This window comes from Pseudoalteromonas sp. S8-8, assembly GCF_000497875.1.
Lineage (GTDB): Bacteria > Pseudomonadota > Gammaproteobacteria > Enterobacterales > Alteromonadaceae > Pseudoalteromonas > Pseudoalteromonas arctica.
This window is the reverse complement of the sequence record NZ_AUTR01000040.1, coordinates 1-57,671: the sequence shown is the minus strand read 5'-3', so window position 1 is coordinate 57,671 and position 57,671 is coordinate 1. Positions and strand designations below refer to the sequence as shown.

Sequence of the window (57,671 nt, the reverse complement as noted above, 5' to 3'; positions counted from 1 at the left end):
TATGTGATAACCAAACTCAGAAGCAACAACCTCAGAAATGTCACCTTTGTTTTGCAGTGCGAAAGTCGCATCTTCAAATGCAGGGTCCATTACGTCACGTTCAATCCATTCAAGGTCGCCGCCCATTTCGCCACTAACGATATCGTCAGATGATGATTGTGCTAACTCAGCAAAGTCTGCACCTTGCTCTAGTTGTGCATGAAGTGCATTGGCTTTTTCTTTTGCTGCATCATCGTCTTCACTGTTATCAATTAAGATATGTGATACGCGACGTTTTTCAGGTTCTATGTACTGCGCTTTGTTTTGCTCGTAATACGCTTTAACGTCATCCCCGGTTACCGATTCAACATTAATATCTGCTGCTTTAAGCTCAATATAACTTACTGAAATAAGCTCTGGAGATAAAAATTGTGATGCGTTTAGCTCGTAGTAATCAGACACTTCTTGCTCTGATACTTCTACGTCCGCGGCAAGCGCTTCTTTATTAATGACTAAGTAGTCAATACTACGAGTTTGCTGCTGTAGAGCAATTGCGCTTTTGAGCTCGCTCTCTAGGGCAAAGTCTGTACCTGCAACAGCTGATACAACCTGACTACGTGTCATATCTTTACGTAAGTATTCACGAAAAGCATCTGGTTGAAAGTTCATTTGACGAATTACTTGTAAGTAACGATCGTTATTAAACTTTTCACCAATTTGAAAGTACGGTAGCTCTAAAATTGTTTTACGTACACTTTCGTCGCTTACGCGAAGGCCTAAATCAGCCGCTAGCTGTGATTGCAATTCTTGTTGTACTAAGCGGTCAACTACACCTTGGCGAATTTGCGCCATGTAATTTGGATCAGCGGCAATTTGTGTAAAGTATTCACCAAATTGTTGCTCTAAACGGCTACGTTCATTTTGGTAAGCACGGTTAAAATCGGTTTGACTAATTTTAATTCCATTTACTTCAGCAACGGGTTGTTCTGTGGTTTGACCTAAGTAACTACCGATCCCTGCTAAGGCAAAAGATAAAATCACCGCGCCTAAAATTATTTTGGCTACAGGTCCTTGCGAACCTTCTCTGATTTTCTCAAGCATTTGTTTATCTCTTTTTGATCAAGGTATTTTACCTTGTCACATGTAAAAAAAGCGTATCTTACCAGATACGCTTTTTCACTTGAAGTAACTGGCGGTAAAGTTACTTAATTCATCTGTTGTGGTGAATCAGTAACTTTACACTCGCCATAACTAATGTGTTTAAAACAGTGATTAGTTTACTGCGTCTTTAAGCGCTTTACCGGCTTTAAAAGCTGGAATAGTTGCAGCAGCAATTTGGATTGTTTCACCAGTTTGCGGGTTACGGCCTGAACGTGCAGCACGGTCACGTACTGAGAAAGTACCAAAACCAACAAGTGCAACTGAGTCGCCTTCTTTTAGCGCGCCAGATACAGATTCGATGAATGAATCTAGTGCACGACCTGCAGCCGCTTTAGAAATGTCAGCATCAGCTGCGATTTGATCGATTAATTGAGATTTATTCACAATATCATCCTCTTTCATTGTTATTATCAAGAGCGATGGTTTTTTAAACTAACATCACTTTTTTGAAAATTGTAGAGCAAACTTTTAATGCTCACATGATTATATTTTTCTTAAGCCTACGCCCCATAAGGGCTAGGCTTGAAAACCAGTGCTTAACTTATCATACCGTTTAGATTTGAAAAGCCCTAAAAAGCACTTTTTTTAGCTTTTTTCTTGGTTTTTAGGTGTTTCGACCGAAAAACTCTCAACAGGATGCACTAAAGCAAGCTTTAACACCTCGTCAATCCAAGTAACTGGGTGAATATCAAGACCTGCCAGCACATTCTCTGGAATCTCTTTTAAGTCACGTTCGTTAATTTTTGGAATGATTACTGTTTTAATTCCACCACGATGCGCCGCCAATAATTTCTCTTTTAAGCCACCAATAGGAAGTACTTCACCACGTAGCGTAATTTCACCGGTCATTGCAACATCTGCTCGTACAGGGTTACCCGTTAAGCTAGATACAAGACCTGTTACCATTGCTGCGCCCGCACTAGGACCATCTTTAGGTGTTGCGCCCTCTGGTACGTGAACGTGAATATCACGTTTTTCGTAAAAATCGCTATTAATACGAAATGTATCTGCGCGATTACGTACTACCGTCATTGCCGCTTGAATCGACTCTTGCATTACATCGCCCAGTGAACCGGTATAAGTAAGTTTACCTTTACCTGGTACAGCCGCACATTCGATTGTTAGCAAATCACCGCCAACTTCTGTCCATGCTAAACCTGTAACTTGACCAATACGGTCGCCATCTTCAGCTTTACCATAATCAAAGCGTTGCACACCTAAAAAGTCTTCTAGGTTATCTTGATTGATAGTCACTGTTTTAGTGTCTTTTTCAAGTAAGATATTTTTAACTGCTTTACGGCATAGTTTTGAAATTTCGCGCTCTAGGTTACGTACGCCCGCTTCACGTGTGTAGTAACGAATAATGCCAATAATTGCACTATCTTCGATAACTATTTCAGACTCTTTTAAGCCGTTACGTTTTACTTGTTTAGTAATTAAGTGCTCTTTTGCAATGTTTAGCTTTTCATCTTCGGTGTAACCCGATAAACGAATAACTTCCATACGGTCCAATAATGGGCCAGGAATGTTAAAGCTGTTTGATGTTGCTACAAACATAACATCAGATAAATCGTAATCTACTTCAAGATAATGATCGGCAAAGTGGCTATTTTGCTCAGGGTCAAGCACTTCTAATAGTGCTGATGCTGGATCGCCACGCATGTCTGATGACATTTTATCGATTTCATCTAACAAAAATAACGGATTTTTAACGCCCACTTTTGTCATGTTTTGAATTAACTTACCTGGCATTGAACCAATATAAGTACGACGATGACCACGGATCTCAGCTTCATCACGTACGCCGCCAAGCGCCATACGAACATACTTACGACCAGTTGAACGCGCTATAGATTGCCCAAGTGATGTTTTACCAACACCTGGTGGCCCAACTAAACATAAAATTGGCCCTTTAAGCTTATTAGTACGCTGTTGTACCGCGAGGTACTCAATAATGCGTTCTTTTACTTTATCTAAGCCGTGGTGATCGCTATCAAGAATTTTTTGCGCGCCCGCTAAGTCTTTTTTCACTTTAGAGCGTTTTTTCCATGGCACATTAATTAATGTGTCAATGTATGAACGCACTACAGTCGCTTCTGCAGACATTGGCGACATCATCTTAAGCTTATTAAGCTCTGTCGTCGCTTTGTCTTGTGCTTCTGTTGGCATACCCGATTCTTCGATGCGTTTTTTAAGTGCTTCAAATTCGTCAGGTACATCGTCAAGCTCACCCAGCTCTTTTTGAATGGCTTTCATTTGCTCATTGAGGTAATACTCGCGCTGAGACTTTTCCATCTGCTTTTTAACGCGGGTACGAATTTTCTTCTCAACTTGCAGTAAGTCTATTTCGCCTTCCATTAATGCCATTAAATATTCAAGACGTTCTGTAACGCTTGAAATTTCTAGCACTTTTTGCTTTTCAGGTACTTTAAGCGGCATATGAGCTGCCATTGTATCGGCAAGGCGTGCTGGCTCATCAATACCTGAAACTGAAGTTAGTACTTCAGGTGGAATTTTTTTGTTTAGCTTTACATAGCCTTCAAACTGGCTAATTGCGCTACGAATAAAAATATCTTGTTCTTTCTCGTCTACCGAATCAGATTCAATAAATTGAGCATTAGCAACAAAAAAGTCATCGTTATCTACAAATTCTTCAATTTGTGCGCGCTGTGTACCTTCAACTAAAACTTTAACTGTACCGTCTGGTAATTTTAATAACTGAAGTACAGTGGCAATAGTACCGATACGATAAATATCATCTTGCTCTGGTTCATCTACAGTTGCATCTTTTTGTGCAACCAAGAAAATTTGTTTGTCTTTGTCCATTGCCGCTTCTAGGCATTTTATTGATTTTTCACGGCCAACAAAAAGCGGGATCACCATGTGCGGGTATACCACAACATCGCGCAGTGCAAGGACTGGGATTTCGACTCGGTCGGTTCTCTCAAGCGTCATTATAGTTTCTCTTCGCACTTCATTTATTTTAAAGATTACTCAAGTATATGGGGATAACCTAATTAAAGTTCAACAATTTTCCCATACTCGATTAAATTAATTATAAAAAAAGGAGCCTAAGGCTCCTTTTTTCATTCAAATAGCTTAAAAACTATTCTGATGCAGCTTTATCTTGTTTATTATTTTCATAAATCAAGATTGGGTCTGACTCACCTTTAATAACGGTTTCATCAATAACCACTTTGCTTACGTCATCCATTGAAGGAAGTTCGTACATAGTATCAAGTAACACACCTTCAACGATTGAACGAAGACCACGTGCACCTGTTTTACGCTCCATTGCTTTGTGGGCAATTGCAGCTAAGGCATCATCGCGAAACTCAAGTTCAACGTCTTCCATACCAAACAATACTGAGAACTGTTTAGTAATCGCGTTTTTAGGTTCACTCAATATTTGCACAAGAGCAGCTTCGTCAAGTTCTGTTAACGTAGCAACTACTGGCAAACGACCTATAAACTCAGGAATTAAGCCGTATTTAACTAAATCTTCTGGTTCTACGTCTTTAAATGTTTCACTTAAAGAACGACTCGCCGCAGATTCTTTTACGCTAACGCCAAAACCGATACCGGTATTTTTATGGCTACGTTGCTCAATTACTTTATCTAGGCCTGAAAATGCACCACCACAAATAAACAAGATTTTAGACGTATCTACTTGTAAAAACTCTTGTTGTGGATGTTTACGACCACCTTGCGGTGGAACAGAAGCAACGGTGCCTTCAATCAGTTTAAGTAGCGCCTGTTGAACGCCCTCACCCGATACATCACGTGTAATTGACGGGTTATCTGATTTACGAGAAATTTTGTCAATTTCATCAATGTAAACAATGCCACGTTGCGCTTTTTCAACATCGTAATCGCATTTTTGTAAAAGCTTTTGAATGATGTTTTCAACATCTTCACCTACATAACCTGCTTCGGTTAATGTAGTGGCATCGGCCATAGTAAACGGCACATCAAGTAGACGCGCTAATGTTTCTGCAAGTAATGTTTTACCACTACCTGTTGGGCCGATAAGCAAAATATTACTTTTACTTAATTCAATGTCTTGCTTAGTCGATTGGTTACGTAGGCGTTTATAATGGTTATAAACGGCAACAGACAATACTTTTTTAGCATGATCTTGACCAATAACATAATCGTCTAAGTGTTTACGAATTTCTTTTGGTACAGGTAGTTTGTCAGACGTATCATGCTTAGGAGCAATGTCTTTGATCTCTTCCCTGATAATATCGTTACACAACTCTACACATTCATCACAAACGTATACTGAAGGGCCTGCAATTAATTTACGCACTTCATGTTGGCTTTTGCCACAAAAAGAGCAGTATAACAATTTATTACTTTTGTCGCCGTCTGTAGGAGTGTCAGACATTCAGCTACCTCATTTTATTACGTTGGCCACCAAAACTGTTGGCGGCTATTTCAATACGCTTTAACTATACCAAAATTTATTAGTTTTCGCATAGTAACTCAAAGTGGCAAACAGGCAATCCTGCTCGCCAAGCGCTTACTTTTTGTCGCGATTTGTAAACACAGAGTCTACCAAGCCGTAATCTACAGCTTGCGTGGCACTCATAAAGTTATCACGATCTGTGTCTTTAGAGATAATATCTAATGGTTGGCCTGTATGCTCAGCCATTAAGCGATTAAGCTTAGCTTTAATAGACAGAATTTCTTTAGCATGTATTTCAAAGTCAGATGCTTGACCTTGGAAACCACCTAATGGTTGGTGAATCATCACACGTGAGTTTGGTAGGCAAAAACGCTTACCTTTAGCGCCAGCAGTAAGTAAAAAAGCACCCATGCTTGCAGCTTGACCTACACATATTGTACTTACATCTGGTTTGATGAAGTTCATTGTGTCGTAAATAGCCATACCCGCAGTTACTGAACCACCTGGTGAGTTGATGTATAAAAAGATATCTTTATCAGGATTTTCTGATTCTAAAAATAGCATTTGCGCTAAAATCAGATTTGCCATGTTGTCTTCAACTTGACCTGTTAAAAAGATAATACGCTCTTTTAATAATCTCGAATAAATATCATACGAGCGCTCGCCTTTCGGTGTTTGTTCAACAACCATTGGGACCAATGCATTTAGGGGATCTGTAATACCAGTATTCATACTTATTTAATTCCTTATGCGCTTATACTTATCCTTATTATAAGGAAGCATAGTTATCGTTTTTCGCAAATTTAGAGCCAAAAACTAAAATGGCCCGGGCACGCTGTATAAACAGAGTAGCACGAGCCATTTAATCGTTAGCGAGAGCTTAAGTCAATGACTTATTAAGCACCTTGCTGTGGATTCATGATGTCATCAAATGCTTTTTCAACATCAGTAACAACTGCTTTAGCTAAAATAGCTTCAACAGCTTGCTCTTCCATTGCTACATTACGCATTTGCTGCATAAGTTGATCATTACCTTTGTAGTATTCTACTACTTCAGTTGGATCTTCGTATGCAGAAGCTACCGTTGCGATTAATGCTTCAACTTTAGCGTCATCAACTTTAATCTCGTTAGCTTTAATCACTTCACCTAATAAAAGGCCAGTTTTAACACGTGTTACAGCTTGCTCGTGGAACAATTCAGCTGGAAGCTCTGGCATGTTTTGAGCGTCGCCGCCAAAACGTTGAGCTGCTTGCTGACGTAGAGCATCAACTTCTTGATCAACAAGTGCTTTAGGCACTTCGATTTCGTTGTTAGCTAAAAGACCTTTGATTGCTTGGTCTTTAACGCTTGCTTTAACCGCTTGGTCTAGCTCACGTGTCATGTTCTTTTTAACTTCTTCTTTAAGCGCGTCTACTCCGCCTTCGGTAACACCGAATTTAGTTGCAAACTCTTCGCTTAATTCTGGTAATTCTTGCGCTTCAACTTTTTTCACTGTGATAGTGAATTGAGCCGCTTTACCTTTTAAGTTTTCAGCGTGGTAATCATCAGGGAAAGTTACATCAGCAACTACTTCTTCGCCTGCTTTTTTACCTACGATGTTATCTTCAAAACCTGGGATCATACGACCTTGGCCAAGTTCTAATGGGAAGTCTTCAGCTTTGCCGCCTTCAAATACTTCACCGTCGATAGTACCTACGAAATCAACTGTTACACGGTCGTTTTCGCCAGCAGCTGCATCAACATCAGCCCACGCTGCGTGTTGCTTACGAAGTGTTTCTAGCATGTTAGCTAAATCTTCGTCAGTCACTGTTACCGCTGGTTTCTCAACAGTAATTTTATCTAAACCTTGAACTTCAACTTCAGGGTAAACTTCAAACGTTGCTGAGAATTCTAAATCTTTACCTGCTTCAAGTGATTTAGGTGCGAATGTAGGCGCGCCAGCTGGATTGATTTTTTCAGAAACGATTGCTTCAATGTAATTACGTTGCATTACTTCGCCAGCAACTTCTTGACGAACTGCAGGGCCAAAACGCTTGTTAATTACAGATACTGGAACTTTACCAGCACGGAAACCATCTATACGCTGTGTTTTTGACAGTTGTTGTAGGCGTTTTTTTACTTCGGTCTCAACGTTCTCTGAAGGAACGGTGATAGTTATACGGCGCTCAAGGCCTTGGGTCGTCTCAACAGAAACTTGCATGATTTACCTCAATATTCAATTTTGGCGACTGTTCGCCTTCCTTTACAAACAAAGTGATCTGCATGAGTCTTGATAAAGTTTAAGCGGTTTTTCACACTTAAAAGCATCCGTCGCTACCATGAGATACCATTGCTGCTTTGCCCTTCGGGCACTATGTTAAACAATAGACGCGGCATTATAACCTAATATTTATGATAGTCGAGTATAGGGGGCAATTATTTGGACTAGATAAGGGACTATAGAGACTAACTGAATAAAAAACAGGCTAACTAGACATTGAATGGATTAAAGTAGAAATTATTTAATAGAATTATAGGCTAACAGATTTAGATTTATAACTTAGAGGAATTTACTTATTATTCTTATTAGATAAGAAAATGGTCGGCGATGCAGGATTTGAACCTGCGACCCCTTGGACCCAAACCAAGTGCGCTACCAAACTGCGCTAATCGCCGACATTGAAGATTTAACTTCTTTTTTCATACTGAACACTTAAACTGGGAGTTTAAGACCATTTTAAGAAAATGGTCGGCGATGCAGGATTTGAACCTGCGACCCCTTGGACCCAAACCAAGTGCGCTACCAAACTGCGCTAATCGCCGATATTCGTTGTAAATGGGGTGACTGATGGGGCTCGAACCCACGACAACCGGAATCACAATCCGGGGCTCTACCAACTGAGCTACAATCACCGCTATATTTACATGTTTTCAAATGGTGCACCCAGAAGGATTCGAACCTTCGACCCACGCCTTAGAAGGGCGTTGCTCTATCCAGCTGAGCTATGGGCGCATCGAAAACTTCATAGTTTACCAATAAGCTATTCGATTATAATAAATTATAAAAATGGTCGGCGATGCAGGATTTGAACCTGCGACCCCTTGGACCCAAACCAAGTGCGCTACCAAACTGCGCTAATCGCCGAAACTTATTATTGTTAGCGAGTGACCTCGTTGACAACGGGGTGCATAATAGTGATTTGACGGGGTTAGGTCAAACGTTTTTTTAATAAAACCAATCAAGTGCTCATTTTTAGTGCACAATGGTTAAATATTACAATAGTAGGCTGAAATTTAAACTATTTAATAACTCAAATGTTATATACATTAAAAGCAACTTGGCGCTGCTATGCTTTTCTGCGAAAATAGTAGGCACATTATAAAACGAGTTAAATAAAGAGTATGTTTTCTTTATTAGCATTTTTACCCCTATTTTATTATGCATTCGTTTTTAGAGTATCGGTATCTAGTTAATTAACCCCAATTAAAGGTCACCCATGACGGCAAACATCATTGATGGTAAGGCAATCGCAAAACAAGTACGTAGCGCTGTAGCAGAACGCGTAAGTGAACGTGTAGCAAATGGTTTACGTGCACCAGGACTTGCAGTAGTACTTGTTGGACTTGATCCAGCAAGCCAAGTTTATGTTGGTTCAAAACGTAAAGCCTGTGAAGAAGTAGGTTTTATATCCAAATCATTTGATTTACCAGCAGACACGCAAGAGCAAACTCTTTTAGATTTAATTGACGAGCTAAATAATGATGCCGAAGTTGATGGAATTTTAGTGCAGTTACCACTGCCAAAAGGTCTTGATGCTGAAAAGATTTTAGAACGCATTACCCCACATAAAGATGTTGATGGATTTCATCCATATAACATTGGTCGATTAGCACAGCGTATGCCTGCCCTTCGCCCATGTACCCCTAAAGGTATTATTACATTACTTGATTCAACGGGTGTACGTTATAAAGGGATGCATGCAGTTGTCGTTGGCGCGTCAAATATTGTTGGTCGTCCAATGTCGTTAGAGCTTTTATTGGCGGGTTGTACTACCACAGTATGCCATAAGTTTACTCAAGACTTAGAAACGCATGTTCGCCGCGCTGACTTATTAGTTGTGGCTGTAGGTAAACCTGAATTTATACCTGGAGATTGGATAAAAGAAGGCGCTATAGTCATCGATGTAGGCATTAACCGTTTAGACACGGGTAAATTAGTTGGTGATGTTCAATACAGTGTGGCTGAACAAAAAGCGCATTTTATTACACCTGTACCAGGTGGCGTTGGCCCGATGACGGTCGCGAGCTTAATTGAAAACACACTTGAAGCGTGTGAGAAATATCACAGCTAAGCTGTTAAAAAATCAAAAAAGGGTTGCCATTTGGCAACCCTTTTTTAGTTGAACGTGAATTACTTTAAACGCTTACGCTTTACGCCACGTTGTTTTACCGGCTGAATCTTCAAGTATTACACCTAACGCATTAAGCGCATCACGTGCTTCATCAGCAGCAGCCCAGTTTTTACTTGCACGTGCTTCATTACGTTTCACAATTAATGCTTCAATTGTCGCAACTTCGTCGTCATCTTGCCCGCCTTGTAAAAAGGCTTCCGGTGCTTGTTGAGCAACCCCTAAAACGTTACCAATACTGCGTAATATAAACGCAAGTTGCCCAGCTTGAACTGCGTCACTTTCTTTTACGCGGTTTAATTCTTTAGCAAGTTCGAACAACACAGGTAGTGCTTCTGGTGTATTAAAGTCGTCATTCATTGCTTTTCTAAATTTAGCAACAAACTCATTACCTTCTAAATCGCACTCTACCGGTTCGACATCACGAAGCGCTGTATAAATGCGCTCAAGTGATGAACGCGCTTGGTCTAAATTTTCTTGTGAGTAATTTAGTTGGCTGCGGTAATGACCTGAAATTAAAAAGTAACGAACAGATTCAGGATCGTATGCTTTTAAAACTTCACGCACTGTAAAGAAGTTATCTAACGACTTAGACATTTTTTCTTTGTTTACTTGAACCATGCCAGTATGTATCCATGTATTTACATACTTGCCGTTGTTTGCACAGCACGATTGGGCAATTTCGTTTTCATGATGTGGAAACTGTAAATCAGACCCCCCACCGTGAATATCAAAATGCTCACCTAAGTGCTTTGAGCTCATTGCCGAACATTCAATATGCCAACCCGGACGCCCTTCACCCCAAGGTGATGACCATGATGGTTCACCTGCTTTTGCTTTTTTCCATAACACAAAATCAAGTGGATCGTCTTTATCTTGCGCCACTTCAACGCGAGAACCTGATTGCAACATAGTTAAATCTTGCTGAGAAAGTGCACCGTATTGCTCAAACGTTGATACATCAAACAAAACATCGCCGTCGGCTGCAACATAGGCATGGCCTTTTTCAATCAAGCGCTTAACCATAACGATAATTTCGTCCATATGGCTTGTAACTGTTGGCTCAATATCTGGGCGTAGCATATTTAGGCTATCAAAATCTTCATGCATCGCTTTAGTCATGCGCACAGTTAAGTCGTTTATTGACTCACCATTTTCGTTCGCACGTTTAATTATTTTATCGTCGATATCTGTAATGTTACGTACATATTTTAAATCGTAACCAATATGGCGTAAGTAGCGCACAATAACGTCAAAACCTACAAAAGTACGAGCGTGTCCAATATGGCAGTAATCATAAATGGTGATACCACACACATACATGTCGATTTTTCCTTCGACCATAGGTTTAAATTGCTCTTTTTGTCGCGTGAGTGTGTTGTATATATTTACCATTTACTTTGAGTCCTTGACTATTTACTTGAACAGTTATGTTACCACTTGAAAAGCCCCTGCTCTAGCGCTTTATAACAAACCAAACATCTACTTTGTTAATCTTAGCCAACTACGATAAAATAGCGCCAATATTTAAACCGGACATAGGAAAACACATGGTTGTTCTACACACGAATTTTGGTGACATCACCATTAAAATGTTTGAGCAAGAAGCTCCAAACACAGTTAAAAACTTTTTAGAGTATGCAAATGCTGATTTTTTCAACGGCACTATCTTTCATCGTGTAATCGATGGTTTTATGGTTCAAGGCGGTGGTTTTGTTCCAGGTATGGAACAAAAAGAAGTAAACGACCCAATTCAGAATGAAGCTAATAATGGCCTGTCTAATAAAGTAGGCACTTTAGCTATGGCACGTACACCTGATCCTCATTCAGCTACAGCACAGTTTTTCATTAACGTGAACAACAACGACTTTTTAAACCACAGCAGCGAAACATCGCAAGGTTGGGGTTATTGTGTTTTTGCTGAAGTAGTAGAAGGCATGGACGTAGTAAATAAGATTAAAGCAGTTGCAACAGGTAGTACTGGTTTTCACCAAGACGTACCTCTTGAAGATGTGATCATCGAAAGCGTTACTGTTAACTAGTAACGTTTACTCATATTATGTGAGTATATAAGCGGGTGTATACTATTAGTATATGCCCGTTTTTTTAAAACTAGAATAGACTGACCTATGACTCGCCAAACTTACTTTATTGCAGATTTACACCTAAGCGAAAACCGCCCCGACATTAGCGCTGCATTTTTTGACTTTTTAAATACACATATATTAAATAAAGATGTAGATGCACTTTATATTTTGGGTGATTTTTTTGAAGTATGGGTTGGAGATGACTACATTACTGCACTGAGTGCCGATGTAGCAAAACATTTAAGCGCCGTTAATGATGGTGGCACACCTGTTTATTTTATACATGGCAATCGTGATTTCATTATGCGCAAGCAATATGCCGACATGGCCGCAATGACATTACTCGATGAACAAACGGTCATTGATTTATATGGCACGCCTACCGTTATTTTACATGGCGACGAAATGTGCACTCAAGACACTGAATATCAAAACTTTCGTAAAAAGAGCCGTGGTTGGTGGTGGCCAAAATTGATGCTTGCAATGCCGCTTTGGTATCGTAAAAAAATAGCGCGTAATGCCCGCGAAAAAAGTAAGTTAAGCCAAGCTGATAAACCTATCGAAATTTTAGACGTTGTCGATGAGGCTGTACTTGCCACCTTTGCCAAACATAACGTTACGAATATGATTCATGGTCATACTCACCGCCCTAATGTTCATACGTATAAAGTTAATGAACAAACACTTACTCGCACAGTGCTAGGTGACTGGTATACCCAAGGTTCTTATTTAGTCGTTACCCCTCAATCACAAGAATTAATTAGCACGCCTTTCGCATAATTTAAAATTCTGACTATTATTTATCTATATATGAATAATAGTGAGAGGTTGAATGATTAAGCTGTTAATTTTCATCGTAGTAATTGCCATTCCTACACAAGTATTTAGCAAGCAAACATGGCAAATTGTTACAGAAAACTATCCTCCCTATTTTAGCGAAAACCTACCTAGTAATGGCTGGCTATATGAAATAGCCGAATCAGCTCTTAAAACGCAAGGTATTAATAGCGAACCAGAATTCACGACATGGGATCGCGCTTTAAAGCTATTAGAAAAAAACAGAAAAACCGCTATTTTAGGTGCTTTTTATTCATTAAAAAGAAATGAAGTTTTTTACTACTCTCGTCCACTTGCAGTTGCTCACTCAGGAGTTTTCAAACGAAAAAAGAGTGTTATTAATTTCGACGGTACAGTTCAATCATTAACACCTTATAGTATTGGTATAGAAGACAATGCCGTTGTAAGCCAAGAGTTTGCTAGAAATACGGAGCTGGCAATAACGTCCACTAAAAGCCTTCCTACAAGCTTATATTTACTACAACAAGGGCGTATTGATTTAGTCGCGGGTACTAAAGAGGTTGGAAATTACTGGCTTGAACACACTAAAACCGAAGATTCAGATGATAATAATATTGAGTACTTATCGCCAGTTCTTGCTTCTCATAAACTATATTTAGTTGTCTCTAAATCAAATTATAGAGCCAAAGAATACTTACAAAAATTTAATAGAGGAATTGATATAATAACTAAAAATGGATGCATTGCTAAAATTATGAAAAAACATAATTTCAGCAATCAGAAAATAGCAGAGTATATTAATTTCTTAAAAGAAAATTAGCTTTGCGCTATTGGAACACCGCTGTGAAATTTAAAATCAGTATCGGTTGTAGAAATTAGCTCTTTTTCTTTTTCACCAAAAAAGTTTACGCGTTCGGTAATATCAAAATCAGCAATTTCTTGCGCTAAAGTTAAATAATCTTGGTAATGACGCGCTTCTGAACGTAACAACGAAATATAAAAATCACATAAACGTTTGTCAACATGCGGTGCAAGCTTTGCAAAACGCTCACACGAACGCGCCTCAATATAAGCGCCTACTATTAGCTTATCGACTAATGCATCGGGCTCGAACGTTTTAACATGACGAAGCATACCTTTTGCGTAACGACATGGTGTAATACTTTGATACTCAACACCGTACTCGTCCATAATTTCGAGCACTTGATAAAAGTGATGCAGCTCTTCTTTTATCAGCAAAACCATTTTATCGATTAGACCTTGCCCGTATGGAGAACTCGATTTAGGAATTATTGATTTAGTGAGCTTATTTTTAGCAGCCAGATCGCGCCAATTCCCTTCTCGTTTGTAAATAAGCGTTTCAAATGGCTTTAGCCACTCGAGTAATGCATCACTACCCTCTTTATCTACCGCGTATTTACGTATTAAAAACATCGCACTTTGAGCTGCTTTTAATTCACAAATTAAGTGATCTATTAAAATGACTGATAAGTTTTCTTTTTTAATTGCTTGCTCTACCCATTGCTCTGGGGTGGTACACAATAAAAAGTTATTAATCGGCTCTAAAAGTTGGCTATGTGGCACGTTGACTGCTCATTACTAAATAAATTTGATAGACCGTTATTTTAACACGAAATTTTGCTTGGGATAAATCAAAGCCCTTATCTGCGTCTAAATGTTAATAACGAGTTAACTTGACTTTGCAAAATAAGTGAACCATAACTGTACATAGACTGTATAAAAATAAACCAACCAAAACAATAATACGTTCCTTTTATGGAGTAAGTACTATGATACTAAATCACCTCTGGGGCATTTATGCTCACCCACTTGAAGAATGGCAAACAATAGATAATCGCCATGAAAGTTTAACCTATAGTTTGTCGCATATTTTACTGATTGCTTTATTTCCTTCAATAATGGGCTACTACTCATCTGTTTATTTAGGATGGAGTATAGGTGCAGGCAATCCCGTATTTTTAACGCACGATAGTGCACTGCTAATTGCAGGTGCAATGTATTTTGCTTTAATAGCGGGTGTTTTTGCATTGGCGTATTTAGCCCATTGGATGGCGGTTACATTTGGCTCTAAACCTACATTTACACAAACACTTGAACTTGCAGCATATACTGCAACACCAGTGTTTATGTCGGCACTCGCCGCTTTTTGGCCTGTACTTTGGTTTGTAGTGTGTATTGGAATTATTGCACTGGCTTACTCGGTTTATTTACTCTACACCGGCGTACCAATACTTATGCATATCCCAGAAGAGCGTGGCTTTATTTACGCCAGCTCGGTAGTAACGTGTGGATTAATATTACTGGTTATTATTTTAGCTGTAACAGCTATGCTTTGGACAAATGGGATTGTTAGCCCAATGTTTACTTAATAAATTTCACCTAATAAAGAGTCGTGTTTGATAGAAATGTTCCCTTTCTTTCCTTCGCAAAAAAGGAGCTAATTAGCTCCTTTTTTTTGTGTAACGACTTTTTGTTAACTAACTATTAATCAGCTTCATTTTCGTCTTGGTTGTGTATCTCTAAACCTGAAGACATCGCACTTTCTCGGGTGCTTTTTGCTGAATCGTTACGTAGCTTATCAATACGATTTAAATAGTTTTGATCAATATCGCCAGTAATATATTGGCCATCAAATACTGAAGTTTCAAACTTAGTAATTTCAGGATTTTCTTGGCTAACCGCAGCTATTAAATCTTTTAACGATTGAAAGATTAAACCGTCAGAACCAATACTTGCATTAATATCTTCTACTTCACGTCCGTGAGCAATAAGCTCAGCTGCTGAAGGCATATCAATACCGTACACATTAGGGAAGCGTATTTCAGGTGCCGCTGATGCAAAGTAAACGTTTTTAGCGCCAGACTCTCGGGCCATTTCAACAATTTGTGCTGATGTTGTACCACGAACAATTGAGTCATCAACTAATAATACGTTTTTACCTTTAAACTCGCGATCAATTGCGTTTAGCTTTTGACGCACTGATTTTTTACGCATCTCTTGGCCAGGCATGATAAATGTACGACCAATATAACGGTTTTTAACAAAACCTTGGCGATACGGTAAATCAAGCACACGTGCAATTTCCAGTGCTACATCACATGAAGTTTCTGGTATTGGGATAACTACATCAATATCTTTGTCAGCCCATTCACGTGCAATTTTTTCGCCTAGTTTAGTCCCCATGTTTACGCGTGTTGCGTACACAGACATACGGTCTATTGTTGAGTCAGGTCGAGCAAAATAAACAAATTCAAAAATACACGGCGAGTAAGATGCCTTATCAGCACAACTAAGTGAATGGAATTCACCTTCTTCTGTAACATATATAGCTTCACCAGGGGCTACATCACGTACAAACTCAAAACCGTCCGGTTTCAACGCAACGCTTTCTGAGGCAAACATGTACTCAGTACCTTTTTCGGTTTCGCGTTTACCAAATACAAGTGGGCGAATACCATTAGGGTCGCGAAAAGCAACAATGCCGTGGCCGATAATCATAGCAATAGTTGCATAACCACCGCTTACTTTATTGTTTACTTCGGTTACCGCAGTAAAAATATCTTCAGGGTCTAAATGCAACTTATCAGATTTGCTTAATTCATGTGCCATGATATTAAGTAAAATTTCAGAGTCTGATGTTGTATTAACGTGACGACGTGCTTCTGAGAATAACTGCTCTTTTAAAGCTTCTGCATTAGTAAGGTTGCCATTATGGGCAAGTGCTATACCAAACGGTGAGTTAACATAAAAAGGCTGTGCTTCAGATGAGCTTGAAGATCCTGCTGTAGGATAGCGCACATGGCCAAGACCAATTGTACCTTGTAGTCGTTTCATATGACGTGTGTGAAAGGCATCTTTCACTAAGCCATTTGCTTTGCGCAAGCTAAACGTATTATTCTCAATGGTAATGATACCCGCGGCATCTTGACCACGGTGCTGCAAAACAGTTAAGCCATCATAAATCGCCTGATTCACAGGGGATGTTCCGACTATTCCAACGATACCACACATGTAATTTATCCTCGCCGATTAACGGTTTACTGAATTTAAAAAGCTCGAGTTGTTTTCTAGGTACGAAAAGAACCATTCAACAACAAAGCCAAATTCTGGAATCAAAATAGAATTGCCCCACCAGTGCGTATTGGGTGCACCAGTAAAAGCATCAAGAAAGAAGAGTAACGCGCTCACGACCAACACGCCTCGTAGAGCACCAAACACTATGCCAAAAACACGGTCGGTACCCGATAAACCAGTACGATGTACAAGCTCACCTAAAATATAGTTTAGTAAACCGCCTAACAGTAGCGTCGCAAAGAATAATATGGCTATGGCCGCAGCATTTCTTAAAAGGGGTTCAGAAATGGTTGTTAGGAAGGAAGCTAAATATTGGTAAAATAAGCTAGAGATGATAAAGGCGCCAGCCCATACCGCTAATGACATTGCTTCTTTTACAAAGCCGCGTATTAAACCGATGATGGTAGACAATGCAATGATGCCAATAATGGCGTAATCAACCCAGATCATAAGAACCAATTAGTCGCTAATTTGGGGCGCATTCTATACCCAAACATCGTTAGTATGCAAGTTTAAACGGGAGATTACTGGGTTGTAGTCAATACAAAAAATTAACATTATAGAATGGGTATTGTGAGATAAAGATAATGGTAAAAACAAATATAAATAAATAAAAAAAGGCTTGTGATACAAGCCTTTTTTTAATTATTTTGTTACTTCGTATTGCGTAACTTTACCATTTAATTTAGTAAGCTCTTTCAGTTGGGGAAGCTGCTTTTGTAATTCATTTTTATCAAGCGAAGGACCAACAAATACCTTGGTTAACGTCCCATTTGGGGTTTTAATCGGTTTAGTAAACGTTTTAAACCCTTCAACTTTTAATTTAGCCTGTAATGCTTTTACATTTGCAACATGTGAAAAACTACCTAATTGAATAACGTAAGCCATACTTGTTAGGTTTTCATCACTTTTACGAGGCGCAATAGGTTTTGGTTTAGCCTGAACCGGTGCCTTAGTGATCGGTGTAGCTTTGGGTTCAATAGTCGCTTCAACAACTTTATTCTCTACAGCGTAGTCACTCTCATCCATAGCGTTTTGCTGCTCAAAAGCTTCATCGTCAGCTTGAATATCTTCAATTTCATCTTGTTTTAGTGGCTCAGCATTAGCCATGTTTTCATCAATTGACTCTTGAAGATCGATTGTTTTGAACTCAGGGCGATCAGGTATCGCTTTAAAGCCCTCTTTATAATGCACTTTTTCGCCATCGAGTATATTAGGGATAAACACAATTGCTGCGATCACTACTATACTTGTTCCGACTAAGCGATTAATAAAACTTGAGTTCACCGACATCCTCTCTATTTTTTAAAGTAATTAATAGCGCCGGCCACTGTAAAAAATGAACCAAATACAATCAACATAGTATCACTTTGTTGTTTTGGTAAAATTACACTCAGTGCCTGTGCCACACTATCATAGCTATTGATAGTATTATGATGAGATATACCCTGCAGCGCATTTTGTAAATTACTTGCAGTGTCGCCTCGCGGACCACTTAAGCTCGCTAATGACCACTCATCGACCAAGTGACTTACTTCTTTAAGTACACCCACTTTATCTTTATCAGCAAGCATAGCGGCTAATGCATGAATTTTAAAGCCTTTATCTTTATAGCTTGATAACTTATTGGCTAAATAACGCGCCGACTCAGGGTTATGTGCTACATCGGTAAAGACTAAAGGCTCAGCGCTTAACTGCTGAAACCGCCCTTCTACAACTAAATTAGCGAGGCAACTTCGTATGACTTGCTCACTAGGTAATAAGCTTAAAACACTTAGCGCAGTTAACGCAGTTGCTGCATTTTGACACGGTATTGCTGGCTTATCTATTACAAGATTATGTTCTTTATATTGCCAATTAAAGCTCTCAGCATTCTCTTTGAAAATAAAGTCACTGCCCGACAACGTCATATTGGCATTAATTTCTTTGCCGTAATCAGTCATTGTGTGAGGAATATTTAAATCCCCTATAATAGCAGGCGTATTTTCACGAAAAATACCGGCTTTATCATAAGCCACTAACTCTCGTGTATCACCTAGGTACTCTTTATGATCTAAATCGATAGTGGTGATCACGCTTGCAAAGGGAGTTACTATATTTGTAGCATCAAAGCGCCCGCCTAGACCAACCTCTAGTAATACATAATCGACCTTACAGCGTTTAAAAATTGCCAACGCACCCAAAGTACCATATTCAAAATAAGTCAGAGGAGTGTCTTTACGGCCTTGCTCAAGCTGGTGAAAAGCATCTATATGAAATTGGTCTGCCAGTTCTTCGCCATTAACTCGTACACGCTCGTTATAACGAATTAAATGAGGAGATGCGTAAGTACCCACGCTAAAACCTTGCGCTAGCAATAGCGACTCTAAGCAACGTGCAGTGGTGCCCTTACCGTTTGTACCGGCAATAAGAATAATTTTACTTGGAGTGTTTAAAAGGCCAATATTGTTGGCAACATTAGCAACTCGTTCTAGGCCCATTGCAATGTTAGCTGGGTGAACACTTTCTAAATAAAAAAGCCAATCATCAAGGCTTGATGATTGGCTAGGAATTGTTTTTGTCATAGCGTGTAATCAGTAAAGCTGAAATTTACGCTACTCTATGCTCTTGTTCCGTAGAAGGCAAGTTCATAAATTTAGCTAAAATGCGTGCAAGGGTATCGCGCATTTCACGGCGGTCAATAATCATGTCAATTGCACCATGTTCTAGCAAAAATTCACTACGCTGAAAACCTTCAGGTAATGTTTCGCGAACAGTCTGCTCAATAACACGAGGACCTGCAAAACCAATTAACGCTTTAGGTTCAGCAACGTTAATATCACCCAGCATAGCAAGTGATGCAGATACACCACCCATTGTCGGGTCGGTCATTACTGAAATAAATGGAAGACCTTTTTCCGTCATTTTTGCAAGTGCAGCACTTGTTTTAGCCATTTGCATAAGCGACATAAGCGCTTCTTGCATACGTGCTCCGCCTGATGCAGAAAAACAAATAAGCGGCATGTTATGCTCTAAACATTGATCAACAGCATCAACAAAGCGAGCGCCAACAACAGAAGCCATTGAACCACCCATAAATGAGAACTCAAATGCTACCGCTGCCACTGGAATACCTTTTAATCGGCCTTTCATAGCTACAAGTGCATCTTTTTCACCACTTGCTTTTTGGGCTGCACTGATACGGTCAGAGTACTTTTTAGAATCTTTAAACTTAAGAATGTCTTTAGGCTCATGTTGTGTACCAAGCTCTTGACGATCACCTTCATCTAAAAAGTGCTCTAGGCGCTTACGGCCACTAACACGCATGTGATGGTCACACTTAGGACATACGTTTAATGACTTTTCTAATTCAGCTTTATATAAAATTGAATCACACGATGTACACTTAGCCCAAACACCTTCTGGGATTTCTTTACGACCTGATGATTTTGTCGTTTTAGGTAAGATTTTTTCTAGCCAACTCATTTGCAACTCTCTTAATACTGTTCTGTGTCGCGAGCCTGCTAATAGCAATTAGCAGACAAATTTTTTCAATTAAAACATGAATTACACTAACGCGGTATAAAAAACTGGTCTTAGTAGTTAAAAGTGCTCATAAAAAGTACTTATACCACATCTATATCAGGCAAAAATAAAGGGCCTAAAGGTGTTTGAGGAATATTAAATTGCTCAGGGTAGTCAACATCCACTAAATACAAACCAGCAGCCTTAGCGGTAGCACTGGCCTTTGCGCGTTCTTTACAATCAAGTAACTCTTTTATCCATATAGGTTGTTGTTTATGTAAACCAACATCCATTAAGCTGCCTGTGATATTACGTACCATGTGATGTAAAAATGCATTCGCTTTAATATCAATAATAACGTAAGTACCTTGGCGCTGTACCGACAGATGATGAATTGTTCTTGTCGGTGTATTCGCTTGGCAATGTATCGCTCTAAAAGAGGTGTAATCGTGTTTACCTATTAAGTACTGACACGCCTCTTGCATCTTTGTTTCATCAAGATGATGATGAAAATGCGTAACACCCTCGTTTAATACCGCACCTCGTAGGGGGGAGTTATAAATAACATAGCGATAACGACGGGCTGTAGCACTAAAACGGGCATGAAAGTCATCAGCAACCGGTTGGGCAAAGCGAATAGCAATATCTTTAGGCATTAAAGTATTCATACCTAGTGTAAATGCGACCATATCGCGATCGGCTTGCGTTTCAAAGTGTATTACTTGGCCTGTACCGTGCACACCAGCATCTGTACGCCCTGCACATATAACTTCAACAGGATGATTACAAATACGCGACAACGCTTTTTCTACTTCTTGCTGTACGCTATTTACATGTGATTGACGCTGCCAACCACTATAACGTGCGCCGTTGTATTCAACTCCAAGTGCTACTCGCATAATTACTGTTTTACCTACTGTGCTAATGAACGAGGCATTTTATGCTATCTAACGATGCAATAAAAGGAGACCTGTCGTAATCAAACCAATACACATAAAAAAACCCGTATTTAGCTAAGCTAGATACGGGTTCTTATAAACATTTTAATTATTTTAGTTTAGCTTTTAAGCTAAGTGCTTCCTCTTGAACTTCTTCAGGACCTTTGTTAATGACATCCTCAATAACTTTAAGCGCAGAATCAAAATCATCAATTTCAATATAAGCACGCGCTAAATCAAGTTTAGCTGAGTAGCCACCACTTTCAGCATCAACATCCGTTGGGTTATCACCTGCAAGTAATGCATCAAACTCACTCAAACCGACATCCATATTAACGTCGGTGTAAGGTTCGTGTTCAAGTTCAGCGTCGTCACTTTCTTCTAATAATGAATCAATATCTACAAATTCGTCATTATCAAGTTGCTCAACATCACTACCTTCAACAAGTGACTCTTTTGTAGTTAATGAATCATCTGTCTCTAAGTCTTCTTTTAGCAAGCTGTCAAAGTCAACATCAAATTCACTGCTGTCATCAACACTTAAGTCTTCAGGCTCTGCTAACTCACTAAGTAATGAATCAAAATCAGTTTGCGTCAAATTCGACATAAACTCTTCATCAAGTTCGTCGTCAGAGCTAATATCAGTGCTACCCACTTCATCTAAGCTTGTTAACTGTACTTCGCGCTCTGCATTTGTTTGCTCTTGCGATTCGTCTGATAACTCATCAGTTAGCGCTTGCTCTAAACTATCTTCGTCAAATTCAGCATCTAATTCAGAAAAATCATTTTCAATTAAAATCTCATCATCAAAATCATTTTCTAAACTATCTAAATCAGCATCTGCCATAAGTGCGTTTGCTAAATCTTGCTCAGCTTGGCTGGAAGCGACTCCCGGTGCCTCACCATCTAAATCATCCCCTTGTAATTCTTCAGGGGTAAATGGCAACTCACTTTCTAATGTTTCTTGAACTTCATCAAGGTTAAGAGGTTTGATGTCATCTTCAATACTTGGTGGTTCAACAGAATCAACCTCATTATTAATTTCTTGAAGTAAATCATCATCAAGCGACTCATCTTCAATCTCCGTTTCAGTTTCTAATTCAGAGAAGTCATTATCAATTAATAGTTCATCATCAAAATCATCTTCTAAACTATCTAAATCAACATCTGCCATAAGCGCATTTGCGAGATCTTTCTCTGTTTGACTAAGTGCTACTGCATTTTCATCACTCGATACATCTCCTTTAAGCTCTTGCGGCTCAAACGAAGGCTCATTCTCTAATAATGATTGATCATCGTCTAATTCAAGTTCAGGATATTCATCCAACTCTTCACTTGGCGTTACAAGCTCGCTATCAAGCTGCTCTTCAATTTCAGTAAGATCTGAGTCATCGTCGCCCGCTAGCGGATCGTCACCAAGATCAACTTCTATTTCTTCAAGATCATCATCAAGCTCATCTAAAGACCAATCAGGTGTTTCTATATAGTCGTCATCAGTGGCCTGTTGTAGCTCACTTAAAAGCTCATCAACGCTCTTTAAAGTATCATCTGTATATTCTTCAAGTGCATCGTCAGGATCAAGAAGCGACTCTGATGTGTCTGAAAAATCATCAACCGTTGCATCTATAAGTTCTGGCTCTTCTAAAAGCTCAGGCTCTTCTTCAAGCTCTGGCTCATCGTAAAGCTCGGGCTCTTCTGCAAACTCTGGCTCTTCTTCAAGCTCGGGCTCTTCTGCAAACTCTGGCTCTTCTACAAGCTCTGGTTCTTCTTCAAGCTCAGGCTCTTCTTCAAGCTCTGGCTCTTCTTCAAGCTCTGGCTCATCGTAAAGCTTAGGCTCTTCTTCAAGCTCCGGCTCTTCTTCAAGCTCCGGCTCTTTTTCAAGCTCAGGCTCTTCTTCAAGCTTAGGCTCATCGTAAAGCTCAGGCTCTTTTACTAGCTCTGGCTTTTCTACTAGCTCTGGCTTTTCTACTAGCTCTGGCTCTTCTGCAAGCTCTAGCTCTTCTGCAAGTTCAGGCTCTTCTTCAAGCTCTGGCTCTTCATTTAATGATGAAGCAAGCGACTCAATATCATCAACATTTAATTCTTCTTGAGCATCTGCTAAATCCTCAACTGAGTCTGCTAATGCATTATCAATTTCTGAATCTCTTACATCTGAATTTTTTAGTTCATCATCAATTAGGTTATCTATGTCGTCTAAATCAAAGTCGTCACTTTCCTCAACTAATGATTTATCTGCAGTATCAACCGCTGCCTCATCAATTAAGCTATCTATGTCGTCTAAATCAAAGTCGTCACTTTCCTCAACTAATGAATCATTTGCAGTATCAACTGCTGCCTCATCAATTAGGTTATCTATGTCGTCTAAATCAAAGTCATCACTTTCCTCAACTAATGAATCATTTGCAGTATCAACCGCTGCCTCATCAATTAAGCTATCTATGTCGTCTAAATCAAAGTCGTCACTTTCCTCAACTAATGAATCATTTGCAGTATCAACTGCTGCCTCATCAATTAGGTTATCTATGTCGTCTAAATCAAAGTCATCACTTTCCTCAACTAATGAATCATCTGCAGTGTCAACCGCTGCTTCATCAATTAAGCTATCTATGTCATCTAAATCAAAATCGTCGCTTTCCTCAACTAATGAATCATCTGCAGTGTCAACCGCTGCTTCATCAATTAAGCTATCTATGTCATCTAAATCAAAATCGTCGCTTTCTTCTAGAAGTTCATCTTCGTCGAGTAACTCTGCATCAATTGAGTCATCTACCACATCACTTTTTGGGTCATTCGCTTCATCAATTAAGCTATCTATATCGTCTAAATCAAAGTCGTCGCTTGTATCAAGTTCAGCTGAAGTGTTACTTGAGGTATCTAATTCTGTTGATGTTTGATCTAATAATTCATCTATATCAAAATTATCATCATCTGCAAGCTCCTCACTTAAAGCCGCCATTTCATCATGAGACTCTAAGCTATCATCCTCTACAGCTTCGCTTGTTTGCGGTGCATCAAACTCAGGTAGACTATCGTCTTCATCAAACAAGCTATCTAAATCGTCATTAGTTAGAATTTCATCATTGTTTATTGAGTCATCAGATAAGTCTAAATCAATATCTTCAGCGTTTTCATCTGAAGGTTGATCAAACCCTTGCTGCATAAAAATATCGAGTTCATCATCGTCATCGGTATTTTCATCATCAAAAACAATGTCATCACTTAGTAGACTTTCAAGCTCATCCTGATCGAGTAAATTCTCACCACCTGAAAAATCATCTAGGCCGTCATCTAAATCATCATCAGGCAACATATCATTTTCGAGATTATCATCAAGTTGAACACTCAAGTCATCTAAAGGGTCGGGTACAATTGGATCGTCATTTAAACTTGGGCCTAAATCATCATCGCCAGTGTAAATTGGGGTTTGTGGTAAAAAGTCATCATCGTTTTGTGGCTCTTCTTGATTACTTGCTCGTTTGCGTAAAAACATAACAATTGCAAAAATAATCAGTAGACCAGGAATAAACATTAATAAACCCAGCACTATCGGATTTGAAAATAATGAGCTTAAATCAAACGATTCTTTTGGTACTATCTCTTGTTTTTTTTGCTGTGCAATAATCTCGTTTTGCTTAACAATTAGTTCTTTTAATTGATTTTGAATTTCACTGTCTTGTCCTAACTGTAAGCGTAAGTTTTCGAGTTCGTTTGAAATACCTGATAATTGTTTTTTAAGATTATTATTCTCAACTAAAATTTCTTCTACATTGCTTACAGAATTTTTAAATTGTTGTTGTAACTCAACCAGCTTAGTACTTTGCTCTGTTTTTATTTCATTTAATTCTTTCTGTATCTCTTTTTTGGCATCGTCTACGTCGACTTTACGAGCTTGGGTTACTTTTGTTTGTGCTGAGGTAATTTCGCTTTGCGTAAGTGTGCCATTTTTTTTCTTTTCCCATAATGCATCATCTTGCTCTGAGCGTTGTTTTGCAAGCTGTGTATTTACACCTTTTATTTCGGCTAAAGTAGGGATTTTTAAATAGGCACCATTTTGAATATGATTAAGATTTTGTTCTAAAAATGAGTTGGGGTTTTTGTTATACAAGGCCTGCATAACTTGATAAATGCTGACGGAGTTATCTGGGCGCACTTTAGCCGCTATACGCCAAAGTGTGTCTGTTGGTTTAATTGGCCCAATAGATCGCCCTTGCGCACCATAGTCAACGCCTTTAGGCCCCTTTAATTGGGTACTGTCTTGAGAGTAAACTGGCGTTACTATCAATGCAGACGCTAATATAATAAGTGTAACTAAACCGCGCATGCTGATCCTTTAATATTTAAATATTAACAAAACACTTAAAGCTTAAGTGCATAAATATTGTTGATTATTGCTGTTATCAGCCAAATGACTGACTCGCATTTATTATTACAATCTATTTTTATTGCAAGCTCTATTCCAATTACAAACTATAAACCAGTTAAGGCTTAATATCCATCGCAACACCTTGAAAATAAATGCCTTAAAACATCTTTATAAATATTAATTTATTGAGTGTTATCAATCAGTTTTTATACTTTTAAAAATAAACGGCAAAAAATTGACAAGCTCTATAAATAAAAAGCGGCAAACAAATAATGTTTACCGCTTCGAATGTGTGTTTAGCGCTATTAACTATTACATGTAATTAGCAATAAGCTCTTCTGCAATTTGAATACTGTTAGTTGCAGCACCTTTGCGAGTGTTATCACTTACAACCCACATGTTTAATCCATGAGGATGAGAAATATCAGCACGTAATCGGCCTATATAAACAGTATCGTTACCACTAGCGTCAGACACTGCTGTAGGGTAATCACCTTCATCATCAATTAGCTCGACACCAGGCGCGTCTTTTAAAAGTTGCTTAACGTGTTCAAAGTCATAAGGCATGCGCGTTTCAATATTAATTGATTCTGAGTGACCAAAAAACACGGGAACACGTACACATGTAGGATTTACTGCAATAGTGGTATCACCCAAAATTTTATGAGTTTCATTTACCATTTTCATTTCTTCGCGTGTATAGCCATTATCCTCAAAGCTATCAATTTGAGGAATAACGTTAAATGCAATTTGCTTTGGAAATACTTTATTATCCATAGGCCGTGCATTCATCAAGTTAGCTGTTTGCTTTGCAAGTTCATCAACCGCTTCTTTACCTGCGCCCGATACAGCTTGGTAAGTAGATACGTTAATACGGTCTATTCCGTAAGCATCATAAATTGGTTTAAGTGCTAACATCATCTGAATAGTTGAACAGTTAGGGTTAGCAATAATATTACGATTCCTAAAATCAGCTAGGCTTGAAGCATTAACTTCTGGCACCACTAGTGGGATTTCAAAATCATTTCTAAAGTGCGATGTATTATCGATTACAATACAGCCGGCATCAGCAGCAATAGGAGCATATTTTTCAGATACACTACCACCAGCAGAAAACAAACCTATATGCGCTTGGCTAAAATCAAAGCCTTCAACGTCAAGTACTTCAATGGTCTCACCACGAAACTTTATGTCTTCACCTGCGCTGCGGCTGCTCGCAAGTAAAAAAAGCTGATCTACAGGAAACTTACGATCTGCTAGCGTTTCAATGATTTGACGGCCTACTAAACCAGTAGCGCCAAGTACGGCAACGTTATATTTTTGCGACATATTTCTTCCTCTATAAACGACATTAAAACAACATCGTTAGTTAAATAATTATTTAGCTATGCTAAAGCCAAGTTGACTAAGTGCTGCTAGTTGTGGGCTCTCACCTTGTAGGAATAAGGTGCTAAATTCTCGCCTTACCGGATAGTTTTTACGTAAACTATCAAAGCCCTCACCTTCTAAATGACGAAGTAAAATTCCGTCATCGCGGCGTACGTCATAAATTAAATGCACCAAACGGGCAATATCTTGCTCGCTTAGGCTTTGCGTAACAGTTGCATTTGTAATAGCAGGTATTGGTAAAAAATCATCCAACGATTTACTCACCTCTACACCTTTTAGGTCACACAATTTTTGATACAACATTTGTGTACCTCGTGCTTTCCCCTCAAGTGTATGCCCTGCGATATGCACACTGGCATAACGCACATGCTCTAGTAGTTCAGTTAGAATATTGGGCTCTTTTTCCCATACATCAAGTACTATATCTAAATCAGCCCCAGCTTCCATTACCTCAAGCAATGCTTGGTTATCAATTACGTCGCCTCGGCTTGCATTAATTAGCGTGGTTCCAGGCTTAAGTGCTTGTAATCGCTCTTTACCCATCATGTGCAGCGTTTTGTGCTCGCCACTTTTAATAAGTGGAATATGAAAAGTAACAACATCTGATTGCGCTAATAACTCATCAAGCGCTACATGCTCTTGTAATAAGCCCTGTTCGTGCTTAATTGGATCGCATAACAGTACGTCGACATTTAATGCTTTTAATTTTTGCGACAAACACGTGCCAATGTTACCCATTCCTACAATACCAATTGTTTGACCACACAATGGGCGCGCATTTTCTTGGCTTAATGCAAATAAACTACTAATTACATATTCAGCTACAGCAACGGCATTACAACCAGGAGCACTAGTAAAAGCAATATTTCTTTCATGTAGTAATTGCGTATCAATATGGTCAATGCCAATTGTCGCAGTGCCCACAAAGCTCAGCTTGTTAGCTTGTGCCAATAGTTCATGATTAACATTAGTCACTGAACGAGTAAGGAGTACATCTACATTTATTAATTGTTCAGGCGTTAATTTACGACCATCAAAACGCTCAACCTCACCAAAGTCTGCAAAGTACTGCTCAACTAAAGGCATATTTTGATCGGCAAGAATTTTCATCACTGAGTCCGTTTGGCAATTAAGTGGCGCCATTGTAACGAACAACCAAGCCTTTACACAAACTAAAAAGGCGCATTTTAGCTGATACAAATACTTAAAAGTGGTTATGTTGATTGTTTTAAATCAGCAATTTAAATTAGGGATTTAAATTATGTGGATAATAATTTTACTATTGAATATATAAAGGCCGAATCACAGCATGATTCGGCCTTTGTTATGAAAAATAAACGTCAATTACATTGAATTTTATTTACTTGATTTTAGTTTATAGCTCAAAATCTTTTTTGAATTTCAAACCAAATTCACTGCGGTCATTACTACGCATTACACCAACAAAACCTGATTGTTGTAGGCGACCAACATCGTAAACTTCGTTTAGAACGTTTTCACCATACAGTGTAACTTCCATATCGCCATATGGATTAGTGTACGAAATATTAAAACCAACTAGTTCACGAGAATCAATGGTCTCACTTTGGTTGTAAACTGATTGACCTTGCATTTCACTGCGATACGAATAATTAGCATTAAACGCAAGTGTTGCGCCACTCTCTAAATCCATAAAGTAAGAAGGTGCAACCATGACAGTCCAGCGTGGCGTCAGTGCTGGTGAATCGCCTTTACCTATGCCTTGTACGCCCTCAGCCACTTCTGTTATTTCAGAATCTAAATAACCAACTGCACTACGAATAGTAAAGTCATCGGTAATAGCAACAGTTGTTTCAAGCTCAATACCTTGCGCTTTAGATTGACCCGCATTTTCTACAATTGTTACAAAGCCACCACCCGCTGTTGGATCTGAAAACGGTAATGCTAAATCGGTGTAATCAGTCACAAATACCGCAAGCATCATAGATACATTTTCGTGTACTTGGCCTTTTAAGCCCATTTCGTAGTTAATCGCTTTTGTTTCGTCAAACGATACAAATTGATCTGGTCCACCAAATGGACGCGGTGGAAAACCACCTGTTTGATAGCCTTTTTGAATCTGGCCATAAACATTCATATTATTGCTAAGCTGATAAGATGCATTTACATCCCATGTAACTGCATCAAAATCTGCACTTACATATTTACGAGTTGGAAATGATGGGAATATAGCATTTGCATCTTTCTTATCTTTTGAATAACGAAGGCCACCACCAACCGTTAAATCGTCAGTTAAATCGTAGCTGGCATTTATATATGCTGCATACGAATTAGTTTCTTGGTTAATTTCAAATTCGCCGTAACCGCCAAATGATTCTGTTACACCATCATTCAACAAGCCATTAGGTGTATTAAATGGGCTAAATACAAACGGGCCTGAACGTGTAAAGCCATCTTCATTAAAAAAGTAAAGACCAGATACAAAGTCCATATTATCGAATGTTGCATTTAGCTGAACTTCAAATGAGTACTGATCAGCACCGCCCTCCTCTGGAAACTCAGACAAGTTTAAAGGTGATGCATCATCATCTAGGCCACCTTCATACTCAGATGTACGGTAGCTTGAGATAAACTTAGTGGTATAAGTATCGTTAATTGCCCAGTCGGCTGAAAACGATGTGCCCCAACCTGAGTAAGAGGTAGATTCAATACCCGCAACAGTTGTGCCTAAATCATCAGGGTCTGATGGAATTAAATCTTGAGTCAATAATGGGAAGTCGCCATTAAAAACATCATTTGAGTCTAGTGGGTCTGTCAATTCAATAGTATAAGGCGATTGGCCAGATTCGTTATCAACACCATCTAAAGAAAAAGTGAATGCTAAGTCGGTATTTGCTTGCCATTTAAGTGCAACACGACCACTAAATTCTTCTTCTTCACCAATTTCTTTTTCTGGGTTTGCTAAATTAACAGCTTCGCCCACACCATCACGTGTTTTGTACGATGCACTTGCAGACATACTTACATCATCTGTTAGTGAGTTATTAAAATAAACATCACCGGCAATACGTCCTCGGCTTCCCAGCTTAGCTGCAGTAGTAACAATACCTTCATCACCAGGTTGCTTTGTAATTACATTTACAGCGCCCCCTAATGTATTACGGCCATATAAAGTACCTTGTGGGCCACGAAGCACTTCAACACGCTCAACATTAGGTAATGATAAGTTAGAACCCATTTGACGACCTAAGTACACACCATCAAGATACACACCCACACCCGGATCGGTAGTTATTATGTGATCTTGCAAACCTATACCGCGGATAAATACAGACGCATGCGCTGAATTGCCCACACCATAGCGGGTAATATTTAAGTTTGGAACATATTTACCAATATCTTCTAGGTTACTCATATTGGCTTTATCAATTAGGTTAGCGCCAATTGAAGTGATAGCGGTTGGAGATTCAAACAGGCTCTCTGTACGTTTACGAGCTGTGACTTCTATCTTTTCAAATGCGTCTTGTTTAGCTGTTGTTTTAGTTTCTTCGGCGTTTACAGAGGTAGTGAGTGCAGCAAAAATTGCTAGACTTAGCTGTGAGAGGTTACGTAATTTCAAAATATTCTCCAAAGGATACCGTGTGATTTAGTTATGCATTTATACTTAAGAGTATAAATTTCAGGCATAAAAAAAGATGCGTAATGCATCTTTCCTCTGGATGGGTATTATATGACAGAATTGTGAAGAAATGTATAAAATATTTAAATAAGTGTATAAAGAATAAAAGTAATTCAGGCATTGTTAGCTTTAGGTGGATTATCATAAATAAAGAACATTAATATCAACCTCACTAAAAAGCTGTTTTAAAACAAAAAACCGCATAAATACAATTTTAAAAAGCACATAAAACGTACTTTACACATGTACTTTAGTGTATAAAAAAAGAGCTGCAACACATTCTCCTACCATTGAAATTAACTAAAAATAAGAATATAGTACTAAAATGTAGTCTATGGATAGAATATTATGAATATCGAAAACACAGCTGATAAAAGCCTCAAATGCTTCACAAATCCAAATTACACTTCACTTTTTTGTGTTGCAGCTGACTTCAACGTTTTACTTGTTAATTATCAAGCTTTAAACGTCATTACCAATTATGAACTTATTAATCAATTCATGCTAAAAAATGGTCACCAAGGACTGGTAATTTTTGATGTCCCAAAAGACTGCGATGTACTGGCATTAAAAGAGTGGCCAAATTTAAAAGGATTGTTTTACGAAGGCACTGACGAAGTACTACTTCAACAAGGATTAGAAGCCATTGAACAAGGAAAGTTATGGTTCCCTCGTGCAGTAACCGATGATTGGATGAGGCAAATGCTAGCGAGTGAACAACAAACTACGCTGCAATCAAACAACTTAACCTGCAAAGAAATGAAAGTATTAAACTTATTATTTTCTGGCTTACATTCAAGTGCAATTGCAGACACCCTATTTATCAGTGAGGCTACTGTTCGCGTCCATTTACATAAAGTGTATCAAAAGATTGCTGTGAAAAATAAACAACAAGCATTACTTTGGTGCCAAAAAAACTTAAATAAGGTTAATAATTAAGCGGACTTATTTGAAACCTTATTATGTCAGAATATTCACCGGCAGCTTGCCTTTCAAAATCATTTAGTTGAATTTTCAAAGGTAACAAATAAACGGTTTGTCCTGAATATGAGAATTTATGTTGTGATACGTTATTTAGTTCAAGCCAACTTCCTGCCAGCTCTAGACTGTAATTAATTGCATATTTATCTCTATAGAGACTGTGTATTAATTTACCATTATTATCTGAACTTACAGATAATTGAATATCTGAATTAGTAACAACTTGTAAACTAGGTAACATAGTGTATTCCTTACCCGGTATTAGCTCTCCCAAATTAATAGTATTTGAAAATGTATTATACCCAAGTACAGAAAGACTTGTTCTAGGCACAATATTTTCTTGAATGCTATATTCTCGTTCATCTAACAACTTGCTCCCCTGATCGTATAATTTCATTTGGAGTCTATCTGTATAGACACCAGCTTTAATCGGCGTTCCTGATGGTATTAGTAACGACAATATCGTCGAAGAATTAGTAAAGCTCAACTTTAAAGTTGATGTGCTAACTAACTGACTCTGTATACTTTGCATTTGGTACGGAACACTTTGAAATTGCCCTTTCAACTGAGCTTGGTTCTCACTTGTAATCAAGAGCTGTAATTGACAACTCTCATCATTAATAACGCTTATACGTAGCTCTTTCTTAGAGTCTACTTGCTGTAAGGCATGGTAGCTTTCAAAATCATCATAAATATGTTCAACCTTATCGAACCTAGCAGCACATTGCGCATGAATTAAAGGCGTAAAAATAAATAGTGCTAAACCACCCAATAATAAACTTACTTTTTTATTGTACATAAATAGCTCCTTTGCGCTGTAATTGTTCACCTTCAGATACTTCAATCGTAAAATGTGACTTTTCTGCATTCTTAAGTGTAATTTCATAATTACAGGCGGTTAAACCTGTTAATGCAAATCGTCCTTTTTTATTCGTAAAAAATGTATGCTCTTTCTTACTACTATTATCTAAACAAATAGCCGTTCCAACCTGTAACGATAGTGGCTTTTTTTGTTGGTCGTACAGCGTTGCAATGACTGATATGTTAGCGGCAGTCCCTATTGTAATTGCATGACCCGTTCGATAAGGTGAATAAAGAGTAATAATACCAGAACCTATATCATACCCTGGCGCTAAGTTATCAATATCGACTGCAACGTTGGTTGAGGCGTATGAACTTATATCGTTCAATAAAATAGTCTCGAAGTCTTCATTATCGGCCCTATATTCATCTTCATATTGCCCCAATATAACTTTTTTTCCTTTAAGGCTAGAGTGAGGTTTTACTAAAGCGAAGCTATCGTATATGGGTTTCCCAACAGCCCAACTCTTATCTGCAAATGCTATACTTGACGCCAAGCTTAATCGGCTCTGATGGTAAGCTGAGTCCTCATTAAATTGCTCGTAAAAACTCCCATGATCAAAGTTCATAACAAAACGATTCGCGTTATATTGAGTATTTAAATCAAAAATAGCTTCATTTTGATCATTTTTTTCAAGCCCAGCTCTTATGTTCAAAGCTCCAACATAGCGCTGATTACTATCTTGAGAGAATTCTAAACGTGTTTTGTCACGCCTAGATTGATGAGATAATTTAGCCCGTCGAGTATTAGAAAACTTATAAGTGACAGACAACCTTACATCCCATTGACTTTCTTCAGCGAGACCCTCCCACTGCCCACCTAAACTATATCTCCATTGGCTATTATCGATCTCACCAGAAAGACTAACCCCAATTGATTTATCAAATTGAGCTTCATCATATGACCTTGATAAGCTTGTAAAAAAAGATGTTTGCGTATTATCGCCCCAAAAAAAACTATAATTAGCCTGAATATAATGCTCTCTTAAACGAGAACTAGATTGAGAATCAGGCCGATAACCAAGTCCTGTAAAATATCTTGATGAGTATTCATAACCCACCGTTATGTCAGTGTTATTATCACTATGATTTCTATAGTTACTATAAACAATGCGATAAGCATGGCCTGTTTTTTCATTGAAACTTATCGCATTTTCAAACGCAATCTGTCCAATTTTAGCTGCATAAATATTTTTAAAACCAACCTGCTGAGAATACTCATCACCCTGTACTGCCGCACCCGCTGTCCAGCTAGGTGTAATGCCATAATCAAGATAAAAGCTGGCTAGTGGCTCGTCGTAATCATAATCTAGCTCACTACCTAAGCGTGAAGGAACGCCTAAATGAAACTCATATTCAAGTTGCCCTTGAGCAAAAAGATCTAAACCTGTCGTTACGTCAAAATCAACAAAACGCACAACTCCTGCTATATCAGTGATCCTCAGAGTAATATTATTGCTTCCTTCATTAAGGGGAATATCATCAAGAGAATATATACCTGCGGCTAAATTAAGTTTTTGTACTATACGTTCGCCAACTAACACCTCTACAGAGGATGGACTCTCTAAGGTAAAGCTACGAGAAGCACTGGGTCTGATAGGTCTGTCAGAAACTAGCGAAAAATCATGTGAAAGCGACAAACCGAGTACCCGTGCTGTTGATTGAAAATAACTACCTGAACTATAATTATCACCGACTGATATACGTAACCCACTAAGCGGTAGGTCATGTATTATACGAGTACCTAAGCGCCTAATATTTGATGAAGTAGGAGTCACTTCAGATAAATACTCCACTTCGTTTTCTAAAACCCACCCTTCCCAGCTCACTACCATTTCAGAGCGAATAGCTAAGAGCTCATCTGTTGTGTCCTCGCCTTTATCTTGCTGATAAAAATAACTTGAATAAGCATTAACAAATCCACTTAGTTTAGCGGGTTCCGATGCTGTTAAATTCCTTGAATCAGATTTTAAACTTAGCTGTTGAGGGCGAGTCAGTCTAAGAGGTACTGATATTTCTAAGCTAAAATCACTCATATCGAATGAAATATTATATCCAAATGACTCTAATGCTTTTGTATCAATAACATTATTATTAACTTTAAACTCTAAAGAATCAAAATCTTCTGAAAATAAAAGTCGTTCGAATGAAACTTTAATTTCACTCCATTTAAGTGATAAATTATCATTTGGGTCAACTGCAAGAGTTAATTTACCAATAGCATTTTTATTCAGTTCTGCTTCAACGCTGAGTTCGATGGTTCTTTTAGACGGGTTAATTTTTGAATAACATAATTGAGTAAAGCTCAATAAAAATATGCATAATAAAACTCGCATAACTAGCGAGCCAGCACTAAACGTAGATGATTTAAACTTCCTTCCTGTAAAGATTGTGGCATAGGGACTTTTATGACACTGGTGCTATGAGGAGCAAAAAAAACATCGTATCCGTTTGCTTTTAATTGATCTTTTAAAATTCGATCGCTCAGGGTTTTATTTTTAGTGATTTTTATTTCATAATCACTTAATCGTCCTGCCCCTTTTCCTTCATTTAATACTTCAGTGACGATAAAGCCATCCTCAACATGAGGTTCTTTTATAGTCAGTTTAGGAACTAATCGAGGTTGATCCAAATGAACAATTAAATTTACATTTAACAGCATCGTAAGTTGTGACTGTTTATTTATAGACTGCTTTGCAATGGGCTGCTCAATCAAACTAACTTGATAGCTTTTATCTGTACTAGGAAGTTTTTTATCTAACCATCTAAATTGCAACTGCTGGCTTTGCCCTGGTTGCAAAAATAGCGATGGAGGAAAAACCCACAATGGAGAGTCATCTAAAGAAATTAATTTAGGCGTGCCTTGAGAAAAGTCAATTTCGTAAATTTGTATATCAAAAGCAATGTCTCTTGGTAACTGATTGTGAACCAAGCTAGAAGCGTTACTTGAACGACTATCAGGGGAGAAAGTAACCACCATAGGCGTTACTTCTACAGCAAAGGTCGGTGCAATTACAATTACATATATAAGAAAGTAACTGCATATCCGCAGCATTAAAAATTGACCTCTAGATCACTACTAGCTGCATTAAACTTTGTTGGAATTTTTATTGAGACCTCACGGCTAGATTTTGGTAATAAAATTTTTCCAGTCAATGCTTTACTCAATTCGGTCCCTTCTAATAATAGCTCTTGATCATCGCCTTTAATAAGCCACTGTGCCTGCGATAAGCGAATATATTTATTGCCTGTATTTTCCAGAAGCACATTCCATGTTTCTGTATCTACTTGGCGTTTATTTTTAATTAATAATTTTGCCTCAGCACCTTTAGGCACCACATTAAACAAAGTTCTAAAGCTAACTGACATACCAACGCCTGATTGCCCCGCTTTCTCTAAATCAACAGATACCTGATCAATAGCTATTCGGTATGCTTTTGAGTTTTCTAACATTGGTTCGCCAATATATCGAACAATTACCGACTGACTTTTCCCGGACGGAATAATTGTAGTCATGGGAATAATTAAAAAGTCTTCTTCATTCGCTTTTAATGTTTCATCACCGTTGGAAGCTATTAGTAAATCAAAAGCTGATATCTCAATAGTTAAAGAACTATCTGAAGGGTTAGATATACGAATTGTTTGTTGTGATTGGCTACCTGATGATTCAAGCTCTGCGACCATTGGTTTAACTTGAAAAGCCAGTGTAGAATAAGAGCTGAGTAAAAGTATCATTAAAAAGATATAACGCATATAGAGTCCCTCCTGCTAAATTAAAAGGCAGTAATTACTGCCTTTTATTATGCTAATTAGTTAGCTGTTATTGCCAACATCAGCGTATCTGCATAAGTACCGGCATAAACAGGCTCTTGAGTCACAGTTAATAAAATATTACCTGTGACTCCTCCTGCAGCAAGCGTTGACGAACCAGGCTGACTTTGCGATTCTGTCTGATCATTTTGACCATTTTCAGCTGAAAGTGTAAAATTAAATGCGTCTGCAGTTAACATTGCTGTGTAGCCAACACCTTGATTTTCTTGATCAGCATTCTGTAAATGCCCTTCAGATGTCGTTAATGACATAGTAGCACCATCGGCATCGTTACATTGCAAATCAAAGCCTACGTTTTTAGTCGCACCATTTGTTAATGTTTGGAAGAATTGTGTTGTGTTAATATTACTCACTGCACAAACCGATGACACTGCACCACCAACATTAAGGTTTTCAGCAAATGCTGCGCCAGATGTTAGAGTTGCAATTGCTGATAACACGATTAACTTTTTCATTTTAATATTCCTTATCCATGTGACATATTTGTTTATATTTTATAGTTAGTGTTTACCAAACTCCACCAGATACAACCGATGGTGTCATTTCTATGCGAAGCACATCCTGGTAGCTTCCGGCATAAATTAAAGGCTCATCTAGTTTTAACTGTAATTTAGCTACACTGTTAAATAAAATCTTATCAACATCAAAATTGTACATAGATTTGAGCTCAAGTGCTGTTGCGGAAACGTCGCTTGAAACGCCCTCTATTGACCAATTAATATTATAAGCATTTATTTGAGTACTTTGCTGGTGGCGCAGGCCACCATTTTCAGATTGCATTGATACTCGCATAGGTGAATTACAATTAATCACTAGCTTTGTACTCGCAAGGCCATCTGAAGAAAACTGAAGGTTGTTATTTTGAGTAGTAAAGCCGCACACTGGTGAAATATGACCTACCAGAGTTAAACTTACTTCATCATTACTGAATGCATTCATTGCAAAGCAACATAATAAAAACCAAGTTAGCTTCTTCATCAGCGCCATTTCCTTTGAACAACCTAGCTAAGACAGGAGTAATCTTATGATAAAAACACCGTTTAGAAAGTTTCTATTTGCTTATATCTAGCTTTACTTATTAATAATTTCGACTATGCAACACTATAAAATATAAACATTTAAACTAAATAACTTATGTAAAACACTTATAATTAAATGTTAACAAATCTATATGGTAGTAAATGCAATACTTACGGCTTGTAAGTTACATTAAGACGTTATAAACAAGAATCACCAATCGTATGCTTTATATCCAACCCCAGTACTAAACATTTTTAAACACAAACATTCGCACCTGATTAATTTAAAAAACAAAATAATATTGACTAAAAATTAAATAAAAACTTTAAACCATTCTGTTTATTAGATAAATACTCGTTATGCACTTATACTAATAAAGAAATCAACATGTAAATAACAAATAGGAACAACATATGAAAAAGCTATCTGTAGCAGTGGCTGTATGTGCAGTTTTAGCATCTAGCTATGCTAGTGCTGAGGTAAGAATTAATGGTTTTGCATCAATTGTCGGTGGTAAAAGTCTGGAAGATGATCGCGGCCGCTATGGCTATGATGATGACATTTCGTTTAAAAATGAAAGTGTGTTTGCACTGCAGTTATCTACTGACTTACAAGAAAAATTAAGTGCGACAGCACAAATTGTAGCTCGTGGTAATAATGATTTTGATGCAGAATTTGAGTGGGCTTACTTAACTTATGAATTTAATGATGAGTTTCAATTAAGCGCTGGTAAAATGCGAGTGCCTTTTTACCGTTATTCTGACTTTATTGATGTAGGTTATGCATACCGTTGGGTGCGTCCACCAGAGTCAGTATACAGCATCCCTTTTTCTACTTACGAAGGGTTAAGCTTACTTTATAATTCGCAACTTGGTGACTGGGATTCTACAGTACAAGTCATTTATGGTAGCTTCGATGGTGAAATTGAAGCCGTCACTTACCATGATAAAGCTGAATTAACTGATATCGCCGGTATCAATTGGACGCTATCTTATGACTGGTTTAGTGCACGTGCTGCTTATTTAATCGCAGACACATCAATAGCACTTGGTCAGAATGATACTGACGATATAGTTGGTGCTCAAATAAATGAACTTGAAAACGTATTGCGTCAAAGCGGGTTAACAGCACAAGCAGATGATCTTGATATTAATGAAGACGACGGTACGTTTATTGGCATTGGTTTTTCAATTGATTATAACAATGTGTTATTTGATGCCGAGTATACTCAATTTGAAGTTGACAATAGCCTTTTAGCTAAACAGACTCAGTATTATGCTTCTGTTGGTTACAGAATGGATGACGTAATTGTACACTTCACTTATGAAGATAATGACGATGAGCATGAGTCCTCTCGTTACAATCAAATCCAAGCTATCCCTTCACTAAATAGTGCTCTAAACAGCGCATTAGATGGAGTTAAATCACAAAGTAATGTGTATACAATTGGTACGCGTTATGATTTTCATCCTTCCGCTGCTTTCAAGATCGACTTTAGTCGTTTTGAAGATGACATAACTGATACAGAGACGGATGTTGTAGCTGTTGGTGTAGATCTTGTCTTTTAATTGGAGCTTATGATGAAAAAATTAATTTTAGTAAGTGCACTTTCATTGTGCTCAATTAATGTATTTGCAGAAGTTGCTGTGATTATTAATCCAAGCAATGCTAGCTCTGTAGATGCTGACACAATAAAAAAGATTTATCTGGGAAAAAGTAAGTCATTTAGTAATGGCGATAAAGTTAATCCTATAAATCAAGACGGTACATCTGTAGCTGATGAATTTAACGACAAAGTAGTGGGTAAGTCTAGCAGTCAGTTAAATGCATATTGGTCAAAGCTTGTATTTACAGGTAAAGGTACCCCGCCTGAAAAACTAACATCTGACCAAGCTGTTATTGATTTTGTTGCAGCTAATGGAAATGCAATTGGCTATGTTGATAGCGCTAAAGTGACCGATAAAGTAAAAGTTATTGCGACCTTTTAGCAGTGAAATTGATATAAAAAACCACCCAGAGGTTAATACAGATAGGTTGAGAAATATTTAACTAATCGATAAACCGGCCTTCGGGTTCCTTTATGAAGGCTTCTGAATTTATTCAGAGGCCTTTTTTTGCAACCCACTACAACACTTTCTCTAGCCAATAGCTACGCACCCAATTCAGAAGACTTCTGTCAACTGAGTGTTACGACGTGTGCAATTAATATTATTAACTTAATTCAGACTATGTTTATTGAGAACTCAGGGAGTATCCCTAAATAAATAGAGCAATAGTAAGCTAAAGTAGAGCATCACATATTACTAATAAAGCGGGAGTGGACATATACTAGGTATGTCAAACCAGATATCCAAACAAAAAAGCCAGTCAGCGGTTAACTAACTGGCATCAACCCTAGGGTAGATTTTTATACTGGCTCAGTACTAAGCTTTACTCGATTCTAAACTTAGCGGTTGCATCTAATAGGTTATCAGATAGGTAATGTAGGTTTTTGGCTACGTCGCGTACAGCAAGTAGTGAGTCCATAGTATCTTCGAACGATACATGCATATTTGACACATTATCTACTACCATAGCTGCAACGGATGTTTGCTCTTCAGTTGCTGCTGCTATTTGCGAATTCATACCATTAATTTCTAACATTTGCTCTGCGATTTTCTCTATTGAAATACCTGTTTTTTCTGCGGCTGTAGCATTATCTGTTGCCATATCACGTGCTGAAGTCATAGCAGCTACAGATTCATTTGCGGCAGTCGTTAATGATCCCAATAGTTCACGTATTTCATTAGTAGAATGTGCAGTGCGAGAAGCCAGTTCACGAACCTCATCTGCCACTACAGCAAAGCCTCTTCCATGTTCACCTGCTCGTGCAGCTTCAATAGCAGCATTAAGAGCAAGTAAGTTTGTCTGATCTGCAATAGACGTAATTACATTCAAAATCTGCGATACATTTTTTGTATCGTCCGCAAGCTTATTAATAGTCCCTGCAGCTCGATTAATTTCATCACTGAGCGTACGAGAAGCGGTAACTGACATCTGTACTTGTGTACGACTTTGTTCAACTTCTTTCTCGGCCGTTTCAGCAGCGTGAGAAGCGTTAGCAGCAGATTCTGATATATCACCAACACTCTGCTTCATTTCTTCCATAGATTGCTTAACAATTTCAGCATCAGTGGTTTGCTTTGTTGTAGCACGCTCAGCTTGTTCCATACCTTGAACTAGTCGTGTTGAGTTTTCCATTAAAGGCTCACATACAGCAATAACTTCAAGAACTGTTTCTCTTAGTAAGGAAATAAATGCGTTAAAATTAATAGAGACTTGGCCAATTTCGTCTTCTGAGTTAACAGATAGCTGTGTGCTTAAAGAACCATTGCCGCTTGCTAATAAACTAAGGTTGTTAGCTGCATCACTCGCAGATGAACCTATATTCTTAGCAATCCAAATAGCCATAAACAATAATAAAATTAATGAAATAATGGATACAGCTAACATTAGAGTTAATGCTTCATCAGAGCGCGCTTTAGTGTTGGCAACCAGTTCAAAAAAACGATTATCCGCTTTTTGTTGAGCGCCTTTAAAACTTTCTAAAACAGATCCATATAAACTTGTTTTAAGCTGCGCTTGTTGCTGAATCTTACTAAAATCAGCAGTACCGTTAACCATACCTGTAGCAATACTTGAGGATATTTTTTCATAATCTGACAACTCATTAATAATATCGTTATTAATGTAGGAGTTATTAAGCTGCGTTATTAAGGTAATATTAGACTCTAAAGTTTGATATACCTCGTCTGCTTTAACGATAAGGTCTTGCTCACCAAACGTAACCGCTTGGGTATAAAGTTCATCAAGTTTTTCTAAAAGCCCTACGTTTTGCGACGTTATTTTTACAACTTTATACGATGAGTTACTCATTTCATCGAGAGAAACCTTATTATCATTCATAGCTAAATAGTTTATCAATACGATCACTATAAAAGCCACTACCGCAATGCATGTTATTGCATGTATTTTTTTTGTTATGCTTAGGTTTTGAAAAGAGAAGCCTGAAGCCATACTGTGCTACCTTATTTTATTGTCTATATTTATTATCGGCTTGATATCTATAAGTGTGAGCTAAATTTGTAATATTTCTAGTTTTTTCTAACAAATAGAAGGATTATTTAACAACAACCACACACTGTCCAAAAAACAATCACAATAAATTACAGATACAAAAAAACCAGTAACATCACTGCTACTGGTTTCTAAATTTGGTGCGGATGGGGGGACTTGAACCCCCATGCCCTAAAGCACCACCCCCTCAAGGTGGCGTGTCTACCAATTCCACCACATCCGCATTTTTTAAGCTTTCGCTTAATTGTTAAACATGTGATTTATTTGAGGACTATAAATCGTTTAACGATAGCTTTACGCTAAATTAGTTTGGTACGTCAGAGCTTTGCTCTTTAGTAGATGTTACTGGAACATCTTCTTCAACAGGAACTACTGTTTCTACTGCTGGAGCTGCTTCTAGGTTTTCCCATTCGTCAGTCTTTTTAATTTGACCAGCAGTTAGGTTTCCTAACACAATGCTTAATACAAAAAATACCGTTGCTAAGCTTGTGGTTGTTTTTGTCATAAAGTTACCTGCACCTGACGAACCAAAAACTGTGCCTGATGCACCAGCGCCAAATGAAGAACCCATATCTGCGCCTTTACCTTGTTGAATTAAAACCATTCCAACTAGAGCCAAAGCCACAACTAAATAAACTACTAATAAAATTTCGTACATCTTATACAGTCCCTTTTGCACTGTTACAGATTGCAGTAAAAGATTCTGCTTTTAGACTTGCGCCGCCAATTAAGCCGCCATCTATATCTGTTTGTGCAAATAATAATTCGCTATTTTTTTCATTAACGCTACCACCATATAAGATGGTAAGCCCTTGTGCTAAATTGCTATCAAGTGATGCAATTTTGTCACGGATAAATTTATGAACAGTTTGTGCCTGCTCTGGCGATGCAGTCTTACCTGTGCCTATGGCCCAAACGGGCTCGTATGCTATCACAGAATCTTTCAGTGCTGCTACACCTAATTTCTCTATTACTGCATCAATTTGTGCAGCAACTACTTGTTCGGTTTGACCGTTTTCTTGCTCACTTTCGCTCTCGCCTACACATAATATTGGTGTTAACCCAACTTGCTGTGCTCTAGCAAACTTTTCAGCGACTGTTGCATTACTTTCGTTATAAATACTGCGGCGTTCAGAATGACCAACGAGTACGTAAGTTGCACCTAAATCTTTTATAAGCTGCGCATCAACTTCACCAGTATATGCGCCAGGTGTATTTTCAGAAACAGTTTGAGCTCCTGTAGAAACACCGCTAGCTACCATTGCTGGTACAAGTGGGAATGGAGGAAATAAAACAATGTCCATCTCTTGTGATTTTACATCGTTAATAGCGTCAGACATTTGTTTAACTAACTCTAAAGAGCCATTCATTTTCCAGTTGCCTGCGACCATCGCCTTGCGTATTGCCATTATCCACTCCACATTAGAAAGCGGGCGAGATATTAACTTTTCTCGCCCAAAGTTACAAGAGATTATTGTTATTAATCAGTTTGTTTGCTCATAGATTCTACAACAGCTGCAATTTTTTGAGCGCTGTCTATTACAATCTTTTCTTGCTCGGCTTCAACCATAACACGAACCACAGGTTCAGTGCCTGACTTACGCAGTAAAACACGGCCTTTATCGCCTAAAGCAAGCTCTACTTCTGCTACAGCTGAAAGCACTTCTGGTGCTTTTGTCGGGTCAGTTCCAGCTGTATAACGCACGTTAATCATCTTCATTGGATACTTGGTAAAACCAGCGCCTAAGTCTTGCAATGTACGATTTTGTGCAACCATAGCAGCAAGTACTTGTAAGCTTGAAATAATACCATCACCCGTGCTAATTAAGTCTAGATTCAGTACATGGCCTGAGCTTTCACCGCCAATTTTCCAGCCTTTTTGCTGTAGTAATTCCATAACATAGCGATCACCCACTTTACTGCGAGCAAACTCGATACCTTTTGCTTTTAAAGCGTTTTCAAGACCCATGTTAGACATAACAGTACCAACTACACCACCACCCAAATTATCATCTTGGGCTGCTTGGCAAGCAATAATATAAACCAGATCATCACCATCAAAAACACGGCCATTATGATCAACCATCATCACGCGATCACCATCACCATCGTATGCAATACCTACGTCGGCTTTAAATTCAAGCACTTTACGTTTAAGGGTATCTACGTGAGTAGCGCCACATTCATGGTTGATATTAACGCCGTTAGGCTCACACGCATGTGTTATTACTTCTGCGCCAAGTTCACGCATAACAGAAGGTGCAATATGATAAGTTGCGCCATTTGCGCAATCGACAACAATTTTAAGACCTTCTAAAGACAGGCCTTGCGGGAACTGGCTCTTACAAAACTCTATATAGCGGCCATCCGCACTGACTAAACGCGATGCTTTGCCTAATTTATCTGAAGCAACACATGTCATTTGCTCATCAAGCATCGCTTCAATTTCAAGTTCTACTGCATCATCAAGCTTTAAGCCTTGACCATTGAAAAACTTAATACCGTTATCGTAATACGGATTATGTGAGGCACTAATTACAATACCTGCCTCAGCACGAAATGTTTGCGCTAAATAAGCAACGGCCGGTGTCGGCATAGGACCCAATAATACAACATCAATACCAGCAGCAATTAAACCAGCCTCAAGTGCGGTTTCAAGCATGTAGCCCGAAATACGCGTATCTTTACCAATAATTACTTTTTTAGTACCACTTTGCGATAATACACGCCCAGCGGCCCAGCCTAGCTTCATTGCAAATTCAGGGTTTATTGGAGCAGCGCCTACAAGTCCACGCACGCCATCGGTGCCAAAATATTTTCTTTCTTTCATTGTGAAATTCCTTGTTCGCAGGCTTGATATACACCAAGTACATCTGCGGTTTCTTTTACGTCATGTACACGAATAATTTTTGCGCCATTTTGCGTTGCGATTAACGCACCCGCTAAGCTGCCCGCTAACCGTTCATTTGTATTTCTGTTTAATAAATTACCTATCATCGATTTACGAGATAATCCGGCCAATAATGGCAAACCTAATTTATTAAAATCGTCAAACTTAGCCAATATTTGATAGTTATGACTAAGCGTTTTTCCAAATCCAAAACCTGGGTCTAGAATAAGTCGTTCAAACTTAATCCCAGCTGTTTCACATGCTTTAATACGTTCACTAAAAAACATACTTATATCAGCAAACAAATTATCGTAATGAGGTGACGATTGCATGCTCCGGGGCTGCCCTTGCATATGCATTAAACAAATTGCTACATCTTCATACTGCGCAACCGTTTCTAAGGCGTCTATTTCTTGTAAAGCTCTAACATCATTGACTATATCTGCCCCTGCAAGTATTGCTTGTTCCATTACCTGTGCTTTACTGGTATCAATTGAAATAACGCAATCACTGTGCTGACGTATCGCTTTAATAGCGGGGATTACTCGAGCAAGTTCATCTTCTAAGCTAACATCTGGCGCGCCTGGGCGAGTAGATTCTCCCCCTATATCTAAAATTGTCGCACCGTCATCTAATAATTGCATTGCGCGTTTTAGCGCTATTTTGGGATCTAAAAACTGCCCACCATCAGAAAATGAATCCGGCGTTACATTTAATATTCCCATAATAACGGGCTTTTCAAGATTAAGCGTACGCCCTCTCGGAAGCTTTAATATGTTAGTCATTGCCAACCTTTATTCTTTTTCTAAATAGCTGATACAAAAAAGCCCCGAAGTTCGGGGCTTTCATTACTATTTTAACGATTATTCAGCTTTGTCATCAAGGTTTGTTTCATCTTTTTTTGATGAATCATCAGTCTTTTGACTTTCATCAGCAACTGGTTCTTGAGGTTCTTCCGCTTTTACCGGTTTAGCTTCATGACGGTCATGTGCATCACGCGGTTCACGTACTGGTTGGCGTGCCATTAAATCATCAATTTGCTTTGCATCAATAGTTTCGTATTTCATTAACGCATCTTTCATTGAGTGAAGAATATCAATATTTTCTTTTAATATTTCTTCTGCTCTTTGATAGTTACGATCTGAAAGTAATCGAACCTCTGCATCAATTACTTTTGCCGTGTCGTCCGACATGCTAGATGAACGACTACCGCCACCACCCATATACATTTCGTTCTGATCTTCAGCGTAAAGTAACGGACCTAGTTTTTCACTTAAACCCCAATGTGTAACCATTTTACGCGCTATATCTGTAGCTCGTTCAATGTCATTACTTGCACCCGTTGTTACTTTATCTGCGCCGTAAATAAGCGCTTCAGCAATACGGCCACCATAAAGGCTAGAAATCATTGATTCTAAAAGCTCTTTTGAATGGCTAACACGATCTTGTTCAGGCAAGTACATTGTTACACCCAGCGCACGGCCACGTGGAATAATAGATACTTTATAAACCGGATCATGTTCTGGCACCATACGACCAACAATTGCATGGCCAGCTTCATGGTACGCTGTCATTGCTTTTTCTTGCTCGCTCATCACCATGGTCTTGCGCTCTGCGCCCATCATGATTTTATCTTTAGCAGCGTCAAATTCAGCCATACTTACAACACGTTTATTACCACGCGCTGCATAAAGTGCAGCTTCGTTTACTAAGTTTGCTAAATCCGCGCCAGAGAAACCTGGAGTACCACGTGCTATAAGAGCAGCTTCTACGTTATCGCCTAATGGCACTTTACGCATGTGTACTTTAAGTATTTGCTCACGACCACGAATATCAGGTAAACCTACTTCAACTTGACGGTCAAAACGACCTGGACGAAGTAATGCAGGGTCTAATACATCTGGTCGGTTAGTTGCTGCGATAACGATAATACCTTCGTTACCACCAAAACCATCCATTTCTACTAGCATTTGGTTAAGTGTTTGCTCACGTTCGTCGTTACCGCCGCCCATACCAGCACCACGTTTACGACCAACAGCGTCAATCTCATCTATAAAGATAATACAAGGCGCCGCTTTTTTAGCTTGCTCAAACATGTCTCGTACACGTGACGCACCAACACCCACAAACATTTCAACAAAATCTGAACCAGAAATTGTAAAAAATGGCACTTTAGCTTCACCAGCAACAGCCTTCGCAAGTAACGTTTTACCGGTACCTGGAGGACCAACCATTAGTACACCTTTAGGAATACTACCGCCAAGTTTTTGAAACTTAGAAGGATCTCGCAAAAAGTCTACCAGCTCAGTAACATCTTCTTTCGCTTCATCACAACCTGCAACATCAGCAAACGTTGTTTTAATTTGATCTTCACTCATTAAGCGAGCTTTACTCTTACCAAATGACATAGCGCCTTTACCGCCGCCGCCTTGCATTTGACGCATGAAGAATATCCATACACCTATAAGCAGTATCATCGGGAACCAAGAAATAAATATACTTGCTAAGAATGATTGTTCTTCAGGTTGTACACCCTTCACATTTACATCATTTTTAAGTAAATCATTTATTAAGTCTTCATCGTACATTGGCATCGTTGTTTGAAAACGCTCACCACTGCTCTTAGTACCAGTAATATTTCCTGTACCGCGGTCGATAATAACTTCTTGTAAAGAGCCACTGCGAACATCTTTTACAAATTGAGTGTAACTTGTTTGACGATCAACTTGCTCGCCGCCATTAAAGCTCTGAAAGACTGACATCAGCACAACTGCAATCACCAGCCATAGTATTAAATTTTTCGCCATATCGCTCAAGGGGTTAACCTCTTGTATCCAATTAATTTAAATTCAACTAAACGCCAAGCAACTGTACTACAGTTTGTATCCAGTCGCTACTATATATACTTCCCGAGAACGGGCACGTGAGGCATCAGGTTTGCGTATTTTCACTGCTTTAAAACTATTACGTACATCTTGCAAGTATTGATCAAAGCCTTCTCCTTGGAAAACTTTAACAATAAATGCGCCATTTTTCTTTAGTACTTGACTACACATATCCAGCGCAAGTTCTACCAAATACATACTACCCGCTTGATCTACTGAGTTATTGCCACTCATATTTGGTGCCATGTCAGAGAGTACCACATCAACATTTTTACCATCAATACGTTTTAACAACGCATTTAATACAGCCTCCTCACGAAAGTCACCTTGTAAGAAGTCAACACCCGCAAGTGAATCCATCGGCAATATATCACACGCGATCACTTGGCCTTTGTCACCTACTTTTTCAGCCAAATATTGAGACCAACTTCCTGGAGCCGCCCCTAAATCAACAACTGTCATACCTGGACGAAGTATTTTATCTCTATTTTGTACTTCATCTAATTTAAAAACCGCTCGGGAACGCCAGCCTTTTTTTTGCGCTTCTTGAACATATTTATCATCAAAATGTTCTTTCAGCCATCGCTGTGAACTGGCTGACTGTTTTTTATTTGTCATAAATTAACACGCAACTAATTAGTAATATTCTCTAGATGGCGTTAGAATACCCTTAATTCAAGCCATATTCAGCAAAATTTGTATAAACATGACATTATCAAACAAACAAAAGCAGTTTTTAAAAGGTCAGGCACATAGCCTTAAGCCTGTAGTTTTACTAGGTTCTAACGGTTTAACCGAGGGCGTAGTAGTAGAAATTCAAAGTGCATTAGAAATTCACGAATTAATCAAAGTTAAAGTTCCAACTGACGATCGTGAAACAAAAGCATTAATTTTTGAAGCAATCGTACGTGAAACTGGTGCGACTAAGCTACAAACGATAGGTCACACTATTGTGCTTTATCGTCAAAGCGTTGAGAAAAAAATACATTTACCTCGTAACTAATTATTCCTGTTAAAGGATTTAGTGCGTTTAAATTGAAAAACCAGCTTAATGCTGGTTTTTTATTATTTAACGTTTTAAATCAAAAACTCATTTTATGATGGGTTAAATCATATTCACTACCATTACTACTGGGCTTCTTATTCAATATAAAGTACTGAGTAAATTGTGTTTCACTCATTGCTGGCACTTTTTCATTCGAAAGTAGCTCGGCTAGTTGCGGTGTTGTATTACTGTGCCCAATAACAACAACTACACCTTTTAGTTTTAGTAACTCATTTTTTAAATCACTTAGCTCACCTGCGTTATACACATTTACGTCGGTATTAAAATATGCCTGCAAAGGGGCCGCTGTTTGTAACGTGCGTTTATAGTTGCTGCTGAAAATATGTATATTTTGATACTCTTTGAAAAAAGTAACTAAATTATTTGCACGTGCGTTTCCCACCTCTGAGAGCGCTGGGTTTTTACCCGTTAACTTTTCGCTATGACGAAACAAATATATCTCATCAGGTGCTGCAAACACTAAACTACAATTGAATGACATGACTAAAAAAGTGATTGCTAATATTATTTTATTATTCATATTTTTTTACCTCGTTTGTATTCTAATAGCCTGTCGATAAATTCAGTCGTTAGCTCATTGATTACGCCGGTTTCAGCATTAACTATTAAGCTAAAACCAATATTTAAGTGAGGAAATACAACCACATCACTTCTATAACCTTGCACCCAGCCACTATGATAGTAAAGTGTTTCATCAGCATAGTTATAAACGCGCCAACCTAACCCATAATAAGCTTCATTAAGGTGTTTTTTCCACACCCTGCGATGCATTTCTTTTTTTGTATGTGTATAAGGGCGTGTTTGTTTTGCTAGAGTATCCAATGACAAAACATCAGGATATTGGCCCAGCTGCGCTCTTAACCAAATAGCCATATCACTTGCGCTAGCGTTCACACCAGCTGCAGGTCCCACTTTATAATAATTTTTTTTAAGCTTAGCGCTATACCAGCGCTTTTTACCCCGCACATGAGGTAGAGCATAATTATTGTCATGCACCATTTGTTCAAAACCTAAGCTCGCATCACTCATTTTTAATGGCTCAAAAATAGCTTCTCGTAACCACTGTCCGTAACTTTTATCGGTGCTTTGTAATATCACATCGCCTATAAGACTAAACATAACGTTTTGATAGCCATAACATTCGCCGGGTTTGCAAATTGGTTTGACGCTAAGCAGCTTTTCAACAATACCTGGGTAATCCATACGAGATTCAATTAAATTGTCGTATGCATTAGGAACTAATCCACTTGAATGGCTCAAAAGATGAAACACCTTTAAATCATCTTGATAAACAGTCCCTTTAAAATCAGTTATGTATTCGCTAACAGGCTTATCTAATTCCAGTAGGCCGTTAGCAGCCAATTTAGCTGATAACGAGCCTGCAAATGTCTTCGAAACAGACGCGAGTCTAAACCGAGTATGCTTATTAACTTTTTGTCCATTTCGTGATTTAGTTACGCCCATGGTGTGGATGTAGTCTGAGTTGTTTATATTTACAATCGAAAGCGCTGCACCGGGTATACCTTTACTTTTTAATTTTTTTTGTGCGTAACGGCCGTACTTTTTTACAAATGCATCCCAATCAGGATCCGCTTTTGCTGCAAAACCCACAGAACTAAACAGCAAACACAAAGCAGATAGGCAATACGATAAAGAGTTGAGATACTTCATTTTTATAAAATTTATCTTTTTAACTACATCTGCGCAGATAATATCATGAAGTTTTGTTTGTACTAACGTACAATACGACGATTATTTGGTTTTAAGCGAGTGTTTAGTACTTATGCGTTTTTTAGTTGTGTCACTTTTTATTTTATTATCAACTGGTTGTGCTATTACAAAGCAACCGGCCGAACCACTGGCTATGCCATTAAAGCCAACATTAAAAAGTCAGACCTATCAACTTGAGTACACTACAGAGCACTCATCTCCAAAAGTTAAATCGGTTCAACTTCCTGCACATAAAGTAGTTAGAAACCAAACAGTAAAAATCATTACCGATAAGGCAAGCGTAACCGACAAACTTCTATCGCAAATTAGCCAAGCACTGAACGATAAACAACTAAAAGTAACAACTAAAAATAACAGTGACTACACACTGACTATTCAGCAACTCGATTTAACTTTCACAGACGATACTAAGTACGCAATAAAGCAACCAGAGAAGCCATTTACTTTATATTCAAATGTTGCCCAGCAATACCCAACACAGCAGTGCGCTGCAATATTTGCACAAGTTAGTATGCGTCTCACGCACAAGTCATCGGGTGATGTTGTTTGGTTTGCTAAATCTTCAATCGACAGCGCAAGTTTTCATCGTGAACCACTAATTTACAATTTCACTGAAGAGCAAAAAATCACAAATGAGCTTGAGGTTGTCGCTTTTATTCATCAGCAAAACACTGACGTGGCCCGTATTGAAAGACTTGGCAAAGATATTCAAATCCCTCAGTACAAAACGTTGTCAAAACTATCTAGCCTTACCAAACTTAGCGGTCCATGTAACAGAACAGAAGTAAGTGCATTAACACCTATGATGCAGTTTTACTTGAGTAGTATATTAATCGATAAAATTAAAGTTCAGTAAATTAGGGTCTGTTGATCTTTACGGATTAAAATTTGTTCAAACTAGGGGCTATTTAATCGCGGCGCGAGATTTGTAACCTAGTGGGCTAAGTCAAAACCGAGCAACAAAGAGTAAATAGCCCCTAGGAAGAACCCTTTGGGCAGCGCCTGTTTGGCATTAATGCTACGTTATCGCCCATTTATGGGGAATAGCCACACTGCATAGGCTCTGCCTTACCTAAATACCAAACAGACTGCTGCAAATTTAACCTTAAAAGTTCAACAGACCTAACACTTACTACATTTTTTTACAGATTAAAGGAACGAATTAACAATATACTACGCTTAATAACAAATAATAATTAGGCCCTAAGGGATGAGAAACGCTTTGCTTAACCATACTTTACTGAGCATAACACTGCTTTTTTGCTGCATTTTTAGCACGTCGAGTATGGCAAGTAACCGCTATTATGCAGATAATACGTTAGAGCCAACCCAAGGCTTTGCGTGGGATTGGAGTGCTGGTGCGGGCTTTTATATTGAAGATTCTTACCTTGTCGGCATTGAGTCTTACGATAAAGGCGTTGAGCTCGACTTAAGTCTCGCTGTTTCCTACGATAAATTTTACCTTGATTTCGATCACAATCAACTCAGTGGCGGCCTTGTAATAGGCTACAGTCTTATAGATAAATTTGATTGGGGCCTAGATATATTAGGCACAAATACTCAAGCTGGATTTGACGAAAAAGGCCTCGGATTCTATAACCATGGTGTTATAAAAGAACTCCAAGGTATAAAAAAACGTAATTACGACTTTGACGTCGGCCTTCGACTTTCTCGTCGATTTGAAAATTCTCAATTCTCTTTTGAATACCTTCATGATGTATCTGGCGCGCACAATGGCTGGGTTATAAACAGCTTTTTTAGTCACATTTTACCATGGCGAAACTGGGAGTTTAGATCTGGTGTTGGTTTAAGCGCCTACTCTGCTGACTTTACCAATTATTACTTTGGTATTGATAGCGATGAAGCCACCAGCCTTCGCCCGGTTTATAGCAGCAATGCCAGTACTAGTATTATTTTTGAGTTCCATGCTGAGTACCCAATAAGCCAAGATTGGGTGTTTTTATCCGGCTGGCTTACCACATGGTTTTCAAAAGAGATTGACGACAGTCCAATTATTTCCCAAGGATATCAACACAAAGCCAAGGTAGGCCTACGTTATGTATTTTAGATGGATCTGTGTATTACTGATCTTCCCCAGTACTTTTACTGTTAAAGCGCAGGAACCTCCTGAAGCACTTATAGCAGTTCCAGACACCTGCGTTGCATTGCGCGAAGGGCGAAATTGCTATGCTGACGTAACGCTAACGTGGGAGCAACCTATCATTGGTAATTACTGCCTACGTGACGCCACCTCAAAGTACATAATGCAATGTTGGCTCAAGCAACAGAGCGGTACCTTTAATTATGCATTTGATTCACAGCAAAGTATTTCATTTGAACTATTTGACAGCAATACCTCTAAAATAATTAGTATTGCCGAAGTAAAGCTTCAATGGGTATATCAAAACAGGCAAAAAAAGCGCCGCTGGCGACTATTTTAATACCAATCGCATTAAGGATATTTTCATGGATAACTATGGCACTATTTTACTCGTTGAAGACGATGTATCACTTGCTCAATGGGTTGCTGAATATTTAACAGAGCAAGGCTACACAACGCATGTTTGTCACAGAGGTGACGAAGTAATTAGCCAAGTCAAAACGTTAAATCCAAATATCGTGCTCCTTGATATTATGCTTCCAGGGCAAGATGGTATAAGCGTGTGTAGAGAACTTCGTAGTTTTTATAATTCGCCCATCATAATGCTCACCGCACGCGATGAAGAAATGGATGAGGTCATTGGTCTAGAAGTAGGTGCAAGCGACTACATAATGAAACCTGTGCGCCCTCGTGCATTGCTAGCGCGTATAAAAGCAGCCCTTCGCCAAAACAATGAGCCAAATACCCCACACGTTAACGAGAGTGTTATTAATGTTGGTACGCTTAGTATTGATACCGAATCTAGAAATGTAAAACTCAACAAGCAAGACGTAAACATATCAAGTGCTGAGTATTTACTGCTTCATTACCTTGCGAGCAATGCAGGCCAAGTGGTCTCGCGTGACGCTGTATTTAAAGCAACCAAAGGCAGAGAATACGATGGGCTTGATAGAAGTGTTGATGTACTTATTTCTGCACTTCGTAAAAAGTTTAATGATGATCCACAAAACCCTGAAAAAATTAAAACTATTTGGGGCCGTGGATATTTACTTGTTTCTACTGCGTGGTAATAAAGTGATGAATAAATAAATGAAAAAGTTTTATATATCGCTTTTAGGCAGTGCACTTTTATCTATTGTGGTATTGGGCTGGCTTATTGATGCTTTTAGTCAACAAGCGCATACCCCACAGGATGAATTTAGTCAGCAAAGTAAAATGATTATGGGTTTTAGCAAGCAATTAGCTAACATACCCACATCTGAGCGCAGCGATTATGTAAAACAACTGGCGCTAGAATTTGATGTTTTAATTGATTACAAACCTAATGAATCACTTGCTTTACCGCCTTCTTTATTATTACAAATGCATACGCCGGGTGGGCTGATTTTAGAAGATCAGCAAGGCTTTTATATGCTTTATAGCAGCGCTGTTTTAAATCCTTTTCACTTATCAATGCGTTTAGATAAAATTTTTGATAGCGAGCAACATAACGACATTATATTAACCTTACTCTTTTACGCAGGCCTATGTGTATTTATGGGGTTTATTATTGCGCCCTTAGCTAAACGATTAACCGTGTTAAATGAAGCCGCTAAAAAGTTTGCCTCTGGTAATGTTCAAGCCCGAATAAAAGTATCGCATTTTACTTACATAAAAGACGTAGAGCTTACCTTTAACCGCATGGCCAGCCAAATAGAGAAGCTTGTCGCTGAAAATAAACTAATGGCCTCAAGTTTATCTCATGATATACGCACCCCTATCGCGTGCCTGCGATTTGGTTTAGATGCGGCATTAGATAGCCATGATGAGCAAAAAGTAAAACAGTATTTAACCCGTATGGAAAATGATTTAGACCATATGGAATCGATGCTTAGTAGCTATTTAGCATTTGCTACTTTAGAGCAAAATGCTAATAAGCTGACCTATTCATCAACAAACATTAAGTCCTACCTTGAAGATATTTTAGTGCAACTTGCACCTAAGCTTGAAATGCAAATGCTCAACGTACAACTCAATAGTACCGATAAAATAATAAATGCAGATCTTCACTGGCTTGCTCGCGCAATTACTAATTTATTAACTAACGCATGTGATTTTGCAAGCCAACATATTTACTTAAGCGCAAAGTTACACGAGCAACAGCTTATAATAACGGTAGAAGATGACGGCCCGGGTATCGCTCGAGAAAATTTTAGTAATGTATTTAGCCCATTTTTTAGGGAAGAAGATCACCGTAACAGAGCTGATAAAAGTTACGGCCTTGGTCTAGCTATTGTTGAAAAAGTAGCCGACTGGCATCATGGCAGTGTTAAAGTAAGTAAAAGTACCCAGCTAGGTGGTGCGTGTTTTACTCTCACTATTGCACAGCATCATAATTCGTAAAGCAATAGTTACAGACTGTAATTAACAATTATTAAACAAAATCAACTCGTTATTTTAAACGACTCGATAACAACAATTAAAATCGATGGTTATAACACACACTTTACTTATTAAATTGTGCTAGATCAGCAAATAAGCACTTTTTATTTTTTAACATTTCCAGTAGATTGTCACCGCCGTCACACAATAGAGAAGTACAATAATATGAGCGCAGTTAGAGGCGAGTTCAGCTCTCGCTTTGGTTTTATTATGGCCGCCGCGGGTTCTGCCGTTGGTTTGGGCAATATTTGGGGATTCCCTACACAAACAGCAAGTAATGGCGGTGCTGCATTTTTAGTCGCATACTTAGTGCTTGCGTTCTTTTTAGCCTACCCCGCTTTAATGGCTGAACTTATGATTGGTCGTCATGGCCAAGCAAACGCGGTTTCATCACTTCAAAAAATATCTAATAAGCCATGGCAAAAACACTTTGCCTTTATCGTTGGTTTTGGCGGTATTTTATGTGCTGGCTTTATATTAAGTTTTTACGCGATTGTTGCCGGTTGGATGCTCAGCGCTACAGCTGAACCCATAGCTACTCTTGTCGGTGCCGACACAGCATCGACATGGCTAAGTGAGCAATCACTTACCCGAAACATTATATTCACTCTCGTCTTTATCGTACTAACTGTCGCTATTATCAGTAGAGGCGTTGAGAACGGTATTGAAAAATGGTCAAAACGTTTAATGCCCGCTCTTTTGGGGATTTTATTTGCACTTATTGCTTATGTAATGACCCAAGATGGCGCAATGGAAGGTTTAAAGGCTTACTTAGTTCCTGATTTTTCGTCTATTTTAGACGCAAAACTATTAGTTAGCGCACTAGGACAAGCTTTTTTCTCTTTATCGCTAGGTACTAGCGTAATGATTATTTACGGCTCGTACATTAGCAAAAAAGAAAATCTTGTTTCTTTAGGTGCCTATGTAACCCTTATTGATGTATTTATAGCCTTTGTAGCGGGTTTACTGATTATTCCGGCTATGTATGTAGCGCAAGCTCAAGGCGTTGAAATATTCTCGGCCTCAACAGGTAAATTACTCTCTGAAGATACGTTAGTATTTCAGGTACTCCCTGCTTTATTTGATGGAATGGGCGAAGTTGGCTTATTTGTGGGCTTTTCATTTTTTGCGTTAATGAGTATTGCCGCTTTAACGTCATCTATTTCAATGTTAGAGGCGCCAGTATCATACACTGTAGAGCGCTTTGGGATGAAACGCGTTCAGGCAACCTGGTTGATTGGAGCTTTAATTGCTATCGTTAGCATTATAATTGTGTGTAACCTTAGCAGCTTATTTGGCTTAGTGATTACTTTAACTACAAAAGTAGCTCAACCTTTGCTTGGCCTGATGTGTTGTATATTTGTAGGCTGGATTTGGTACAGAGGATCATTACTTAAAGCAATTAAAGAAGGTAATCCTGAGGTCCATAACACATTGTTTTGGAAAATATGGCCTTGGTATACCAAGTTTGTGTGTCCACTTGCTATTGGTATGGTATTTTTACACTCACTCTTGAGCTAAATAATACCTTAACCTTAAAATAGTCTTAAATTAAAATAGCCCACATTAGTTAACACCACTCGTTTAAGAACGAGTGGTGTTTTTTCGTTTATACCTAACTGGATATTTTTGTGTCTTTGCGAGCACCGTTCGCGGATAAGCTTTTCGCTTTCTTTTCTCCGGTAATATTAGCCGTTTACCGTTTTCACGTAGTTCTTTTAGCTTTTTAGGGATTGTCCCGGGGCTTCGACCTGAGCACCATAAAAACTCGTCTTGTATTAGGTATAATGCGTTTATGAAACTGATGCGTAATGGCTCCACTTTATGGGCTTTAGCCATCTCTGCCATTTCAAGTCTCACGATATTGTATGACGTCAGAATACCCCAGAGCTCTTGATAAATACCTTCCTGTTTCAAGCTCCGTAGCGCTGGCTTATTAGATAATTGATATTGCTTGAGCTCACCATATCCTCGCTCTATTTCCCATCGTTGCCAATAAACATCGAGTAGCGCTTTCAGCGGGTACTTTTCTGGACAGGCGCATGAGGTGATGAATCCTTTTATTTCACCTTTAGGTGTCGGAATTTGAATAAGCCTTGCTTGCCATGTATCACCTAGGTAAGGGGCTGATTTTTTAGCTTGTGGCGAAATAGGCATTGTTATTAAGTGGTCGTAATCGCTAAATGATTCCGTTATTTCATAGCGCATTTTACTTTTGATGGGCGTAAGCCAATGATGATTTTCGCTAACACCTTGCCAGCTCGTGAATAGTTCAGCCGAAAAGAAACCTCTATCAAATAGAGTTAGTGAATGTTCAGGTGCTGAGCCAACAAGCTGTTGAGCATAATGAATTTCACTTTGAGTAATGGGGCCAAACGCTGCATCGGATATTAAATGCGTTCTTGTCGACATCAAGGTTACAGCAAGTACTGAGGGGAAGTTCGTTGTCGATTGAGCATAGCCAAAATGACGGTTACTCGGCGTATCTTGGGTTTTAAATTGTGTACCGTCAACGCTTAGCAGCTTTAAACCACACACGTCATCAAAAGTTTGCGACTGCTCCCACTGCGTTGCTGTATGTTTAAAAAGGTGTTTCATAGGCGCTGCGCCTAGCTTTTCTTTCCCTTTTATAATACTGCTGGTCGCCAATGGTGGAAGCTCTCCTTTAGCGTCAGGAAAAGCGAGCTCTAGTTTGTCACAGACTTCAGATATTGAGCGGTTTCTTAATAAACCAATTCCTAACACAAGCCAAGCGGCTTGTTCGGCGGGGAAGCGTCGTTTGCGTACAGAGGCTCTTCCTGTTTGGGTAACAGCTTCTTCAATCCACTCAAGGGGAATGTGCTTAGTGAACGAATCAATATCACGATCTTGGCAAAACTCAGTCGTAAGGTGTAATTCTTTAATAAATTCAGACATAAAAATAGGCCACAACTTCTGTTGTAGCCTATTATGAGCCCTTTGAAAGATCGTTCAATTAGCTTAAACGATCTGCATTA

The 57,671-nt window shown here is 38.6% G+C and carries 49 protein-coding genes and 6 tRNA genes (1 of these 55 running past the window's edge); 15 read left to right on the top strand and 40 right to left on the bottom strand.

Translation table 11 applies throughout. From position 1 onward, the window contains the following. From L659_RS0114200 to L659_RS0114150, 11 genes are all read right to left on the bottom strand, one after another. Window positions 1-1,080, bottom strand: partial view of a SurA N-terminal domain-containing protein gene (locus tag L659_RS0114200; protein WP_024590980.1) — the 5' portion only. Its footprint begins 822 nt before the window's first position; 1,080 of the gene's 1,902 nt are visible here — the first part of the coding sequence; the start codon lies at window positions 1,078-1,080; the stop codon falls past the left edge of the window. Between the two features lie 171 nt (window positions 1,081-1,251). Then, window positions 1,252-1,542 carry an HU family DNA-binding protein gene (locus L659_RS0114195; RefSeq protein ID WP_157823336.1) on the bottom strand — a complete coding sequence of 97 codons (291 nt, stop codon included), beginning with the start codon at window positions 1,540-1,542 and terminating at the stop codon, window positions 1,252-1,254. 183 nt (window positions 1,543-1,725) lie between these two features. Beyond that, window positions 1,726-4,095 carry an endopeptidase La gene (gene lon, locus L659_RS0114190; protein WP_024590979.1) on the bottom strand — a complete coding sequence of 790 codons (2,370 nt, stop codon included), beginning with the start codon at window positions 4,093-4,095 and terminating at the stop codon, window positions 1,726-1,728. A gap of 151 nt (window positions 4,096-4,246) precedes the next feature. Then, window positions 4,247-5,530 carry an ATP-dependent protease ATP-binding subunit ClpX gene (clpX, locus tag L659_RS0114185; protein ID WP_002958344.1) on the bottom strand — a complete coding sequence of 428 codons (1,284 nt, stop codon included), beginning with the start codon at window positions 5,528-5,530 and terminating at the stop codon, window positions 4,247-4,249. A gap of 135 nt (window positions 5,531-5,665) precedes the next feature. After that, on the bottom strand, window positions 5,666-6,283 hold the full coding sequence (clpP, locus tag L659_RS0114180) for an ATP-dependent Clp endopeptidase proteolytic subunit ClpP (RefSeq protein WP_024590978.1): 618 nt from the start codon (window positions 6,281-6,283) through the stop codon (window positions 5,666-5,668). 164 nt (window positions 6,284-6,447) lie between these two features. Then, complete coding sequence (tig, locus tag L659_RS0114175; protein WP_007580935.1) at window positions 6,448-7,752, bottom strand: trigger factor; 1,305 nt, start codon at window positions 7,750-7,752, stop codon at window positions 6,448-6,450. Between the two features lie 378 nt (window positions 7,753-8,130). Then, window positions 8,131-8,207 (bottom strand) — tRNA-Pro (locus tag L659_RS0114170). Window positions 8,208-8,277: 70 nt separating this feature from the next. Further along, window positions 8,278-8,354, bottom strand: a tRNA-Pro gene (locus L659_RS0114165). Window positions 8,355-8,368: 14 nt separating this feature from the next. Next, window positions 8,369-8,444 (bottom strand) — tRNA-His (locus L659_RS0114160). Window positions 8,445-8,467: 23 nt separating this feature from the next. Beyond that, window positions 8,468-8,544, bottom strand: a tRNA-Arg gene (locus L659_RS0114155). Window positions 8,545-8,599: 55 nt separating this feature from the next. After that, window positions 8,600-8,676, bottom strand: a tRNA-Pro gene (locus tag L659_RS0114150). 352 nt (window positions 8,677-9,028) lie between these two features. On the opposite strand from L659_RS0114150, the gene folD reads away from it, so the two are divergent. After that, window positions 9,029-9,883, top strand: coding sequence for a bifunctional methylenetetrahydrofolate dehydrogenase/methenyltetrahydrofolate cyclohydrolase FolD (folD, locus tag L659_RS0114145; protein ID WP_002958348.1), 855 nt, complete (start codon window positions 9,029-9,031; stop codon window positions 9,881-9,883). 72 nt (window positions 9,884-9,955) lie between these two features. Here folD and cysS read toward each other — a convergent pair whose 3' ends face one another. Further along, complete coding sequence (gene cysS, locus L659_RS0114140) at window positions 9,956-11,335, bottom strand: cysteine--tRNA ligase (RefSeq protein WP_007580933.1); 1,380 nt, start codon at window positions 11,333-11,335, stop codon at window positions 9,956-9,958. Between the two features lie 155 nt (window positions 11,336-11,490). Between cysS and L659_RS0114135 the strand changes: the two genes are divergently transcribed. From L659_RS0114135 to L659_RS0114125, 3 genes are all read left to right on the top strand, one after another. Further along, window positions 11,491-11,982 (top strand): peptidylprolyl isomerase, encoded by a 492-nt coding sequence (locus L659_RS0114135; protein WP_007580931.1) that lies wholly within the window; start codon window positions 11,491-11,493, stop codon window positions 11,980-11,982. 87 nt (window positions 11,983-12,069) lie between these two features. Continuing rightward, window positions 12,070-12,807, top strand: a complete 738-nt coding sequence (locus tag L659_RS0114130) for a UDP-2,3-diacylglucosamine diphosphatase (RefSeq protein WP_007580929.1) — start codon at window positions 12,070-12,072, stop codon at window positions 12,805-12,807. A gap of 52 nt (window positions 12,808-12,859) precedes the next feature. Then, the gene (locus L659_RS0114125) at window positions 12,860-13,645 is read left to right on the top strand and encodes a substrate-binding periplasmic protein (protein ID WP_024590977.1); all 786 of its coding nucleotides are present in this window, start codon (window positions 12,860-12,862) and stop codon (window positions 13,643-13,645) included. Here the strand turns inward: L659_RS0114125 and miaE are convergent. Then, window positions 13,642-14,409: a tRNA isopentenyl-2-thiomethyl-A-37 hydroxylase MiaE gene (gene miaE / locus L659_RS0114120; RefSeq protein ID WP_024590976.1), complete on the bottom strand. Its 768-nt coding sequence runs from the start codon at window positions 14,407-14,409 to the stop codon at window positions 13,642-13,644. The two genes, L659_RS0114125 and miaE, sit on opposite strands and share 4 nt — an antisense overlap. A 206-nt stretch (window positions 14,410-14,615) precedes the next feature. Here miaE and L659_RS0114115 point away from each other — a divergent pair, with 206 nt between their 5' ends. Continuing rightward, the gene (locus L659_RS0114115) at window positions 14,616-15,215 is read left to right on the top strand and encodes a Yip1 family protein (protein ID WP_007580923.1); all 600 of its coding nucleotides are present in this window, start codon (window positions 14,616-14,618) and stop codon (window positions 15,213-15,215) included. A gap of 115 nt (window positions 15,216-15,330) precedes the next feature. Here the strand turns inward: L659_RS0114115 and purF are convergent, their stop codons facing one another. The 10 genes from purF to L659_RS0114065 form a co-directional block, all read right to left on the bottom strand. Beyond that, entirely contained in the window at window positions 15,331-16,857 is a 1,527-nt protein-coding gene (purF, locus tag L659_RS0114110) for an amidophosphoribosyltransferase (protein WP_007580920.1), read from the bottom strand. Between the two features lie 18 nt (window positions 16,858-16,875). Next, on the bottom strand, window positions 16,876-17,370 hold the full coding sequence (locus L659_RS0114105) for a CvpA family protein (protein WP_007376853.1): 495 nt from the start codon (window positions 17,368-17,370) through the stop codon (window positions 16,876-16,878). Window positions 17,371-17,565: 195 nt separating this feature from the next. Next, window positions 17,566-18,207 (bottom strand): SPOR domain-containing protein, encoded by a 642-nt coding sequence (locus tag L659_RS0114100; RefSeq protein WP_024590975.1) that lies wholly within the window; start codon window positions 18,205-18,207, stop codon window positions 17,566-17,568. A gap of 11 nt (window positions 18,208-18,218) precedes the next feature. Continuing rightward, window positions 18,219-19,484, bottom strand: coding sequence for a bifunctional tetrahydrofolate synthase/dihydrofolate synthase (gene folC, locus L659_RS0114095; protein ID WP_024590974.1), 1,266 nt, complete (start codon window positions 19,482-19,484; stop codon window positions 18,219-18,221). Between the two features lie 25 nt (window positions 19,485-19,509). Next, window positions 19,510-20,385 (bottom strand): acetyl-CoA carboxylase, carboxyltransferase subunit beta, encoded by an 876-nt coding sequence (gene accD / locus L659_RS0114090; RefSeq protein ID WP_007376856.1) that lies wholly within the window; start codon window positions 20,383-20,385, stop codon window positions 19,510-19,512. A gap of 140 nt (window positions 20,386-20,525) precedes the next feature. Then, on the bottom strand, window positions 20,526-21,323 hold the full coding sequence (truA, locus tag L659_RS0114085) for a tRNA pseudouridine(38-40) synthase TruA (RefSeq protein ID WP_024590973.1): 798 nt from the start codon (window positions 21,321-21,323) through the stop codon (window positions 20,526-20,528). 148 nt (window positions 21,324-21,471) lie between these two features. Beyond that, a complete protein-coding gene (locus tag L659_RS0114080; RefSeq protein WP_024590972.1) occupies window positions 21,472-25,683 on the bottom strand; it encodes a FimV/HubP family polar landmark protein in 4,212 nt (1,403 codons plus the stop codon). A gap of 354 nt (window positions 25,684-26,037) precedes the next feature. Further along, window positions 26,038-27,054, bottom strand: coding sequence for an aspartate-semialdehyde dehydrogenase (locus L659_RS0114075; RefSeq protein ID WP_007586655.1), 1,017 nt, complete (start codon window positions 27,052-27,054; stop codon window positions 26,038-26,040). A gap of 48 nt (window positions 27,055-27,102) precedes the next feature. Further along, window positions 27,103-28,224 (bottom strand): 4-phosphoerythronate dehydrogenase, encoded by a 1,122-nt coding sequence (locus tag L659_RS0114070; protein ID WP_024590971.1) that lies wholly within the window; start codon window positions 28,222-28,224, stop codon window positions 27,103-27,105. 265 nt (window positions 28,225-28,489) lie between these two features. Beyond that, window positions 28,490-30,712 carry a TonB-dependent receptor gene (locus tag L659_RS0114065; RefSeq protein ID WP_024590970.1) on the bottom strand — a complete coding sequence of 741 codons (2,223 nt, stop codon included), beginning with the start codon at window positions 30,710-30,712 and terminating at the stop codon, window positions 28,490-28,492. Window positions 30,713-31,120: 408 nt separating this feature from the next. Here L659_RS0114065 and L659_RS0114060 point away from each other — a divergent pair, with 408 nt between their 5' ends. Next, window positions 31,121-31,711 (top strand): LuxR C-terminal-related transcriptional regulator, encoded by a 591-nt coding sequence (locus L659_RS0114060; RefSeq protein WP_024590969.1) that lies wholly within the window; start codon window positions 31,121-31,123, stop codon window positions 31,709-31,711. Here the strand turns inward: L659_RS0114060 and L659_RS0114055 are convergent. The 6 genes from L659_RS0114055 to L659_RS0114030 form a co-directional block, all read right to left on the bottom strand. Continuing rightward, window positions 31,701-32,552 carry a hypothetical protein gene (locus tag L659_RS0114055; protein WP_024590968.1) on the bottom strand — a complete coding sequence of 284 codons (852 nt, stop codon included), beginning with the start codon at window positions 32,550-32,552 and terminating at the stop codon, window positions 31,701-31,703. The genes L659_RS0114060 and L659_RS0114055 overlap by 11 nt on opposite strands. Next, window positions 32,542-34,950, bottom strand: a complete 2,409-nt coding sequence (locus L659_RS0114050) for a fimbria/pilus outer membrane usher protein (RefSeq protein WP_024590967.1) — start codon at window positions 34,948-34,950, stop codon at window positions 32,542-32,544. The genes L659_RS0114055 and L659_RS0114050 overlap by 11 nt, the downstream gene beginning before the upstream one ends. Window positions 34,951-34,952: 2 nt before the next feature. Beyond that, window positions 34,953-35,594: a hypothetical protein gene (locus L659_RS0114045; RefSeq protein WP_148664645.1), complete on the bottom strand. Its 642-nt coding sequence runs from the start codon at window positions 35,592-35,594 to the stop codon at window positions 34,953-34,955. 74 nt (window positions 35,595-35,668) lie between these two features. Further along, window positions 35,669-36,367, bottom strand: a complete 699-nt coding sequence (locus L659_RS0114040; protein WP_024590966.1) for a fimbrial biogenesis chaperone — start codon at window positions 36,365-36,367, stop codon at window positions 35,669-35,671. Between the two features lie 56 nt (window positions 36,368-36,423). After that, window positions 36,424-36,900, bottom strand: a complete 477-nt coding sequence (locus tag L659_RS0114035; protein ID WP_010553857.1) for a hypothetical protein — start codon at window positions 36,898-36,900, stop codon at window positions 36,424-36,426. Between the two features lie 52 nt (window positions 36,901-36,952). After that, window positions 36,953-37,423 carry a hypothetical protein gene (locus L659_RS0114030; RefSeq protein ID WP_024590965.1) on the bottom strand — a complete coding sequence of 157 codons (471 nt, stop codon included), beginning with the start codon at window positions 37,421-37,423 and terminating at the stop codon, window positions 36,953-36,955. Window positions 37,424-37,878: 455 nt separating this feature from the next. Between L659_RS0114030 and L659_RS0114025 the strand changes: the two genes are divergently transcribed. Both L659_RS0114025 and L659_RS0114020 read left to right on the top strand, forming a co-directional pair. Then, window positions 37,879-39,033: a porin gene (locus tag L659_RS0114025; RefSeq protein ID WP_024590964.1), complete on the top strand. Its 1,155-nt coding sequence runs from the start codon at window positions 37,879-37,881 to the stop codon at window positions 39,031-39,033. A 12-nt stretch (window positions 39,034-39,045) separates the two neighbouring features. Continuing rightward, window positions 39,046-39,453: a phosphate ABC transporter substrate-binding protein gene (locus L659_RS0114020; protein WP_024590963.1), complete on the top strand. Its 408-nt coding sequence runs from the start codon at window positions 39,046-39,048 to the stop codon at window positions 39,451-39,453. Between the two features lie 442 nt (window positions 39,454-39,895). On the opposite strand, the gene L659_RS0114015 is transcribed toward L659_RS0114020, so the two are convergent. The 8 genes from L659_RS0114015 to rlmE all read right to left on the bottom strand — a co-directional run bounded on the left by L659_RS0114015 (window position 39,896) and on the right by rlmE (window position 47,974). Beyond that, window positions 39,896-41,521 (bottom strand): methyl-accepting chemotaxis protein, encoded by a 1,626-nt coding sequence (locus tag L659_RS0114015; RefSeq protein ID WP_024590962.1) that lies wholly within the window; start codon window positions 41,519-41,521, stop codon window positions 39,896-39,898. A gap of 198 nt (window positions 41,522-41,719) precedes the next feature. Next, window positions 41,720-41,804: transfer RNA gene (locus L659_RS0114010), tRNA-Leu, on the bottom strand. Window positions 41,805-41,885: 81 nt separating this feature from the next. Next, window positions 41,886-42,239 (bottom strand): preprotein translocase subunit SecG, encoded by a 354-nt coding sequence (gene secG, locus L659_RS0114005; RefSeq protein ID WP_002962769.1) that lies wholly within the window; start codon window positions 42,237-42,239, stop codon window positions 41,886-41,888. Between the two features lies 1 nt (window position 42,240). Next, window positions 42,241-42,990 (bottom strand): triose-phosphate isomerase, encoded by a 750-nt coding sequence (gene tpiA, locus L659_RS0114000; protein WP_024590961.1) that lies wholly within the window; start codon window positions 42,988-42,990, stop codon window positions 42,241-42,243. Between the two features lie 71 nt (window positions 42,991-43,061). Continuing rightward, entirely contained in the window at window positions 43,062-44,411 is a 1,350-nt protein-coding gene (gene glmM / locus L659_RS0113995; RefSeq protein WP_024590960.1) for a phosphoglucosamine mutase, read from the bottom strand. Beyond that, a complete protein-coding gene (folP, locus tag L659_RS0113990) occupies window positions 44,408-45,256 on the bottom strand; it encodes a dihydropteroate synthase (RefSeq protein WP_024590959.1) in 849 nt (282 codons plus the stop codon). Before folP ends, glmM begins: the two co-directional genes overlap by 4 nt. A 78-nt stretch (window positions 45,257-45,334) precedes the next feature. Then, complete coding sequence (gene ftsH / locus L659_RS0113985; RefSeq protein ID WP_032827068.1) at window positions 45,335-47,278, bottom strand: ATP-dependent zinc metalloprotease FtsH; 1,944 nt, start codon at window positions 47,276-47,278, stop codon at window positions 45,335-45,337. 66 nt (window positions 47,279-47,344) lie between these two features. Beyond that, window positions 47,345-47,974, bottom strand: coding sequence for a 23S rRNA (uridine(2552)-2'-O)-methyltransferase RlmE (gene rlmE, locus L659_RS0113980; RefSeq protein WP_007586629.1), 630 nt, complete (start codon window positions 47,972-47,974; stop codon window positions 47,345-47,347). 88 nt (window positions 47,975-48,062) lie between these two features. Between rlmE and yhbY the strand changes: the two genes are divergently transcribed. Continuing rightward, window positions 48,063-48,359: a ribosome assembly RNA-binding protein YhbY gene (gene yhbY, locus L659_RS0113975; RefSeq protein WP_002963153.1), complete on the top strand. Its 297-nt coding sequence runs from the start codon at window positions 48,063-48,065 to the stop codon at window positions 48,357-48,359. 79 nt (window positions 48,360-48,438) lie between these two features. Here yhbY and L659_RS0113970 read toward each other — a convergent pair whose 3' ends face one another. Both L659_RS0113970 and L659_RS0113965 read right to left on the bottom strand, forming a co-directional pair. Next, window positions 48,439-48,942 (bottom strand): SixA phosphatase family protein, encoded by a 504-nt coding sequence (locus tag L659_RS0113970; protein WP_024590958.1) that lies wholly within the window; start codon window positions 48,940-48,942, stop codon window positions 48,439-48,441. Further along, window positions 48,939-50,093 (bottom strand): serine hydrolase domain-containing protein, encoded by a 1,155-nt coding sequence (locus L659_RS0113965; protein ID WP_024590957.1) that lies wholly within the window; start codon window positions 50,091-50,093, stop codon window positions 48,939-48,941. The genes L659_RS0113970 and L659_RS0113965 overlap by 4 nt, the downstream gene beginning before the upstream one ends. Before the next feature lie 112 nt (window positions 50,094-50,205). Here L659_RS0113965 and L659_RS0113960 point away from each other — a divergent pair, with 112 nt between their 5' ends. The 6 genes from L659_RS0113960 to L659_RS0113935 all read left to right on the top strand — a co-directional run bounded on the left by L659_RS0113960 (window position 50,206) and on the right by L659_RS0113935 (window position 56,196). Continuing rightward, window positions 50,206-51,009, top strand: coding sequence for a hypothetical protein (locus tag L659_RS0113960; RefSeq protein WP_024590956.1), 804 nt, complete (start codon window positions 50,206-50,208; stop codon window positions 51,007-51,009). Between the two features lie 429 nt (window positions 51,010-51,438). Further along, window positions 51,439-52,221: a MipA/OmpV family protein gene (locus tag L659_RS0113955; RefSeq protein WP_007586620.1), complete on the top strand. Its 783-nt coding sequence runs from the start codon at window positions 51,439-51,441 to the stop codon at window positions 52,219-52,221. Beyond that, window positions 52,211-52,594 carry a DUF3019 domain-containing protein gene (locus L659_RS0113950; protein ID WP_007586617.1) on the top strand — a complete coding sequence of 128 codons (384 nt, stop codon included), beginning with the start codon at window positions 52,211-52,213 and terminating at the stop codon, window positions 52,592-52,594. The genes L659_RS0113955 and L659_RS0113950 overlap by 11 nt, the downstream gene beginning before the upstream one ends. A gap of 25 nt (window positions 52,595-52,619) precedes the next feature. Then, window positions 52,620-53,324, top strand: a complete 705-nt coding sequence (locus L659_RS0113945) for a response regulator transcription factor (RefSeq protein ID WP_024590954.1) — start codon at window positions 52,620-52,622, stop codon at window positions 53,322-53,324. Between the two features lie 19 nt (window positions 53,325-53,343). Further along, window positions 53,344-54,636 (top strand): sensor histidine kinase, encoded by a 1,293-nt coding sequence (locus L659_RS0113940; RefSeq protein ID WP_007586613.1) that lies wholly within the window; start codon window positions 53,344-53,346, stop codon window positions 54,634-54,636. 204 nt (window positions 54,637-54,840) lie between these two features. Next, window positions 54,841-56,196: a sodium-dependent transporter gene (locus L659_RS0113935; RefSeq protein WP_024590953.1), complete on the top strand. Its 1,356-nt coding sequence runs from the start codon at window positions 54,841-54,843 to the stop codon at window positions 56,194-56,196. 63 nt (window positions 56,197-56,259) lie between these two features. Here L659_RS0113935 and L659_RS0113930 read toward each other — a convergent pair whose 3' ends face one another. After that, window positions 56,260-57,591, bottom strand: a complete 1,332-nt coding sequence (locus tag L659_RS0113930; RefSeq protein WP_024589925.1) for an IS4 family transposase — start codon at window positions 57,589-57,591, stop codon at window positions 56,260-56,262. Between the last annotated feature and the right edge of the window lie 80 nt (window positions 57,592-57,671).

Bases quoted from the DNA above. Each gene is read 5' to 3' on its own strand.
- L659_RS0114195 (WP_157823336.1), bottom strand. From the start codon at position 1,542: ATGAAAGAGGATGATATTGTGAATAAATCTCAATTAATCGATCAAATC.
- lon (WP_024590979.1), bottom strand. From the start codon at position 4,095: ATGACGCTTGAGAGAACCGACCGAGTCGAAATCCCAGTCCTTGCACTG.
- clpX (WP_002958344.1), bottom strand. From the start codon at position 5,530: ATGTCTGACACTCCTACAGACGGCGACAAAAGTAATAAATTGTTATAC.
- clpP (WP_024590978.1), bottom strand. From the start codon at position 6,283: ATGAATACTGGTATTACAGATCCCCTAAATGCATTGGTCCCAATGGTT.
- tig (WP_007580935.1), bottom strand. From the start codon at position 7,752: ATGCAAGTTTCTGTTGAGACGACCCAAGGCCTTGAGCGCCGTATAACT.
- folD (WP_002958348.1), top strand. From the start codon at position 9,029: ATGACGGCAAACATCATTGATGGTAAGGCAATCGCAAAACAAGTACGT.
- cysS (WP_007580933.1), bottom strand. From the start codon at position 11,335: ATGGTAAATATATACAACACACTCACGCGACAAAAAGAGCAATTTAAA.
- L659_RS0114135 (WP_007580931.1), top strand. From the start codon at position 11,491: ATGGTTGTTCTACACACGAATTTTGGTGACATCACCATTAAAATGTTT.
- L659_RS0114130 (WP_007580929.1), top strand. From the start codon at position 12,070: ATGACTCGCCAAACTTACTTTATTGCAGATTTACACCTAAGCGAAAAC.
- L659_RS0114125 (WP_024590977.1), top strand. From the start codon at position 12,860: ATGATTAAGCTGTTAATTTTCATCGTAGTAATTGCCATTCCTACACAA.
- L659_RS0114115 (WP_007580923.1), top strand. From the start codon at position 14,616: ATGATACTAAATCACCTCTGGGGCATTTATGCTCACCCACTTGAAGAA.
- purF (WP_007580920.1), bottom strand. From the start codon at position 16,857: ATGTGTGGTATCGTTGGAATAGTCGGAACATCCCCTGTGAATCAGGCG.
- L659_RS0114105 (WP_007376853.1), bottom strand. From the start codon at position 17,370: ATGATCTGGGTTGATTACGCCATTATTGGCATCATTGCATTGTCTACC.
- folC (WP_024590974.1), bottom strand. From the start codon at position 19,484: ATGACAAAAACAATTCCTAGCCAATCATCAAGCCTTGATGATTGGCTT.
- accD (WP_007376856.1), bottom strand. From the start codon at position 20,385: ATGAGTTGGCTAGAAAAAATCTTACCTAAAACGACAAAATCATCAGGT.
- truA (WP_024590973.1), bottom strand. From the start codon at position 21,323: ATGCGAGTAGCACTTGGAGTTGAATACAACGGCGCACGTTATAGTGGT.
- L659_RS0114080 (WP_024590972.1), bottom strand. From the start codon at position 25,683: ATGCGCGGTTTAGTTACACTTATTATATTAGCGTCTGCATTGATAGTA.
- L659_RS0114075 (WP_007586655.1), bottom strand. From the start codon at position 27,054: ATGTCGCAAAAATATAACGTTGCCGTACTTGGCGCTACTGGTTTAGTA.
- L659_RS0114070 (WP_024590971.1), bottom strand. From the start codon at position 28,224: ATGAAAATTCTTGCCGATCAAAATATGCCTTTAGTTGAGCAGTACTTT.
- L659_RS0114060 (WP_024590969.1), top strand. From the start codon at position 31,121: ATGAATATCGAAAACACAGCTGATAAAAGCCTCAAATGCTTCACAAAT.
- L659_RS0114055 (WP_024590968.1), bottom strand. From the start codon at position 32,552: ATGTACAATAAAAAAGTAAGTTTATTATTGGGTGGTTTAGCACTATTT.
- L659_RS0114050 (WP_024590967.1), bottom strand. From the start codon at position 34,950: ATGCGAGTTTTATTATGCATATTTTTATTGAGCTTTACTCAATTATGT.
- L659_RS0114045 (WP_148664645.1), bottom strand. From the start codon at position 35,594: ATGGTGGTTACTTTCTCCCCTGATAGTCGTTCAAGTAACGCTTCTAGC.
- L659_RS0114040 (WP_024590966.1), bottom strand. From the start codon at position 36,367: ATGCGTTATATCTTTTTAATGATACTTTTACTCAGCTCTTATTCTACA.
- L659_RS0114035 (WP_010553857.1), bottom strand. From the start codon at position 36,900: ATGAAAAAGTTAATCGTGTTATCAGCAATTGCAACTCTAACATCTGGC.
- L659_RS0114030 (WP_024590965.1), bottom strand. From the start codon at position 37,423: ATGAAGAAGCTAACTTGGTTTTTATTATGTTGCTTTGCAATGAATGCA.
- L659_RS0114025 (WP_024590964.1), top strand. From the start codon at position 37,879: ATGAAAAAGCTATCTGTAGCAGTGGCTGTATGTGCAGTTTTAGCATCT.
- L659_RS0114020 (WP_024590963.1), top strand. From the start codon at position 39,046: ATGAAAAAATTAATTTTAGTAAGTGCACTTTCATTGTGCTCAATTAAT.
- L659_RS0114015 (WP_024590962.1), bottom strand. From the start codon at position 41,521: ATGGCTTCAGGCTTCTCTTTTCAAAACCTAAGCATAACAAAAAAAATA.
- secG (WP_002962769.1), bottom strand. From the start codon at position 42,239: ATGTACGAAATTTTATTAGTAGTTTATTTAGTTGTGGCTTTGGCTCTA.
- tpiA (WP_024590961.1), bottom strand. From the start codon at position 42,990: ATGGCAATACGCAAGGCGATGGTCGCAGGCAACTGGAAAATGAATGGC.
- glmM (WP_024590960.1), bottom strand. From the start codon at position 44,411: ATGAAAGAAAGAAAATATTTTGGCACCGATGGCGTGCGTGGACTTGTA.
- folP (WP_024590959.1), bottom strand. From the start codon at position 45,256: ATGACTAACATATTAAAGCTTCCGAGAGGGCGTACGCTTAATCTTGAA.
- ftsH (WP_032827068.1), bottom strand. From the start codon at position 47,278: ATGGCGAAAAATTTAATACTATGGCTGGTGATTGCAGTTGTGCTGATG.
- rlmE (WP_007586629.1), bottom strand. From the start codon at position 47,974: ATGACAAATAAAAAACAGTCAGCCAGTTCACAGCGATGGCTGAAAGAA.
- yhbY (WP_002963153.1), top strand. From the start codon at position 48,063: ATGACATTATCAAACAAACAAAAGCAGTTTTTAAAAGGTCAGGCACAT.
- L659_RS0113970 (WP_024590958.1), bottom strand. From the start codon at position 48,942: ATGAATAATAAAATAATATTAGCAATCACTTTTTTAGTCATGTCATTC.
- L659_RS0113965 (WP_024590957.1), bottom strand. From the start codon at position 50,093: ATGAAGTATCTCAACTCTTTATCGTATTGCCTATCTGCTTTGTGTTTG.
- L659_RS0113960 (WP_024590956.1), top strand. From the start codon at position 50,206: ATGCGTTTTTTAGTTGTGTCACTTTTTATTTTATTATCAACTGGTTGT.
- L659_RS0113955 (WP_007586620.1), top strand. From the start codon at position 51,439: ATGGCAAGTAACCGCTATTATGCAGATAATACGTTAGAGCCAACCCAA.
- L659_RS0113950 (WP_007586617.1), top strand. From the start codon at position 52,211: ATGTATTTTAGATGGATCTGTGTATTACTGATCTTCCCCAGTACTTTT.
- L659_RS0113945 (WP_024590954.1), top strand. From the start codon at position 52,620: ATGGATAACTATGGCACTATTTTACTCGTTGAAGACGATGTATCACTT.
- L659_RS0113940 (WP_007586613.1), top strand. From the start codon at position 53,344: ATGAAAAAGTTTTATATATCGCTTTTAGGCAGTGCACTTTTATCTATT.
- L659_RS0113935 (WP_024590953.1), top strand. From the start codon at position 54,841: ATGAGCGCAGTTAGAGGCGAGTTCAGCTCTCGCTTTGGTTTTATTATG.
- L659_RS0113930 (WP_024589925.1), bottom strand. From the start codon at position 57,591: ATGTCTGAATTTATTAAAGAATTACACCTTACGACTGAGTTTTGCCAA.